Annotated in this window: 41 protein-coding genes (1 of these 41 only partly in view); 16 read left to right on the forward strand and 25 right to left on the reverse strand. The window is 40.2% G+C overall.

Translation table 11 applies throughout. The features are described 5' to 3' along the window. The 4 genes from BM130_RS05430 to BM130_RS05445 all read right to left on the reverse strand — a co-directional run. A protein-coding gene (locus BM130_RS05430; protein ID WP_010526249.1) for a SusC/RagA family TonB-linked outer membrane protein crosses the window boundary here: on the reverse strand, positions 1-2,063 show its 5' portion. The gene continues 1,015 nt to the left of window position 1, outside the view; only the first 2,063 of its 3,078 coding nucleotides appear in the window; it begins with the start codon at positions 2,061-2,063; its stop codon lies beyond the left edge, outside the window. A 294-nt stretch (positions 2,064-2,357) separates the two neighbouring features. Next, positions 2,358-4,790 carry a glycoside hydrolase family 94 protein gene (locus BM130_RS05435; RefSeq protein WP_010526248.1) on the reverse strand — a complete coding sequence of 811 codons (2,433 nt, stop codon included), beginning with the start codon at positions 4,788-4,790 and terminating at the stop codon, positions 2,358-2,360. Between the two features lie 89 nt (positions 4,791-4,879). Then, on the reverse strand, positions 4,880-6,502 hold the full coding sequence (locus BM130_RS05440; RefSeq protein ID WP_010526247.1) for an MFS transporter: 1,623 nt from the start codon (positions 6,500-6,502) through the stop codon (positions 4,880-4,882). Between the two features lie 9 nt (positions 6,503-6,511). Then, positions 6,512-7,252: an NUDIX hydrolase gene (locus tag BM130_RS05445; RefSeq protein WP_010526246.1), complete on the reverse strand. Its 741-nt coding sequence runs from the start codon at positions 7,250-7,252 to the stop codon at positions 6,512-6,514. A gap of 360 nt (positions 7,253-7,612) precedes the next feature. Between BM130_RS05445 and BM130_RS05450 the strand changes: the two genes are divergently transcribed. Together BM130_RS05450 and BM130_RS05455 are read left to right on the forward strand one after the other, a co-directional pair. Beyond that, a complete protein-coding gene (locus BM130_RS05450; protein WP_010526245.1) occupies positions 7,613-8,179 on the forward strand; it encodes a cob(I)yrinic acid a,c-diamide adenosyltransferase in 567 nt (188 codons plus the stop codon). Between the two features lie 75 nt (positions 8,180-8,254). After that, entirely contained in the window at positions 8,255-8,476 is a 222-nt protein-coding gene (locus BM130_RS05455; RefSeq protein WP_010526244.1) for a DUF2795 domain-containing protein, read from the forward strand. Positions 8,477-8,791: 315 nt separating this feature from the next. Here the strand turns inward: BM130_RS05455 and BM130_RS05460 are convergent, their stop codons facing one another. The 5 genes from BM130_RS05460 to guaB form a co-directional block, all read right to left on the reverse strand. Next, positions 8,792-10,405: an OstA-like protein gene (locus tag BM130_RS05460; RefSeq protein WP_010526243.1), complete on the reverse strand. Its 1,614-nt coding sequence runs from the start codon at positions 10,403-10,405 to the stop codon at positions 8,792-8,794. Positions 10,406-10,455: 50 nt separating this feature from the next. After that, a complete protein-coding gene (locus BM130_RS05465) occupies positions 10,456-11,403 on the reverse strand; it encodes a carboxypeptidase-like regulatory domain-containing protein (RefSeq protein WP_010526242.1) in 948 nt (315 codons plus the stop codon). Positions 11,404-11,695: 292 nt separating this feature from the next. Next, positions 11,696-13,063, reverse strand: coding sequence for a peptidylprolyl isomerase (locus BM130_RS05470; RefSeq protein WP_010526241.1), 1,368 nt, complete (start codon positions 13,061-13,063; stop codon positions 11,696-11,698). A 23-nt stretch (positions 13,064-13,086) separates the two neighbouring features. Continuing rightward, positions 13,087-13,878, reverse strand: coding sequence for a hypothetical protein (locus tag BM130_RS05475; RefSeq protein WP_010526240.1), 792 nt, complete (start codon positions 13,876-13,878; stop codon positions 13,087-13,089). Positions 13,879-14,163: 285 nt separating this feature from the next. Further along, positions 14,164-15,633, reverse strand: a complete 1,470-nt coding sequence (guaB, locus tag BM130_RS05480; RefSeq protein ID WP_010526239.1) for an IMP dehydrogenase — start codon at positions 15,631-15,633, stop codon at positions 14,164-14,166. A 282-nt stretch (positions 15,634-15,915) separates the two neighbouring features. Here guaB and BM130_RS05485 point away from each other — a divergent pair, with 282 nt between their 5' ends. The 7 genes from BM130_RS05485 to BM130_RS05515 all read left to right on the forward strand — a co-directional run bounded on the left by BM130_RS05485 (position 15,916) and on the right by BM130_RS05515 (position 26,199). Next, entirely contained in the window at positions 15,916-17,823 is a 1,908-nt protein-coding gene (locus tag BM130_RS05485; protein WP_010526238.1) for a RecQ family ATP-dependent DNA helicase, read from the forward strand. A gap of 70 nt (positions 17,824-17,893) precedes the next feature. Beyond that, entirely contained in the window at positions 17,894-18,541 is a 648-nt protein-coding gene (locus tag BM130_RS05490) for a DUF5063 domain-containing protein (RefSeq protein ID WP_010526237.1), read from the forward strand. Positions 18,542-18,586: 45 nt separating this feature from the next. Further along, positions 18,587-19,174 (forward strand): 3'-5' exonuclease, encoded by a 588-nt coding sequence (locus BM130_RS05495; protein ID WP_010526236.1) that lies wholly within the window; start codon positions 18,587-18,589, stop codon positions 19,172-19,174. A 59-nt stretch (positions 19,175-19,233) separates the two neighbouring features. Continuing rightward, a complete protein-coding gene (locus tag BM130_RS05500; RefSeq protein ID WP_010526235.1) occupies positions 19,234-20,418 on the forward strand; it encodes a class I SAM-dependent rRNA methyltransferase in 1,185 nt (394 codons plus the stop codon). A 171-nt stretch (positions 20,419-20,589) separates the two neighbouring features. Next, complete coding sequence (locus BM130_RS05505; RefSeq protein ID WP_010526234.1) at positions 20,590-21,834, forward strand: DEAD/DEAH box helicase; 1,245 nt, start codon at positions 20,590-20,592, stop codon at positions 21,832-21,834. A 31-nt stretch (positions 21,835-21,865) separates the two neighbouring features. Then, positions 21,866-23,983 carry a Tex family protein gene (locus BM130_RS05510; RefSeq protein WP_010526233.1) on the forward strand — a complete coding sequence of 706 codons (2,118 nt, stop codon included), beginning with the start codon at positions 21,866-21,868 and terminating at the stop codon, positions 23,981-23,983. 506 nt (positions 23,984-24,489) lie between these two features. Next, entirely contained in the window at positions 24,490-26,199 is a 1,710-nt protein-coding gene (locus BM130_RS05515; protein WP_010526232.1) for an alanine/glycine:cation symporter family protein, read from the forward strand. Between the two features lie 42 nt (positions 26,200-26,241). On the opposite strand, the gene BM130_RS05520 is transcribed toward BM130_RS05515, so the two are convergent. Then, positions 26,242-26,946 carry an ABC transporter ATP-binding protein gene (locus BM130_RS05520; RefSeq protein ID WP_010526231.1) on the reverse strand — a complete coding sequence of 235 codons (705 nt, stop codon included), beginning with the start codon at positions 26,944-26,946 and terminating at the stop codon, positions 26,242-26,244. A gap of 156 nt (positions 26,947-27,102) precedes the next feature. Beyond that, a complete protein-coding gene (locus BM130_RS05525) occupies positions 27,103-27,900 on the reverse strand; it encodes an O-methyltransferase (protein ID WP_010526230.1) in 798 nt (265 codons plus the stop codon). Positions 27,901-28,216: 316 nt separating this feature from the next. Here BM130_RS05525 and BM130_RS05530 point away from each other — a divergent pair, with 316 nt between their 5' ends. Then, positions 28,217-28,522: a hypothetical protein gene (locus tag BM130_RS05530; RefSeq protein WP_010526229.1), complete on the forward strand. Its 306-nt coding sequence runs from the start codon at positions 28,217-28,219 to the stop codon at positions 28,520-28,522. A 406-nt stretch (positions 28,523-28,928) separates the two neighbouring features. Continuing rightward, positions 28,929-31,028, forward strand: coding sequence for an ATP-dependent DNA helicase RecG (recG, locus tag BM130_RS05535; RefSeq protein ID WP_010526228.1), 2,100 nt, complete (start codon positions 28,929-28,931; stop codon positions 31,026-31,028). A 161-nt stretch (positions 31,029-31,189) separates the two neighbouring features. Here recG and BM130_RS05540 read toward each other — a convergent pair whose 3' ends face one another. Then, entirely contained in the window at positions 31,190-31,963 is a 774-nt protein-coding gene (locus BM130_RS05540; protein ID WP_010526227.1) for a DUF6261 family protein, read from the reverse strand. Positions 31,964-32,608: 645 nt separating this feature from the next. Between BM130_RS05540 and BM130_RS05545 the strand changes: the two genes are divergently transcribed. From BM130_RS05545 to BM130_RS05560, 3 genes are all read left to right on the forward strand, one after another. After that, a complete protein-coding gene (locus tag BM130_RS05545; RefSeq protein ID WP_010526225.1) occupies positions 32,609-33,907 on the forward strand; it encodes an AAA family ATPase in 1,299 nt (432 codons plus the stop codon). Next, positions 33,904-34,542 carry an RloB family protein gene (locus BM130_RS05550; RefSeq protein WP_010526224.1) on the forward strand — a complete coding sequence of 213 codons (639 nt, stop codon included), beginning with the start codon at positions 33,904-33,906 and terminating at the stop codon, positions 34,540-34,542. The genes BM130_RS05545 and BM130_RS05550 overlap by 4 nt, the downstream gene beginning before the upstream one ends. Before the next feature lie 569 nt (positions 34,543-35,111). Continuing rightward, positions 35,112-37,130, forward strand: coding sequence for an alpha amylase C-terminal domain-containing protein (locus BM130_RS05560; protein ID WP_010526223.1), 2,019 nt, complete (start codon positions 35,112-35,114; stop codon positions 37,128-37,130). A gap of 8 nt (positions 37,131-37,138) precedes the next feature. Here BM130_RS05560 and glgP read toward each other — a convergent pair whose 3' ends face one another. From glgP to BM130_RS05590, 6 genes are all read right to left on the reverse strand, one after another. Beyond that, entirely contained in the window at positions 37,139-41,371 is a 4,233-nt protein-coding gene (gene glgP, locus BM130_RS05565) for an alpha-glucan family phosphorylase (protein WP_010526222.1), read from the reverse strand. Positions 41,372-41,520: 149 nt separating this feature from the next. Further along, complete coding sequence (locus BM130_RS05570; protein WP_010526221.1) at positions 41,521-42,954, reverse strand: glycoside hydrolase family 57 protein; 1,434 nt, start codon at positions 42,952-42,954, stop codon at positions 41,521-41,523. 264 nt (positions 42,955-43,218) lie between these two features. After that, entirely contained in the window at positions 43,219-44,529 is a 1,311-nt protein-coding gene (locus BM130_RS05575) for a glycosyltransferase (RefSeq protein ID WP_010526220.1), read from the reverse strand. Continuing rightward, a complete protein-coding gene (locus BM130_RS05580) occupies positions 44,526-46,460 on the reverse strand; it encodes an amylo-alpha-1,6-glucosidase (protein WP_010526219.1) in 1,935 nt (644 codons plus the stop codon). Before BM130_RS05580 ends, BM130_RS05575 begins: the two co-directional genes overlap by 4 nt. Positions 46,461-46,652: 192 nt before the next feature. Then, positions 46,653-47,639: a GSCFA domain-containing protein gene (locus BM130_RS05585; RefSeq protein ID WP_010526218.1), complete on the reverse strand. Its 987-nt coding sequence runs from the start codon at positions 47,637-47,639 to the stop codon at positions 46,653-46,655. 77 nt (positions 47,640-47,716) lie between these two features. Then, positions 47,717-48,574, reverse strand: coding sequence for an alpha/beta hydrolase (locus tag BM130_RS05590; RefSeq protein WP_010526217.1), 858 nt, complete (start codon positions 48,572-48,574; stop codon positions 47,717-47,719). A 197-nt stretch (positions 48,575-48,771) separates the two neighbouring features. Between BM130_RS05590 and BM130_RS05595 the strand changes: the two genes are divergently transcribed. Further along, positions 48,772-49,182: a secondary thiamine-phosphate synthase enzyme YjbQ gene (locus BM130_RS05595; protein ID WP_010526216.1), complete on the forward strand. Its 411-nt coding sequence runs from the start codon at positions 48,772-48,774 to the stop codon at positions 49,180-49,182. Positions 49,183-49,205: 23 nt separating this feature from the next. Here the strand turns inward: BM130_RS05595 and queG are convergent, their stop codons facing one another. From queG to sufB, 7 genes are all read right to left on the reverse strand, one after another. Further along, complete coding sequence (gene queG, locus BM130_RS05600; RefSeq protein ID WP_029626446.1) at positions 49,206-50,141, reverse strand: tRNA epoxyqueuosine(34) reductase QueG; 936 nt, start codon at positions 50,139-50,141, stop codon at positions 49,206-49,208. A gap of 10 nt (positions 50,142-50,151) precedes the next feature. Then, on the reverse strand, positions 50,152-50,469 hold the full coding sequence (locus BM130_RS05605) for an SUF system Fe-S cluster assembly protein (protein WP_010526214.1): 318 nt from the start codon (positions 50,467-50,469) through the stop codon (positions 50,152-50,154). A 210-nt stretch (positions 50,470-50,679) separates the two neighbouring features. After that, positions 50,680-51,105, reverse strand: a complete 426-nt coding sequence (locus tag BM130_RS05610; RefSeq protein WP_175560420.1) for a SufE family protein — start codon at positions 51,103-51,105, stop codon at positions 50,680-50,682. A gap of 47 nt (positions 51,106-51,152) precedes the next feature. After that, positions 51,153-52,373, reverse strand: coding sequence for an aminotransferase class V-fold PLP-dependent enzyme (locus BM130_RS05615; protein ID WP_010526212.1), 1,221 nt, complete (start codon positions 52,371-52,373; stop codon positions 51,153-51,155). 85 nt (positions 52,374-52,458) lie between these two features. Beyond that, positions 52,459-53,853 (reverse strand): Fe-S cluster assembly protein SufD, encoded by a 1,395-nt coding sequence (gene sufD / locus BM130_RS05620; RefSeq protein WP_010526211.1) that lies wholly within the window; start codon positions 53,851-53,853, stop codon positions 52,459-52,461. Between the two features lie 39 nt (positions 53,854-53,892). Next, positions 53,893-54,651, reverse strand: a complete 759-nt coding sequence (gene sufC / locus BM130_RS05625) for a Fe-S cluster assembly ATPase SufC (protein ID WP_010526210.1) — start codon at positions 54,649-54,651, stop codon at positions 53,893-53,895. 54 nt (positions 54,652-54,705) lie between these two features. Then, positions 54,706-56,154: a Fe-S cluster assembly protein SufB gene (gene sufB / locus BM130_RS05630; protein ID WP_010526209.1), complete on the reverse strand. Its 1,449-nt coding sequence runs from the start codon at positions 56,152-56,154 to the stop codon at positions 54,706-54,708. A gap of 415 nt (positions 56,155-56,569) precedes the next feature. Here sufB and thiL point away from each other — a divergent pair, with 415 nt between their 5' ends. Further along, positions 56,570-57,625 (forward strand): thiamine-phosphate kinase, encoded by a 1,056-nt coding sequence (gene thiL / locus BM130_RS05635; RefSeq protein ID WP_010526208.1) that lies wholly within the window; start codon positions 56,570-56,572, stop codon positions 57,623-57,625. The last annotated feature ends 46 nt before the right edge of the window (positions 57,626-57,671 follow it).

Genomic DNA, 57,671 nt, shown 5'->3' on the forward strand with positions numbered 1-57,671 from the left:
GAAGGATTAGGATAATAAATACCAGAAACAATCCAGAATTCTTGATCGGCAGTTCCCGATAAAATAGATTTACTTCCATTCTGTCCCCAGCTAGCTCTTAATTTTAGATAATCCATGAATGTTTCGTTCCAAAAATCTTCTTCAGATATGACCCATCCGGCGGAGAAAGCCGGGAACGTAGCCCATTTATCATCAGAAGAAAAGACGCTTGCAGCATCCCGACGAACTGATGCTTCAAAAAGATATTTATTTAAATAACTATATGAAAAGCGTCCAAAAATTGAATTCATTGTTTCTTCAACCAGGTCGCCACCAACCACATCCAGCTCTCTTGATGTAGTATGATCATGATAAGCGAACCTATCTCCTTCCATTGCCATTGGTCCTGAATATAGATACCAATTTGGATGTCTATCTTTCTGAGCTGAATATCCTAAAAGAAATGTTAAATTATGCTCATCAACAGAAGTTTGATAAGTTGCAAAATTCTCCCACAACCAATTAAAATATTTATCTAATTCATCACTTATTGTATTTGTGCCATTTTGTCTTTCAGAAGATGAATAATAAACCTTGTTCCAATTATGGTAATGGTCAAAAATTAAGTCTAATCCCAACCTGGATGTAAAAGTTAATCCATCAAACGGTTTCAGATTGGCATACAACGTACCTAGAAGTTGATCTTTTGTCCTTACATTGTTATAAGTCTCCAACATAGCTACAGGATTGGCAATTTCACCCGTAGCATTCACCGGCAAAGCATAATACCTGCCTTGTTCATCGGTCAGCAAGGGTTGTCCATCAGCCAAAGCATCTAACTCTTTTTGTGTCTCTTCACCTGGTTCATAATAAACCGGAGTTGTTGGGTCAATTAATAAGGCATTATTAAGTACACCTCTGTATTCATCATCTTCACCAACAGTTTTTCTCTTGGAATGAGAATAGGTAAATGTATTACCTACTTCCAGCCATGTTTTGATATCGTGAGAAGAATTTAACCGGAAAGACAATCGCTCAAACGATGCCCTGTCTCCGCCTACGACACCGTCTTGGGTGTTATATGAAACAGATGCAAGATATTTGGATATTTCACCTCCGCCTGAAAAACTCAAATGATGCCGTTGCATTGGTGCATCTTCAAAAATCTCATCGAGCCAATCGGTGCCGTTTCCTATACCTTCGGGCACGGTAACATTAGAGCCCTGTTCTTCCATATACTGAGCATACTCTTGGGCATTCATAAGCTCCATGTTGGTTTTGACGCTCTGAATCCCATACTGAAAATTATAGGAAATCTGTCCTTTCCCTTTAGTTCCTGTTTTGGTTGAAATGATGACTACACCATTTCCACCTTCGGAACCGTAAATGGCAGATGAAGCTGCATCTTTGAGAACTTCAATAGACTCTATATCTCCGGGTTCAATATTGTCGATGTTATCTACTTTCATACCATCGACAATATAGAGAGGTTCAGAGCTTTGATTGGAGTTTGTGCCCCGAATACGCACCTGAGCACCGGCACCGGGTGAACCGGATGTTGGAAGAACAGTAACACCGGCCGTTCTACCCTGAATAGCCTGCTCTACCCGAGTATTAGAAGTAGATTCAAGGTCTTCAGCGTTAACACTTGAAATTGCTCCGGTAACCAACGATTTACGCTGAACCCCATAGCCGACAACCACTACTTCATCAATGCCTGTCGCTTGCTCGGTAAGAACCACATTAATAACGGACTGGTCTCCGACAGGGACCTCGGTAGTTTGAAAACCAACAAAACTAAATTGGAGAACATCACTGCTTGTCACTTGAATTTGATAATTACCGTCGGTATCGGTAATTGTTCCTTGCATGGTGCCTTTAATAACCACATTAACACCCGGAAGAGGGAGGTTCTGCTCATCGGTTACTTGTCCGGTAACCATTTTAAGCTCCTGCGAGAAAGCTGCCGAAGTTAAAACAAAGAAAGTCGCAAGAGCAACTGAAGTTCGGGCAAAAAATCTCTTGCCACAGGAATTAGCTTTTTTTAACAAGCCTAATTCCCAAAAACATTTAATCTTTTTCATAGATTTGTGTGTTATTGGTTTTAACAAAAACTTTTAACATTTAAGTGGGATGCTGCCCTTTCCAACGCCAATTTTTAAGGGCACATCCCTGTTTTTATACAATTCAAATATTTACATATTCAAACACCTCCTTTTTTTTTAGAAATTAACTATAAACCATAGACATCGAAAATCCGCTTTTAATTGTATCATTTTCATAACCGATAAATCCAATCATTAATATATGATTCATTGACACAAGAAGAACCTTATGTTTTTTTATGCAAACTATCTAATTCCTCAATTGGTCAGGTTTTATCCCATTACCACCAACACCTCATGCAGCCCACCATCAAAGGAATCTACAATATTTTCATCTAACTTATTTCCATCCAGTTCTATCCTCTTAATACCTTTGGATACCGAATTAGGATTTTCCACAGTAATCAAAAAAGTAGTTCCTCTTAATTTTCGTTTCACTTGAAATCCCTTCCATGAAGGAGGTATACAAGGATCTATTCTTAAACCGTCATATTCAGGCCGAATGCCAAGGATATATCGGGTAACGGCATAGTAATTCCATGCAGCGGTTCCTGTGAGCCAACTGTTTTTGGCTTCACCCGGTTTATAGGCATCTTTCCCAGCAATCATTTGGGCATATACATACGGTTCTGTTCGATGTAAATCGGAAATATCTTCCAAGTAGGCCGGACATATTTTGGCGTAATATTCCCAAGCTCGTTCGCCGCGCCCAATCAAAGTTTCAGCAATCATAATCCATGGATTGTTATGACAGAAAATACCGGCATTCTCCTTATATCCGGGTGGATAGGTAGATATCTCACCATATTCAATTTTATATTTTGTAAAGGCAGGATTATTCAATACCAGACCATATTGACAATCCAAACGTTCCTTAACCGAATCCAAGGCTTTTTCTACCATACCTTCTTCATGCCCAATTAATGCCATTCCACACCATCCCTGCGACTCAATAAAAATTTGTCCTTCTTCATTTTCCTTACTGCCCACTTTGTTTCCGTAATAGTCATAAGCGCGCAGGAACCATTCACCATCCCAGCCATATCGTTTAACGGCTTCCACCATTTTGTCAACATGTTTTTGAGCCTCATCAGCCTCCTGATTCTTACCTATTTTCCGGCAAAGAGCAACAAATTCACGCCCATAAACAACAAACAACCCGGCAATCATCAGCGATTCTGCCTTGCCATCTTTTTTGTTACCTGTAGTTTGAAACGATTCATTGGGATCATTCGAAAAACAATTCAGATTTAGGCAATCATTCCAGTCTGCTCGGCCAATCAAAGGCAACCCATGAGGTCCCAGATTATTTACAACATGATAAAACGAAGCTTTTAAATGTTCAAAATGAGGCTTTGCTAATGCAGGATTACTATCAAAAGGAACATTCTCTTCTAAAATTGAAAAATCGCCAGTTTCTTTAATATATTCAGAAGTGGATAGAATAAGCCACAACGGGTCATCATTAAAGTCACCACCAATGGCATTATTTCCTTTCTTGGTCAGTGGCTGGTATTGATGATAAGCTCCCCCGTCCGGAAACTGTGTAGAAGCAAGGTCCAAAATACGTTCCCGGGCTCTTTCCGGAATTTGGTGAACGAAGCCTATCAAATCCTGATTCGAGTCACGAAAGCCCATCCCTCTGCCAATACCTACCTCAAAATAAGAAGCCGAGCGGGACAAATTAAATGTTATCATGCACTGGTACTGATTCCAGATATTGACCATCCGGTCAAGCTTTTCATCCTCACTTTTCAATACAAAACTGTCCAAAAGCCCAGTCCAATAATTCTTTAACTCATCAAAGGCCCGGTTTACTTTTTCAACAGAATTAAATCTATTGATAAGAGCTATTGCCGGCTTTTTATTGATTACATTTTTCTTTTCCCATTTTTCCTCTTCTGAATTTTCCACATAACCAAGCACAAAAACTAAATCTTTTTTCTCACCAGGTTTCAATTCAATTTCCAAATAATGCGAAGCAATAGGAGACCATCCATGGGCATAGGAATTTCGGGGTTTACCTTCCAGAACAGCCATGGGATTAGAAAAATCATTATAAAGGCCTATAAAACTCTCTCTATCGGTATCAAAACCCTGTATTGGAACATTGACATGATAAAAAGCATAATGATTCCTTCGTTCTCGATATTCAGTTTTGTGAAACAGGGTTGAATCCGCTACCTCTACTTCACCGGTATTCAAATTACGCTGCAGGTTATTCTGATCATCCTCAGCATTCCATAAACACCATTCCAAAAAAGAAAAAAGTTTAATTTTTTTTACTTCAGACGTATTATTGGTGAGTGTCATCTTTTGAACTTCGCACCATGCATTCAAAGGAACAAAAAACAACACTTCTGCTCGCAATCCCTCTTTTTCACCGGTAATTTTGGAATAACTTAACCCATGACGGCACTCGTAATAGTCTAATTCTGCTTTAACAGGTTTCCAGCCTGGTGACCATATTGATTCCCCATCTTTTATATAGAAATATCTGCCTCCGCTGTCCATTGGCACATTATTGTACCTATAGCGGGTTAGCCGACGAAATTTGGCATCTTTATAAAATGAATAACCTCCGGCCGTATTGGAAATCAATGAAAAAAAATCCTCATTTCCCAGATAATTTATCCAGGGCCAAGGTGTTTGAGGTGTAGTAATTACGTATTCTTTATTATTATCGTCAAAAAAACCAAATTTCATATTATATATTTTATTTTAATTATTGTAAATTAGCATCAAAAGACTACTTCAGGATTAAAAATCATTTTATTTAGCCTACTCAAAACAATTTATCCATTCCCATTAGCTTCTTGTTGTCGTCTTAAATTCAATTGAGCTGTTACCGCATCCATTTTTTCCTGATCAAGAGGATATAGCATCATAAGTCCTGCACCAATTAGAGCTATCAAGGCTGGAATCCAACTCATAAGCATTACAATACCGGGAACTGCCGATTGAATGGCAACGGCATCCTGACCGTTATAATTAAATGCTGACAAAACAACCCCGATGATGGCGCCTGCCAAACCTCCCCCAAATTTCGTTGAAAAGGATCCTGCCGAATAGACCAATCCCGTAGCTCGCCGGCCATTCTTATATTCGGAATAATCAGCAGCATCACCCAGCATGGCAAAAAACAGTGTGGGAAAAATGGCAGCACCCAATTCAGACGCTATCCCTATAACAAAAATTGGCACAATATCTTGAGGTCCGCAAAAAACCAGCAACGCATTTACACCTCCTGAAAACACCAAGGCATATATAAACAGACGCCGCTTCCCCATCCTTCGGCCAAGAGGAGAAGTTATCATCGCCCCTAAAACAGACGCAAGCATTAACCCTACCATATAAGATCCGGCAAGTAGCTGATTATGCAAATAATGTGTAAAATAGATTACAGTGATTCCCTGTTTTATAGAATTATAAATATTAAACAACAACCCAATTATTAATAACACCAGCCACGGTCGGTTCGAAACAAGATCCTTTAAATCGAGCAATAAATTTGTTTGCTGAGATTTTGGAGGAAAAACCCTTTCTTTGGTAGAAAAAAAGGTAATAATCAAAGAAATGGCCAAAATTACAGACATCAAATAAATGGCTTTCGAATATCCATTTTTCTGATCAACAATAATTATTTTCGACACATGGAGATCCGGCTCTCCTTCAACCAAAAATGAATAAGGGCGATTAGCTTCCATTGAAAAGCTCTTTCCCTGAGTTGGAATATTATCAACGGCTAAAAATTCATCTGCCCACATAAATGTGGCTATTCCTGCCTTAGTTTTAATATTAACATTCTCTACGCTATGAGGTGAAGATACGGTAACCTCATATTTTTCAGGCTCAATTTGAACCACTTTAATATCAGGGTTAATATCCCCAAAGTGCGCCACTAAAAAGAGAAGTGCCCCCTGAACCAGCATTCCTCCGGCAAAAGCTCCCACCATTCGATACGAACCGATACTGGTCCGCTCTTTGTCATCATTGGTCATTACCGCCATTAATGCCCCATATGGAATATTGTTGGCGGTATAAACCAGGGTAAAAAGTATATAGGTTACATAAGCATAAATTACTTTTCCATTATAGCTTAAATTGGGGGTAGTAAAAAGTAACGAAAGCATCACCGCCAGAGGAATCGCTGTCCACAAAATCCAAGGACGGAATTTTCCATACCGGGTATTGGTTCTGTCGCCAATTATACCCATAAGCACATCACTTACTCCATCACTGGATCGGGCAATTAACATCAATATCCCCACTGTTGCAGGAGTGAGCCCAAAAACATCGGTATAAAAGACAAGCAGAAATGTGGCCACTCCTCGCCATGCTATATTGGCTGCAGCATCGCCAAGAGCGTATCCAACTTTCTCTCTGACACTTAATTTATGTTTATATTCAGCAGACATTCCGGACGATTAAATATTAAAATCCAAAACTTCTTTTCTGGTTTTTTCATAAACCTCACGACTAAACATGTATAGTCTGGCAGGCTTATGAGCTACTCCCTTTTGTTTTTCATCCAATGGTATGAGATATTTCATCCTGGCCACTTTTTTCCTGAAGTTTCTTTTATCCAAATTCACTCCTAAAATCACCTCATACACTTTTTGCAATTGAGAAAGCGTAAATTTTTCCGGTAACAACTCAAAACCAATAGGTTCATAAAGCAGCTCACGCCGTAATGCCACTAATGCCGACTGAAGAATGTTATAGTGATCAAATGCCAAATCTTTAATTTCTGATACCGGATACCATTTTACATTTCTCCCTTTCCATTTTAATGTCACATTTTTAGTAGCCAAAAGAGAATAATAGCCTACCGAAATTATCCGACTATTGGGATCACGTCCACTTGCTCTTAACCAGGCCTGATCATTAGGCCGCTTTAAACGATCAGGATCACAAAAAGCAGCAAATTGTTTTAAATAGATATTTTCCAATCCGGTTAAATCAAATAAGATTCTGGCGGCAGCATCCTCCAAACTCTCATGCTCATAGATATGATTCCCTGTCAACGTCAAATCAGAGAACAACTCATTACCGGTTTTTTCATCTTTTAGGACCCTATCAACCAAAAGAACTTTCAACTGCTCAAAGTCAAACCCAAATACAACACAATCAACTGAAATATAATTATTTAATTTCCACTCACTCATTGACACTTATTTTATTCTATATAATTGCAAATCACACATCAAAAAATTTAATTTCTGCTTCAGATAAAGCTTACTGGTTTATTTAACATCGTCCATAACACATCGTTTTAATTTAGGTTCTCAATAAATCATAAGTGTCGTTTAAACACTTTTTATTTTTGCGCTAATTTAATAACGAATACTATAAAAAACAAGAATGAAAAAATTTTTTTTTTTATTAATTATTATTTATTGTCGTAATCACACTAAAAACTATTCACAACAACTACACTCTTCCCTTAATAAGGGAAATAAATTTTCCTGAACTTTCTTTTGCCCTCAATAGTTATATCTTTGCAAAAACATTAGCAATAAATATCCATGAAAAAGAGTCGAATATACACCAAAACAGGTGACAGAGGTAAAACAGTGTTGATTGGCGGAACAATGGTTCCCAAACATCATTACCGGTTGGAGGCATACGGAACCATTGATGAACTTAATGCACAAATAGGCCTTATCAGGGCTTTTTCAAATGATGAGTCAACAAATTCTAATCTTGAAAGAATACAGCAAGAACTATTTGACATAGGGGCTTATTTAGCAACCGACGATACCGTATCGGATTTACGTTCTAAAATAAAACAGGGAGAAGCAGAAATAAATTTTTTGGAAAATGAAATCGATTCGATTGACCAATCTCTACCCCCATTAACCAGTTTTATTTTACCAGGAGGGCACCCTGCTGTGGCACAATGTCATGTTGCTCGTACGGTTTGTAGAAGAGCAGAACGCAGAGTGGTTCAAATGGCTGAAGAATCAGATGTTGCACCCTGGATAATCCAATATCTTAACCGTTTATCCGACTATTTTTTCGTATTATCCCGTTATTTAGCCAAGTGTCACGATAACGAAGAAATTAGATGGCATCCAAAGTTGGATGATTAGTTTTTTTTTTTAATTTCGCAAAAAACAGCAAAACTATAAAAACAAAATATTATTAAGAGTTAAATTGTTATTGCTATGTATTGGACTCTTGAATTAGCATCAAAGTTGGAAGATGCGCCCTGGCCTGCAACAAAAGAAGAGTTAATTGACTTTGCGATTCGTTCAGGGGCGCCATTGGAGGTAATTGAAAACCTTCAGGAGATTGAAGATGAAGGGGAAGTTTATGAAAGCATTGAGGACATTTGGCCTGATTATCCAAGTAAGGATGACTTTTTCTTTAACGAAGATGAATATTGATCCTTTCCGGGATCAATAACAAACTCTAAAAGAGAGAATAAGCAACTAATAAAAGAGGCTGTCAATAATACTTTGACGGCCTCTTTTATTAATATTTATATTCCATATAACTTAATGACCAAAAAGCTTACACAAATTATGGACAACCAAGATACTTTGCCTTTCCCTTACTAAATTCAATCATAAAATAAAGCAACATCAGAAAGAAAACCACAAACAAAAATTAGATTTAACACAAATCACTATCCCCAAAAACTTCAGCATCCATCAGACATGGACAACACTCTGATTGCATGAAGCAACAAATCATTTAACCTAATTAAAATGATAATCACTAAAATCAGTGCGCTGAACTTCTTCTTCAATTTCCCTAAAATAAAAAATATCCTCATACTTTTTCGGTCGATACTTCTCAAGCCATAAGAAACCGTCCAATCGTGTTTGCTCCAGATCCAAAACAAACGGGGGATTCATATTTCCATCGGGATTTCCTCGAAGAACAATACTTTCAACCTTTCTATTTTTTAAAAATATGGAGAGACTACTACTTTCTGCCCTATTAACGCCTATAACATATTCTCTATCCTTAGGATAATAAACCGTTTGACCATTGCCGTCCACATCAATCTTATAAAGTTCATTATCTTTAAAATACCCAATCATAATTTTCCCTTTAATCTGGTTAAAATGGGTACTATCTTCAGGGGCAATTAAAAATGCATTTTCAATCAATTCGGCTTTATGCAAAGCTTTATTCCGGACATATAACTTTATTTCATTAGCAGTCATTTGATTTCCTTGAGCCCAAATCACCGGTTCATGATAAAAAGTATTGATGCTGTCCTTATAATTATAAACCATAGAATCACACCTTCCTTGTAAATCGAATCTAAAAAATTTTACATGATGAAAGGCTCTGAGAATTTTATTGTCGATATCATCAGGCACGGGATCGGCTCGAAGGGTATCTGCATGTAAAAACAGCGTATCATTTCCATAAACCTGTTTCAGTACTGCACGTTTGGTGGCAAATGCTTCTTCTGTAATTTCATTGTAATAACCATAATTTCCGGTTATAATTACATTATTTGTAGTATCTTCCAGAGCCATATTGGAAAACACCTCTACAAAACCTTTTTGACGATCATATATTATAGTATCACCCTTTAATTTTTGCTCACCACCATCGATATAATTTTTTCGCAATAAGCGCGCTTTATCATTACGAGTATCATAAAACCCCAATTCTGAATAAATTTTATTTTTATCACTAAAAATTTCTGTTGGTCCCACAATTCCTACCACCTCTGTTTTAGTAAAATATTTTAAAGTATCACTGTACATTTTATAATCCGGGTTAATCAAAACCACACTGTCCTTAAAGTTGACCTCACCCGTCCTGGGATAATAAAAGCCTAATTGACTGGTAAGTTCATTCCGTTCATCAACAATCTTTCCACCATTGAAATAATAGGCAACATCGTTTTTGCGGTCATAATCCAGAAAATGCGTTGTTAACACAACATTTTTATTGACCAGTCTGACGTTTTCCCTGACTTTTGCCAATTCTTCATTCCCATCATAATCAAGTTTATCACCATAAAGATGAATTGTATCATTCTGGATTATGTGAATGGAACCAAAAGCCATCACCCGGTTTGAATCACGGTTTAAAAAGGCACTATCACAAAACATCCGGGTATTCAAATGACGTAATTTGACATTGCCTATTAAAGCAAAAGTATTTTTCCCCAAACGCTGCTCAGCACCTTCCATCTTATCTGCATATTCTATCAATATCCTTTTCTCTTTATTGTTTTGCTGAGCCTGTATTAAGAAAAAATTTCCTGCAACGAAGGAGAATACCACAAACTTTATTAAGTTATTTCTGAATCCTAAGAGCCAAATGGCAGAAAAGTATTTGGACATATTTTATTAAAGATATCTCAAAACAGTAAAATCCCTATTCTATAACTATCTTAATTCGAAATCGAATCCGGCACTTCAGCTATATTTAGAACAGAAGCTGATACCGGAAATGACAACCGATTTTTTAAGTCCGGCTGGAACAAATAATTAAACCGAATCCCTTTTTCCTCTACCTTTTTCCCATCAGAGGTAGTGTAGGATAATACACAAATTTTATCTTCAGGAATCATTTTTGCCACATTGACTCCATTACGACATAAAACAAAAAATCCTGCTTCATCACCCTTTAAAATATAACTTTTTTGATATCCTTTTTCGGGTGCCTGTGTATAACCTAGCAAAAAATCATTGGCACTGCTATCCAAGACCGGAAAGATGCCTCCTTCAGGCGATGCATAGAGCATGATCTTTCCACTTTGTTCATTGATTTCAACCCAAATGTCAGCACTATCAAGATTTAATGTATTTCTTCCTGAAAGAAAATCAAATCCCCATCTTCTGGAATTTTTCCTTCCGTTATTTTTTTTGGTACCATCATAAATTTGAACCTCCCTCACAAAAGGGATATCAGATGAAAAAACAGAAAAATCCATCTTCCTAACTATCAAACTGGCATTGAAAGGAAGTGGTGATACATAAATTGTATCTTCCAACGATGAATGCTTTACCAGTTTATATTGGACACCACTAAGATATCCCGGTGCTGTAACCTTAAGCGTTAAACCAAAAGCCCGCGGAAAAACAAGCTTAAAACGCCCGTATTCATCACTCAACGTGTATTGATTGATCTGGCTCGTCTGATCAATATTTTCCTGGTACGATGCTGACGCAAAAATTCGGGCATGTGCAACAGGACGACCATTATACCCATCGGCTACAACACCTTTCCATTCAACATTATAAACCTCCTTGGCACATCCTGCCAATAATAGGAAAAGGCCAACACAAAAAATTGTGATTTTTAACACGCTTCTATCCATCCGCAAAACCGGTAACATTTCTTTTTTTCGTTTTTACCTTTTGATAAAGGCTAAAACAATTTTATCATATAGCCAGCTATCAATTCTAAATCACATAATTGGGCAATTTGTCTCAAATAGCGTTTTACTCATTCCATGATAAACCGCTTAACTTAAACACGCCGATAGCAACATTGGTTTTAATTTTATCTAAAATACAGGCAAAATACCACTTACGCAACCTAATTATTTTACAAGCCTTGACAAATCAACCCTCTCCGGCCACTCGATACATTTCACCTAGATTATCATAAAACCGATGCCAATTGACCTATTTTATCCATCCATCAAATTCGAAATTACAATCTCGCCATTCCTCTGAAATAGATATATAAGTTTCCCGTTGTTTCTTTTTTATCCAATTTCTAAACGTTTCCTCACTTTTTTTATTTTCAAGTAAACTTTTTATAGTTTGATAATCATCAACTATATTGGCAGTATGAGGTGGTATTTTACGGGTCAATTTCACAATGGCAAATAAATCGTTTCCCAATCGTTGATCCTTCATGGTAAAAGGTTCTGATATTTCCCCTTCCTCCAGCTGTTCCAACCTTTTAGCCACATCCGGCTGTATCTCCCTTAGTTCAAATTTGGTTGATTGCGTACGTGAATTGATCACGAATCCTCCATTGGCTCGGGAATCCTTGTCAGAAGAAAAGCGCAATGCTGCTTCCTCAAAGGACAGGCTGTCTTTACGAATTAAAGACACTAAAGAATCAGCAAGATTCTTTGCTTCCTGGATAGCTTTATCTGATGGTTTGGGTTTTAACAGGATATGCCGAACATTGACACGGTCATCCTGACGTTCAATAAGTTGCATAATGTGAAAGCCAAATTCTGTTTGAACAATTTTTGAGACTTTATTTTTATCTCTCAAATTAAATGCTACCTGAGCAAATTCCGGAACTAAACTGGCTCTGGGAGTCAATCCTATTTCCCCCCCCCGTGCCGCACTATTGGGATCTTCAGAATACAGCACAGCCAGGGTGGCAAAATCTCGACCTTCCCTAACTTGTCGCTGGAAATCACGCAATCTGGCTTTCACCCGTTCAATCTCTTCCTGGCTAATTCTAGGGGTGACCGTTATAATTTGGTATTCATACTGGGCCGGCATTTGAGGTAAGCTATCCTTGGGTGTTTCCCGGAAAAACCTTCTAATTTCAGAAGGAGTAACATTCACATTTTCGGTAATTTTTTGCCTCATTTGCTGAGTCAACATTTGTTTTCGAACCAAATCACGCTGCTCCTCCTTAATTTGAAGTATCGATTTATTAAGCCATTCCTCTAATTTCTCCTTGGAACCCGCCCTGTTAATAAAATTATTAATTTGGCGATCAACCATCATAATAACCTGATTTTCGCTCACTTCAATACTGTCAATTTTGGCTTGTTCGAGCAGTAAATTTTGAACCATCATCTGCTCAAGGAGGTAACATTTCAGGTCTCCCGGATATTCCACGCCTTCCATGAGAGCCTGTTGATATTGAAATTCTATATCCGATTTTAGAACAGGCTCATCACCTATTACGGCAATAACTTCATCAATAATATTATTTTGCCCAACAGACAAATGGGGTTGCCATACTATCAGAATAGCAATTAGAAGCTTAAAAAGTTTGTTTGACACTATTGCGTTCATAAATCCTGGCTTATCATTTTTTGTTAATAGAAGTTTAAGATTTTTTTCTGAAGTGCCTCTTCATATAATTCTTTTTCCAATTCCTTGAAAAATTCAACCCTTTTTTTATTTAGCAGTATCGCTTTAATACGATCTTCCACATAACTTAAAGGGGCGGTACTGCCCATGATCATATAGTCTGTAATAACTAAAAGATATCTGAAATTTTCATCGGTTCTTTCAAAAAATCGGTTATATTGCAAAAACCGTTCCTCATTACGGATAGGCACCGGTAAGATAGCATTTATTCGCCGAAATGGTGTCCATTTATCCCAAAAAGCATAATACATTTTGGAATAATGCATACCATAGTTTTCTAACTTCATCATATTTTCGGAATTAATTGACCGACACCAGCGCCTTACATCCTGAATATCGGGAGCATCCAAAGGTACTTTTAATATCAATCCACGAACAATATTTTCCTGCAGTTTAAAATTATCCTGCATTTCATTATAATATTTTTCAATTTCCTCATTCTTCAACAATGGCGAATACTTCTTTTCCAACATTTTTTGTTGATAGACATTCACCAAAAGGGATGTCCGATATTCATCCAGTAACTGACTAACATCTTTTTCTTCATCAGAAAGAAACGCCTCTGCTTGCCGTAAGAAAAGTTTATTTTTTACCCATCGGTTTACATAGTCATCGGCCATTGCCGCACTATCTTCTGATGTTATATCTGAAGGTAACACTTTCTTTAAGTCATCGGTAGTTAAAACCTCATCTCCGACTCTTACTATTGGTCGAACATCATTTTTTTGTTCTTCCATAGTCTTGCAGGACACTACTAACACCCCCCAGACTAAAAAGAAATATATTGGAAAAAAACAACATTTTCTCATTATTGACACTTAATTTTAATGGTCATACAGCAACGGTTAATTAAGTTCAATTTCTCATGGCAAATGTGAAAAGAATTCAATTCATACAAAAGTAATAGTTTGTTTGCTCTGTAACAAACCATCCGAAGAACCTTGCCTTAAAGATTTCAAAAAAAATTACCCGGGTAACGATGTTATCGTCCCGGGTAATTTCATATATCTCTCGATTCATGTTTATCGGGAATAATTTGGTGCCTCTCTGGTAATAGTAACATCATGCGGATGACTTTCGGCCACACCGGCATTAGTAATTCGTGTAAATCTGGCATCATGTAAATGCTCAATGTTTTTGGCACCACAATACCCCATTCCGGCCCGTAAACCACCTATCAACTGATAAATCACCTCATATAATGTCCCTTTATATGGCACACGTGCCGAAATGCCCTCAGGAACCAATTTTTTTATGTCATCTTCAACATCCTGGAAATATCTGTCTTTTGACCCTTTCTGCATCGCTTCTATAGATCCCATTCCGCGGTATGATTTAAATTTCCTACCGTTATAAATAATTGTTTCTCCGGGTGATTCTTCCACCCCGGCAAAAAGCGAACCGGCCATAACTGAATGGGCACCAGCTGCCAAAGCTTTTACTATATCTCCACTGTATCTTAATCCACCATCAGCAATGAGTGGAACATCGGTTCCTTTTAAGGCTTTATGTACCTCATAAATTGCAGAAAGTTGTGGCACACCAACACCGGCAATAACCCGGGTAGTACAAATAGACCCCGGCCCTATTCCAACTTTAACTCCATCAGCTCCATTTTTAACCAGATCGATAGCTGCTTCGGCAGTAGCAATATTACCTACTACCACTTCCAAATCAGGATAACGTCGTTTAATTTCCTTTAAAGTTTCTAAAACACCCTTGGAATGCCCATGTGCCGTGTCAATAACCACAGCGTCCACATTGGCCGCCACCAAAGCATCAATACGCTCAAAAGTGTCAGAAGTAACGCCGACCCCTGCGGCTACTCTCAACCTACCTTTTGAGTCTTTGCAAGCAAAAGGTTTATCTTTTGCTTTGGTAATATCTTTATAAGTAACTAATCCTATTAATTTATTATCCTTATCAACCACCGGCAATTTTTCTATTTTATGCCGTTGCAGGATTTCCACTGCATTTTCAAGGTCGGTAGTTTGATTGGTGGTGACCAAATTCTCTGAGGTCATTACCTCTTCTATCGACCGGTTATAGTTCATTTCAAAACGTAAATCCCGGTTGGTTACTATTCCGACCAAATACCCTTCCTCATCCACTACAGGGATGCCACCTATCTTATATTCGCTCATGAGTGCCAACGCATCACCTACAGTCTTATCACGCTTGATAGTTATAGGGTCATAAATCATTCCGTTTTCGGCTCGTTTAACTATCTCTACTTGTTTGGCTTGCTCTTCTATCGACATATTTTTATGAATCACACCGATACCACCTTCCCGGGCGATGGCAATAGCCATTTGTGCTTCGGTAACCGTATCCATGGCAGCCGAAACTATCGGGGTATTCAACCGAATATTACGAGAAAAACGAGTCGTTAGGTCAACTTCGCGCGGCAACACTTCCGAATAAGCAGGAATTAGAAGGACATCATCAAAAGTCAAACCATCTGATACAATTCTGTCTTTAAGAAATGACATGGGCTGATGTTTTTTAGGTGTATAAAAATTTTGGCAAAGGTAAGCATTTCTCTTTTTTTATCCAGCTGACTCCTTTTTTCTTTAAGCAAGATTTATTTTTTTTCCATCACGCAGCTTTATCACACAACGTTATTTTTTATTTTTCGAAAAAGCAACCCCAAAACAAGTCTAAATTTTTCTGCCACACATATTTATGCATAATAACTTTCTTAATATTATCGTGCACCAAAGAAGTTTACTCAAAAGAAGACAATTTAAAACCATAAATACTAATTTTGTCATATGTCAAACCACTATTTGGAAATTCTGAAAAAATACTGGGGTTTTGATCAGTTTCGTCCTTTGCAGGAAGACATTATTCGATCTGTAGGCGAAGGCAAAGACACCCTAGCCCTTATGCCTACTGGTGGCGGCAAATCCATAACATTTCAGGTTCCGGCAATGGCAAAAGAAGGGCTGTGTTTGGTGGTAACACCCCTTATTGCGCTTATGAAGGACCAGGTGGAAAACCTCAAAAAAATCGGGATAAAAGCGGCAGCCATCCACTCTGGACTTACTTATAATGAAATAAAGGTTACCTTCGATAATGCCATATTTGGGGGTACTAAATTTTTATATGTATCTCCCGAAAGGTTAAGTACCGACTTTTTTTTAGAAAAACTACCTGAATTGTCTATCAACCTACTGGCGGTTGATGAAGCACATTGCATTTCTCAATGGGGCTATGATTTCCGACCTTCCTATTTAAAAATAGCAGCAGTCAGGGAACTCATTCCTGAAGTGCCGGTATTGGCACTGACGGCAACAGCAACCCCACAGGTTGTAGAGGACATAATGAAGCAGTTACGCTTCAAAGAAAAAAATGTCTTCAAGAAAAGTTTTGCCCGTCCTAACCTGGCTTATGTGGTCAGAGCTACAGAAAATAAAAAGGAACAACTTCTAAAAATCCTTCAATCCGTTGGCGGAAGTGCCGTGGTCTATGTCCGCAGTCGCAAAAAAACCAGAGAGTATGCCGCTTTTCTGCAACAGAACAGCATCACAGCCGACTATTTTCATGCAGGGCTTACCAATGCTTCTAAAGATGAAAAGCAACGCAAGTGGAAAAACAACCTTACTCGTGTTATGGTAGCCACTAACGCTTTTGGCATGGGCATCGATAAGCCAGATGTTCGCCTAGTGGTTCATATAGATGCCCCCGACTCTCTGGAAGCTTACTTTCAGGAAGCCGGAAGAGCCGGACGTGATGGACAGAAAGCTTATGCCGTTCTTTTGTGGAGCGACCATGACCGCGTTCAGCTTCGCAAGCAGGTCAGTACTGCCTTCCCGGAACCCGAAACCATTAAACGCGTGTACGATGCTTTAGGCAATTTTTTTCAATTACCGGTGGGTGCCGGCTTTCAAATGGTTTATGATTTTGATATTGGAAAATTTTGCTCGGCTTTTAATTTCAACATCCTTACGGTTTACAATTCTCTGAAAATTCTTCAAAGAGCCGGCTATCTTACGTTTTCCGAAGAACTGGACATTCCTTCAAAAGTAATATTTTTGGTTCAAGGGAATGATCTCTACAAATTTCAGGTAGAAAATGAAGATCTCGACCCATTCATCAAAATTCTATTACGAAACTATACCGGGTTATTTACCGAATATGCCCCCATAAATGAAGCAGACTTAGCACAAAAAATGGGCGTTACCACCGAAACCATTTATAAAGCCTTGGCAAAGCTCAGCAAACTGGGTATTATACATTACATTCCAAGACGTAAAACACCCCTTATTGCCTATACCCAATCAAGAGAAGAGACCAGATATATCCGACTTCCAAAAGAAGTCTATGAAGAACGAAAATTAAAATACCAGGAACAAACCGAGGCAGTGATTGAATATGGTTCAACTGACTATATTTGTCGTAGCAGATTTCTCCTCAATTATTTTGGCCAAGGCAATTCAGATAATTGTGGCATTTGCGATGTTTGCCTCTCCAGAAAAAAGAGAGGATTAGATGAGACCTCTTTTCAAACGATTGAGACTGCAATAGAAAAATTACTTAAAAAACAAACGATGCATGCTGATGAACTCATCCAGTCCTTACCATTTAATGACACACAAATATGGCAAGTTCTAAATTGGCTTGAAGATCATGGATTAATTGGAGAAACTGAATCCGGCGAGCTTGAATGGTTAAAGTAGTATGGTTTTTGTAATCTAATTTATATTAATCTCTACAGAATCAATATTTATCACTACTTTTGCATTTGATATGGAAACAGATTTTGATCATCCGGTATATTCGAAAAATGTCATAGAATTTGTTACGGTAGCAAAGGAATTTTGCGCATGGCTGGAAAAGACGCCCCAATACCGGCGTCGCCAATTTATTGATATCGGCCGCAAAATGTTACCGCTTTTATATTTGAAAGCATCGGTTCTTCCCAAAACCGAGAGCATGCTGGAAGATAATTTCCTCGAAAAATTTGTTTCGGAAGAAGAATACCAGCAAATTCAAAATGCCATCCTGGTTAAAATGGGGCCTTATAATGATTATCTGGAAGTCTTCACTGCCGATATGCAACTCAGTGAAGAACCGCTTACTTCAACTATCTCGGAAAATTTGGCTGACATCTATCAGGACATCAAAGACTTTTTGATGAGCTATAGAACTGCTGTTACTGAAATTATGAATGAGGCACTTATCGAATTAGTCAATAGCTTCGAAAATTATTGGGGGCAAAGACTTGTTAATGTGTTAAGGGCCCTTCATGAAGTAGCTTTTAACAAAGAAAACATCGACGAAGAAAATGACGATGTAGATTTTAGCGAAGACAAAAGAAATAAAGAAGACTGGCTAATCTCTAAAATGCAAAAAGAATGGCAAAAAGACCATAACAGCAACATTGACAACATATAAAACATCCTATCTTTTAATCTGATTTTTAAAATTTAAAATTATTGAATGCCTAATAATACCATTACAAAAAACGACATAAAAGAACTACCATTAAAACACTTCGAAGGGGTTATTAATGTGATCGAAAACCCTTTGCAGGCGGATGCCATAGCAGAAAAACTTCAGAAAGAAAAAATTATAGGTTTCGACACCGAAACGAAACCATCATTTAAAAAAGGTGTTTCCAACAATATTTCTTTACTCCAATTAAGTACCGAAGAGGAAGCTTTCCTCTTTCGACTCAACATTACCGGCTTTAACGGTGAATTGACACGTTTGCTTTCAAACCCCAAAATAAAAAAGATTGGCGTAGGCATTCGTGATGATTTGAGAGGCCTTCAGCGTCTTAAAAAATTTACGCCCAAGGGGTTTGTCGACATTCAGGAACTGGCACCCAAGTATGGGATTGAAGTATTAAGCCTTAAAAGTCTTGCAGGACTTCTTTTAGGAATTCGTATTTCTAAACGGCAGCGACTGTCCAATTGGGAGGCAGATGCCCTCTCAGAAGGACAAAAATTGTATGCCGCCACCGATGCCTGGGCTGCCCTCAAAATATACAACAAAATTAAAAACATGAAACCTGTAACTCAATAAATCGTTTAAACTGAATTTATAAATAGCTTTATTACAGGATCTTAACTCCCATTTTTTTCATGGAATTTGCAAAAGTTTATCTGAAACCGGGGAAAGAACAAAGTCTCCTGCGCTTTCACCCCTGGATATTTTCCGGTGCAATTGACGCTCTAAGCCGCAACATCGACGAAGGGGAAGTAGTAGAAGTTTATACCTCTAGAAAAAAATTTTTGGGGATTGGCTACTCTCAAGTCGGATCCATTGCCGTGCGAATGCTTGCCTTCTCTAAAGTTGTTCCGGACCTCACATTCTGGACACATAAGATTCAACAGGCATTGGCCATTCGTCAAAATGCAGGATTAACCGATAATCCCCACACTAATGCCTGGCGGCTGGTTTATGCCGAAGGTGACAACATGCCCGGACTGATCATTGACATCTATAATGAGACTGCTGTACTGCAAATTCATACGGTAGGCATCTACTTAATGAAAGATGTCATATGCGAAGCTCTGGAAAATGTTCTGGGGAATCGGATTAAGGCCATCTATAATAAATCAGAAGGAACCATTCCCTTCAAATCACAGATAGAACCTCATAATGGTTTTTTGAAAGGCAAAACAGAAGATCATACGGCCCAAGAGAACGGTCTTCGCTTTTGGGTTGATTTTGAAAAAGGACAAAAAACAGGTTTTTTCATCGACCAGCGAGAAAACAGAGCTCTGCTGGAAAAGTATAGCAAAAACAAGAGTGTTCTCAATCTTTTCTGTTACACAGGTGGATTTTCACTCTATGCCATGCGTGGCGAGGCATCTTTGGTTCATTCGGTCGATAGTTCCGAACGGGCAATTGAGATCACCAAACAGAACATTTCTATGAATTTCCCTGATGATACCCGACATCAGGCTTTTGCCGAAGATGCTTTTAAATTTCTTGACAAAAGCAAAAACAAATACGACCTTATGGTTCTTGATCCACCCGCTTTTGCCAAACACCTTAATGTGGTGCCAAATGCCCTTCAAGGATATAGAAAATTAAATGCCAGGGCTATTGAAAATATTAAACCCGGGGGCATCATATTTACTTTTTCCTGTTCTCAGGTGGTTAGCCGGGATGCCTTCCGAAAAACGGTTTTCTCGGCCGCAGCCAAAACAGGACGTAATGTTAGAATTTTACATCAGCTGGAACAACCGGCCGACCATCCCATCAATATTTATCACCCCGAAAGTGAATATCTTAAAGGGCTGGTCCTTTTTGTTGAATAATTGGTTAATTAATAAATGAAATAATTCAACCGTAACCGGGACTAAATGCAGCTCAATATAAAAGAAGCTGAAATACCATTGAAGATGCTTGATAAATCTTTTTTCCATTTTTGTCCAGGTTAATATTACCATTAAAGTTCTAAAAATAACATTCTCAAAACCAACAATATTTTGAAATTTACTGAATTCGGTTTTTCGGCAGAAGTTCTGGAAGGACTTGAAGCCATGCGATTTATTGAGGCCACCCCTGTGCAGCAATCGACCATTCCCGTGATAATGAAAGGGAAAGACCTTATTGCCTGCGCTCAAACCGGCACCGGAAAAACGGCCGCTTACCTGTTACCGGTACTCAACCAACAGGTTGTTTCTCAACACCAAGGCCTTAGCACTCTTGTCCTGGTGCCCACCCGCGAACTCGCAATACAAATTGACCAGCAAATGGAAGGTTTTGGTTATTATCTGCCCATCACTTCCATTGCCGTGTATGGTGGTAATGACGCCGAACTATGGAACCGACAAAAAAAAGCGCTTATCTCGGGCGCTAATGTTATCATCGCCACACCGGGACGACTCATCCAGCACCTTTCTATGGGATACGTCAAAATGGACTCTTTAAAACATCTAATCCTGGATGAAGCCGACCGTATGCTCGATATGGGATTTTATGATGACATTAAGCAAATTGCATCATTCCTTCCTGCCAGGCGGCAAACATTGATGTTTTCGGCAACCATGCCCCCTAAAATCAGAAATCTGGCGCGAGAACTTTTGTCCGATTACGAAGAAGTCAATATTTCTTTATCCAAGCCGGCCGAAGGCATTTTGCAGGCAGCCTATGTCGTCTTTGAAAATCAAAAAATACCGCTTATTAACGCTTTGCTAAAAGGAAAAGATCTCAAAAGCATCATCATCTTTTCTTCTACCAAACAAAAGGTTAAAGATATTCAGCATTCCCTGAAGAAAAACGGGTTTAATGCCCGGGCCATACATTCTGACCTGGACCAAAAAGAACGAACTGAAGTGATGCGGCAATTCCGCAACCGAAATATCCAAATCCTTGTTGCTACCAATATTATTGCCCGAGGCATTGATGTGGAAGGCATCGACCTGGTCATTAACTTCGATGTTCCCAACGATGCTGAAGATTATGTCCACCGTGTGGGACGTACCGCCAGAGCATCTTCAACCGGTATTGCCCTGACTTTTATTTCCGACAAAGACCAACAAGATTTTCTCAAAATAGAAAAACTTATTGATGCTTCCATTATAAAAATACCACCTCCGCCGGAATTGGGTGAGGGTCCCGCCTATAACCCTTCAAAAAAACAGAACAAGAAAAAATGGCAAAAATCTTTCAGAAAAAAACATCATTTCAAAGACGCTAACAGTCATCATAAAAAAAACCGTAAAAAGTAATTTGTATTGATACTTAAAATTCGTCTTTATCATGCAAACCATTCCCAATCTGATTGCTGAAAAAACCGGCATATCTGTTTCTCAAATACAAAACACCATAGAACTCCTGGATGGCGGGGCTACCATCCCCTTCATCAGTCGATACCGAAAAGAACGAACCGGAAGCCTCGATGAAGTTGCCATTACTACCATTAAAGAAAACTACGAAAAATTTAAAGAGTTAGAAAAACGAAAAGCCACCGTTCTAAAAGCTATTGAGGAACAAGATGCTCTTACCGAGGAACTAAAACAACGCATCGATAACTGTTACGACCCTGTCGAACTGGAAGACCTTTATCTTCCGTTCAAGCCTAAACGCAAAACACGGGCATCCAAAGCCAAAGAACTGGGATTGGAACCATTAGCCCAAAAGCTGTTTAAACAGTACGAGAAAGATGTGGATGCTTTGGCTGAAAATTTCCTTAGCGACCAAATCCCTGACACTGAAGCTGCCCTTCAAGGCGCAAGAGATATTATTGCCGAATGGATTAACGAAGACAAAACGGCCAGGGAAATCGTTCGCAAGGCCTTTTATCACAAATCGGTTATAGCTTCAAAGCTTGTTAAAGACAAAGAAGAAGATGGTGCCAAATATCGCGACTATTTTGAATGGAGCGAACCCCTGAAAAAATGTCCTTCACACCGGTTTTTGGCAATGATGCGGGGCGAAAAAGAAGGATTTCTTAAAATATCGGCCCATCCTGACCCTGAAGAAGTAATTCCGCTACTTAAACGCCATTTCGTCAAAGGAACAGCGGCCGCCTCAGAACAAGTATCTTTAGCATTAGAGGACGCATACAAACGATTACTGGCGCCTTCTCTTGAAAACGAGACGCTGGCCACCTTTAAAGAAAAAGCCGACGAGGAAGCCATCAAAGTATTTGCTGAGAACCTCAGGCAATTGCTTTTGGCACCCCCGTTGGGACAAAAACGGGTGCTTGCCATCGACCCCGGCTATCGTACAGGGTGCAAGGTTGTTTGTCTGGACGCTCAAGGGCAGTTACTTCATAACGAAACTATCTACCCGCATCCCCCGCAAAAGGAGACCGGGAAAGCCATAAAAAAATTGTCGTCAATGGTCGATGCCTACAAAATTGAAGCCATTGCTATCGGCAACGGAACAGCCTCGCGGGAAACAGAAGCTTTTGTCAGAAAGATAAAATTTAACCGTGATATTCAAGTCTTTGTAGTCAGCGAAGACGGAGCTTCGGTATACAGTGCCAGTAAAGTGGCTCGCGAAGAGTTCCCCGAGTATGACGTTACCGTTCGCGGTGCCGTTTCTATAGGACGGCGACTGATGGACCCCCTGGCCGAACTGGTTAAAATTGATCCCAAATCCATTGGAGTAGGTCAGTATCAGCATGATGTTGACCAAACCAGGCTTAAAGAAGCCCTCGACCGCGTTGTGGAATCGGTCGTTAATATGGTTGGAGTTAACCTAAATACTGCCAGCCACCACCTGCTTACCTACATTTCAGGTTTGGGACCCTCTCTTGCCAGAAACATTGTGGCCTGGCGAAATGAAAACGGCCCTTTCAAAAGCAGAGAAGAATTAAAAAAAGTGCCTCGACTGGGGAACAAAGCATTTGAACAGGCTGCCGGCTTCCTGCGCATCACTGATGCACAAAATCCGCTGGACAATACTGCGGTTCACCCCGAATCCTACGCTATTGTAACCCGGATGGCCTGCGACTTGAACTGTTCTGTCGACGATCTTATTAAAGAGAAAAAGCTTAGAGAAAGTATCGACCTTAAAAAATATATCTCTTCCTCTATTGGCCTTCCAACCCTTAAGGATATCATGGAGGAGCTCGAAAAACCGGGCCGTGATCCCCGGCAAACCATCAAAGTTTTTGAATTTGCAAAAAATATCTTTTCTATAGAAGACCTGAAACCCGGAATGGTGGTCCCCGGCATTGTTACCAACATCACTAATTTTGGAGCTTTTGTGGATATTGGCGTTAAACAGGATGGTCTGGTACATATCTCTCAAATGGCCGACCGTTATATTTCTAACCCTGCAGACGTGGTTAAACTGCACCAGCATGTGGAAGTTAAAGTTCTGGATGTGGATATTGCCAGAAAAAGAATTCAATTGTCAATGAAATGAGCATGGCAAGAAGGTTTTCCACAATAAGAACATGTATAACAAAGGCAGAAGTGCACAGGCAGAAGGCAGAAGAAGTGATTAGTCATTAGTCAACAGTCATTAGTGATTAGCGTTGATTAACTAATTACTAATTACTAACCACTAACTACTAATGACTACTTTTAAAAACAAATATATCAATGAAGTAAGTAAATTTTATACGGATGAAAATTTAATCTTTCAATGAATTTTTCTTTATTTAGTTGAGATATAGGATCAACCTATTTCTCAACTAACTTATTTTCCAACAGTTAATTCACAGAACTCACATTAATTCATTGGTTTTTAAAGTTTTCCACCTCTCTGAAATGACATATACCCACGGAAATACAAACCTTTTAAATATAAGATAACTCAAATAAAAACTTGCAATTTATCATTTATTTTCGCCTTTTACTTTCCAATTAATACCGGTTGCAAACATCATTTTTTATATTTGTATCTAAACATCAACAGATACATATATTATGCAGAAAGTAACCGAGTTCCTCACGACATTGGACAAGTTAATCGGCGGGTCTTCATGGTTTGTTTACCTTCTTTTGGGAACAGGCATCTTTTTTACACTATATCTATATTTCCCTCAAATCCGCTATTTTAAATATGCGCTAAAAATTGTTCGAGGAAAGTTTGACAGAGAAGGCGATGAAGGAGATACCAGCCACTTTCAGGCACTAACCACCGCCTTGTCAGGAACAGTAGGTACCGGAAACATTGCAGGCGTAGCACTGGCTTTACACCTGGGTGGTCCTGCCGCCCTTTTTTGGATGTTAATAACAGCCTTAATAGGCATGACCACAAAATTTGTTGAGGTAACGCTTTCACATAAATACAGGGAAAAAGCTTCGGATGGATCCATCAGTGGTGGACCTATGTATTTCATGAAGAAGCGATTAAACATCACCCTGCCTTCCGGAAAATCCATTAAAACTGGAAGCATTTTAGCTGTAATATTTGCAATAGCCACAATTTTTTCATCCTTCGGAACAGGTAATCTTCCTCAGGTTAATAGCATTGCAAACTCATTGTTTCAATCCTTTCAGATTCCACATATATTTACCGGAATCATATTAAGTATTTTTTTGGCTTTCATCATCATTGGAGGCATAAAACGTATTGCCAGGGTAACCGAAAAATTGGTCCCTATTATGGCGGTGATATACCTTATAGGCGCCTTGCTGGTCATCATTTACAATTACGAAAATATTATTCCCTCACTCAAAGCCATCGCCTCGAGTTTGTTTAATGGCAGTGCTGCTACCGGTGGATTTTTAGGCGCCACCATGGCCTTTGCCTTTAACCGCGGTGTCAACAGAGGGCTTTTTTCCAACGAAGCGGGACAAGGATCGGCACCCATAGCCCATGCTGCAGCCAGAGCTCACGAACCCGTATCAGAAGGTTTGGTGGCGCTGCTCGAACCTTTTATCGACACCGTAATAATTTGTATGATTACGGGCCTCACCATATTATCATCAGGCGTCTGGAAAGAAAAACATGAAACACAGTTTCAAATGACAGACACTGAAATTCTGGCCGGATACTATAATGAAAAAAAGGATCAGGAACTTTTATCAGCACATATCAAAAGAGAAGCTCTATTGCCTTTATACTCCGGAACATTACGTGTCGAGAACGGACTATTGCCAGAAAACATTACCGTAATTCATGCTCGGTCGGTTGCCGAGGATGTACTGATAAAAACACATGATCATTCCCGCTTTTCGGGAAATTTAAAAATCAAAGATGGGAAGCTCGTTAATCCTGACAAAGTTATTCTTCAGGGAAAATCACTTATACATAGTGCACCGTTAACGGCGCTAGCTTTTTCGAAAAGCTGGCTGGGAAAATATGGGCAATATATTGTCTCGTTGGGATTACTCCTCTTTGCTTTTTCCACTTCTATTGCCTGGTCGTATTATGGGGGAAGAGCCGTTACTTTCCTGTTTGGAATAAAAGGTGTTATTTGGTATAAACTTATTTATATTATTGGATTCTTTTTGGCCTCCTTTACAGATACCACCATTATATGGATCTTTTCCGGTATCACAATAGCCCTCATGACTATCCCCAACCTAATTGGCTTACTGTGTCTCCACCGAGAAGTAAAGGCAGAAATCGGCAAATTCTGGGATGAATACCGAAAAAGGTTCCCTGACGAAAAAGCGCCTAAACGATAGCACCGCTCTACCAACAAGTCAGTTGAATAGGATAAAAATGTTTCAGGCCTGGATGCGTGCCTCGTTCATAACATCACTTTCTATCCGGCCGTCTCGCAGTCTGACGATTCGCTCGGCATACTGGGCAATATCTTCCTCGTGGGTAACCAAAACTATGGTATTTCCGGCGGCATGAATCTGATCAAACAAACGCATAATATCTATGGATGTTTTGGTATCCAAATTACCGGTAGGCTCATCCGCCAATATTAATGAGGGATTATTTACCAATGCACGCGCCACGGCAACCCGCTGCCTTTGACCACCAGACAATTCATTGGGTTTATGCAACATCCGATCCTCCAACCCAACATTTACCAAAGCTTCTTTCCCCCGCCTATACCTTTCTTCTCGAGGCACACCTCCATAAACCAATGGCAAAACCACATTTTCCAGGGCCGAATATCTTTGCAATAAATTAAACGTCTGAAAAACAAAGCCTATCTCTCTGTTGCGTATCTCCGCCAGTTTGTCATCCGACATATGACTAACATCGTTCCCATTCAAGATGTAACGGCCGGATGAAGGTGTATCCAAAGCGCCTATAAGATTCATTAGTGTTGACTTGCCCGATCCCGAGGGGCCCATTATAGCAACATATTCTCCTTTTTTTATGGTAAGTGATACTCCATTTAAAGCTTTGACCACCTGGTTCCCTAAGTGGTAATGCTTATGCAGCTCTTCTATCAATATTACCGTATCATCCATTGCTTTATAATTATTTTTTGTAACATCTGTTTATTGAATGCGCTATCGGGCAAAATAAAATCTGTTGTTCTTTAGATGACTATTGACTGCATTGGTTTAAAATCAGGGTGTTTTCTAATCTTTCAAACCAATACCATTGGCTCTTTCCTTTTGGCCTTAATAGCGTACAATGTAATGCTGACGGGTACATTCCTTCCGGAAAAAAATTATTCCAATGCGGTAAAGATCAAACGAAACGGTAATTTTCGGATGCTGTAAAATGGTTTTCCATGCCGCCTCCATATCCGGACTCCAATGAATGTCATCAAAAACAAAAATCGAATTATTATGTGCTTTTTTTAAACACCACTCAAAATATTTAAGAACCGACTCCTTGCGATGATCTCCATCAAAAAACACAAAATCCAGGGAGTCTATTTCTTCAACCAGGGCCGGGAGTATATTAACAAATGAACCATTAATTACTTCTACGTTGTTCACATCCACCATTTCAAAGACCTGCCTGGAAAAGTCACATAACTCTTTACAACCTTCAATGGTTATCACCCTCGACCTCGAATCAGGCAATGCCAGCCAAAGGGTACTCAAGCCGGTACCGGTACCAAGCTCCAATATGTTTTTCGCCTCAAAATAATTGATTAATCTGAAAAGGAAAACTCCATATTTGGCGGGCAAACTGCCCGAAGATACCAACTTCCTGACACTGCGCTGCTTTTGTCCGGAAACAGAGGGTGCTCCCAAAGTATCATTATTTATGACAGTATGGTTTTTAAGCAACGATTGCCGAACAGCTTCTATTTTTTTAAAAGCATAAAACGGATGCTTTTCGCCCAATAACTCTCGAACCAGGTAAAAGGCAAAAGGAGAATGAATCCCATACCCTTTTCGGTGGCGGGCTTTCATCAAATATTTTAAATAAGAACCAAGGCGGTATTTAATAATATCTAATTTCAAATCAATTGGATTTTCTTGCGGTTGAAATTTATTGTCTCTACTATTAAAATCGAGGCATTGAAAATAACAAAAATCACAAAATTAGACACACTCCCGGCTATTATTAACTAAACCTCGAAAAAAGTCATCACTACTCATTTTATTAACAAAAAAACAAACAAAGTTACAATTATCTATATCATAAATTGAAAATTCCATAACGATTTCTTTAATTTCCCTTATTGCATTCGAAAGATTTTTTTCATACCTTAGCAATTGTATTCCAAAATGTTGCCAATTACACATTATTAAATCAAACCCTAAAAACTCTTAAACTATGAAAAAATTTATTTTGTTTTTAATGGTAGCAGGCCTGATGGCTTGTGCCGGTCAATCCGGAAAAGAAAAGAAAGTCGAAGAAGAAGCTGTAGAAACTACTACCGAAAAAGTTGAAAAGGCAGCAAAAGATGTTGCCGAAACTGCCGATGACGCTATGGATAGCGCAGAAGAAGCCGCAGAAGAAGCTAAGGATAAGGTAGAAGAAGCTGCCGAAGAAGTTAAAGAAAAAGTTGGTGAAGCAGCAGATGCAACCAAAGAAGCAGCTCAGGATGCCGCCGATAAAATTAAAAATCCTAACGAATAAGTTTATTGTTGCCAGATTATCAGGGGTTCACCAATTTTTATTGATGAACCCCTTCTTTTTGCTTCAAATAGTATAAAGTTCATTATTGGCCAAAAGTAATTGAATCATCAGTATTTAGGCATTAGTTCTTGGTCTTTGGTCCTTAGTTCTAATTCTCCGGTTTTTATCGACTAATTAATAGTTGTCTGTCCATTATGCATAAAACACCAGACCACTATTTCCACGGCCCGGCTCATGCAACACCAACAGAAGATATTGAGTCGGTCATTTGTCAGAAAAAAAGGATTGGCCTATTTTTGATGCTGTTTACCGTTTTCATGCTTCGCTCATTATTCTAAATCTGTTGCGAATCGTGTTCCATATTCCAAACCAAACGGATTAAAGCAACTTCAATATAGTTTCGTTGATGTCTGACCTGGCCACAAAAAATATAATGTATCTTCCGGGAGTAGGCCCCAAAAAGGCCGAAATACTCAAAAAAGAGCTTCGCATTGCCTCTTTTGAAGATTTATTGTATCACTTTCCATATAAATATGTAGATCGTAGTCGCTTTTATTCCATCAGGGAAATCAACGGCGAGATGCCTTATATCCAGGTAAGAGGAAAAATAACATCCTTAAAACTGGTTGGTCAGGGACGCGGACAAAGAATGGTAGCAACCTTTTCGGATGGCACCGGAACAATGGAACTGGTATGGTTTAAAGGTATCAAGTATTTTAAAGAACAATTGAAACCCAATCAAACCTATATTCTTTTTGGCAAGCCAACCATCTTCAACCGTACCATTAGTGTGGTGCACCCCGAGCTGGAGAAAGAACAACCCGGTAAAATTCCCATTTTTCAGGGGCTACAACCCTTTTATCCCACCACCGAAAAAATGAAAAGTAGCTACCTGAATTCCCGTGCCATTTTCAAACTGATTCAAAATCTGTTTCAAAATTATCAATCATCTATTCCGGAAACTCTGCCGGCTTCATTAATAGATAAAATGAAGCTGATGAAACTCAACGATGCGCTTCGATACATCCATTTGCCACCCGATGCACAAACCCTTCAGAAAGCATCGTTCCGGCTTAAGTTCGAAGAATTATTTTATATCCAGTTAAACATACTTCGTCTTCGCAATCAGCGCACATTCAGCACCAAAGGGCATGTATTCAAAAAAGTGGGAACCATTTTCAACCATTTTTATGAACACAATTTGCCTTTTGAACTAACCAATGCCCAAAAAAGGGTTATCAAAGAAATGAGAAAAGATATGGGCAGCGGCCGGCAAATGAACCGTCTGTTACAGGGAGATGTGGGCAGCGGAAAAACCCTGGTGGCACTAATGGTCATGCTCATCGCCATCGACAATAATTATCAGACATGCCTGATGGCCCCAACCGAAATACTGGCTACCCAACACTTTGAAACCATCCGGCAATTTCTTAAGGGCATGGATGTTTCCATTGAGCTGCTCACCGGCTCAACGCGTCAATCAGACCGCAAACGTATTCATGCCGCCCTTCTGGACGGATCCCTCAACATCCTTATTGGAACCCATGCTCTAATCGAAGACACGGTTCAGTTCAAAAATCTGGGGTTGGTGGTCATCGACGAGCAACACCGGTTTGGGGTGGCACAACGCGCCAAACTGTGGAAAAAAAATTCCACTCCGCCACACATACTGGTCATGACAGCTACTCCCATCCCCCGAACACTGGCCATGACCATTTACGGAGATTTGGACGTATCGGTAATAGATGAATTACCGCCCGGTCGGAAACCGGTGCATACCACTCATGTATACCACAACAAACGACTGGAAGTTAACAAGTTTATTCAAAAACAGCTCAACGCCGGCCGGCAGGTCTATATCGTTTATCCTTTAATAGAAGAGTCAGAAAACCTTGACTTCAAAAACCTGACCGATGGCTTCCGGTACATCCGGGAAGTATTTCCCAATCAAAAGGTAACGATGCTCCACGGCAAAATGAAACCGGCCGAAAAAGATGCCGCCATGCAGGAATTCGCATCAGGTAAATCCAAAATTCTGGTGGCTACGACCGTTATCGAAGTGGGTGTCAACGTGCCCAATGCCACAGTAATGGTTATCGAAAGTGCCGAACGATTCGGATTATCACAACTGCACCAGCTCCGAGGCAGGGTGGGCAGAGGCGCCGACCAGAGCTATTGTATCTTAATGACCGATTATAAGCTCGCCAAAGAAACTAAAAAACGAATGGAAATAATGACCCAAACCAATAACGGCTTCGAAATTGCCGAAGCCGACATGAAACTTCGTGGCCCGGGCGACCTGGAAGGCACGCAGCAATCAGGACTCCCCTTCGACCTTAAAATTTCCAACCTGGCAAAAGATGCTCACATCCTTCAACTGGCACGTAACGCCGCAATGGATATCCTCAAGGAAGATCCCCTCCTCCAAAAACCCGAAAATGACATCCTTAATCGACAACTAAAAAAACTGGCTCAACAAAAAATTAACTGGGCTATGATTAGCTAGTAGAATTTTGAGGATGGAAAACTGAGATAAGAAATTAAAAGACACACTTGTCAAAGAATGACTTTACTCCAACGAGTATCAAAAAAATCCCCGGAGGGAATTGTCCGGGGAATGAGTCAATGATTTTGACATAGCCTTATCAACACCTGCATCGTTAAACATTAGTTTTGTCCGTATTCACTTGACACACTATCTGATTCATCACCCGAAGAGGTATCACTATCCTCCTCGTCTCCTCCTTGACGGGCGATAACCAATCTGTTGTACCGTTCATTCAACTCATTGATTGCACGTATCACCTCATCGTAGAGGGGATCATCACTGATGTTGGCTTGCACCTCCAGATGATTGGTCAATAACCGATAAAGATCGGTCATCTCTTTCCGAAGATCTTTCAGTTTAATCTCCGGACTATTGGCATCCTCTTTCAACCGTTCAAGATAATATTGACGAAATGTTTGATTGGCATTCTCCAACTCTTCTAACCAATCTGTGATACCCAACGTTTCAAAAGCCGTCATACACTCAGCCGAGCCTTTCCATTTATTTATCAGGCTGTCGATGGTGCTCGTCTCCGACTGATAGTTGAGCCGCGAAATACCACGACCATAAGGACTTGCTTCATTAAGAAGCAGCATGGCGGCATCTCGCTTTTGCGAATTCGCATGATTTAGGTAAGCATCCAATAATGCAAGCAGGCCGTTAATGGCCGCATCTCTACGCTCATCCGCCTCCTCCAAAAGGGGTGTTAAATCGCTACCCCTCTCAGGCTTAAAGATGGATGTCATGAGCTGGTACTTCGACAAAATCCTGTCATAAATTTCCCTGATCTTCAAAAGGTCCGGATCCTTGGTCTTCAGTATCTCCAGCAAAAAATCGAAATACTGAAGAAATTCACTGTTATGTAACCGATAAATTAAAGCATTGATAAACATAACACATGAATTTTAGTAGGCATTGATAAGACCATATCTAAACACATGTTAAAATATAAATTAAACCTTTATTTTTCAATATTTTTTAAAAAAAATTCATTGTCTTACTTATAAAGTTTCCCGGGCGCTGCAACGTGCAGCACGTCGGCGACAAAGTTTCCCGGGCGCTGCAGCTTGCAGCACGTCGGCGACAAAGTTTCCCGGGCGCTGCAGCTTGCAGCACGTCGGCGACAAAGTTTCCCGGGCGCTGCAACGTGCAGCACGTCGGCGACAAAGTTTCCCGGGCACTGCAGCTTGCAGCACGTCGGCGACAAAGTTTCCCGGGCGCTGCAGCTTGCAGCACGTCGGCGACAAAGTTTCCCGGGCGCTGCAGCATGCAGCACGTTTTCGAAAAAATCACCCCGGTGTATCAACAGAATTAATTAAACGCAAAGACGCAAAGAAACAGAGTGCTTTTCTTTATTCATGGGAAGTAGGGATATTTTAGATAACATGTATGACGAAGGGACAAAAATTAAACGGAGCCTTCCACAGAAAAAACAACCTATCAAATTTGCAATTTATTTTCAAATTTACGATACATTCTTGCAATTATCATTTTTTTATCCTTAAATTTGCTAATCAATTGCAATTTTAAAGAGAAAAATGATACTCAACTTCAGCATACAAAATTTTGGTCCCATAAAGGATAGGCAAACCTTATCCTTTGAAGCCGATAAATCCACGCATCTTGAAGATAATTACGTTATTCACAAAAGCGGCTACAGAATCTTAAAGATGGCTCTAATTTACGGATCAAACGCATCAGGGAAAAGCACCATTCTTCAAGCCCTCAATTTTTTAAGAGAACTAGTACTGCAACCCAAAGAAAAAAAGACGGATGAGTTCGAATTCCAACCATTCCTGTTTGACCCCAAAACCCCGCAGCAAAACACTGTATTAGGTATCGAGTTTTTGCACAACGATGTTAAATACCTCTACGAAGTTGAGTTTTTTAGGAAAGCCATCGTAAGGGAAGTATTATATTTTTACAATCCCAAACGAGCGGTTGTTTTTAAACGAAATACAGATATAAATAACCAGCTCACCGAAATAAAATTTGGCAGCAAAATTAAAATAGAAAAAAACACTGAACGAAATCTGGAAGCCAATACCCTTTGGAACAACACGGTTTTAGGAGGCTTCTTAAAAACCAATGCCAACATAAAAGAACTTAAAGAAACAACCGATTGGTTTAAAAACTATTTGTATCCGCTGGTTGAACCAAGGACTTCCTTAGACGCCTTCATTACCTCAAAAATTGATCGAAACGAATTATCTAAGAAAGACGTAACAACCATATTAAAAAAAGCAGATTTAAATATTTCTGACATTATAATCCAAGAGGAAGAAGAAGAGATTCCTGATGAAATTCTGAATCTATTAAAAAATCGACTCAATGAATCTAACGGGAAAATTAAAGCCCTTGAAGAAAAAGGTAAGTTCACTTCCGTGAAAATAGAATTAGAACATACCGTTAATAATGTAAAATATTCGTTACCATTGAAACAGGAGTCGCAAGGGACCAGACGATTTTACGGTTTTGCAGGCTTATTGGCCCTACTAATAAAAAGGCCGACAGCTATTCCTATTGATGAATTAGAGTCTTCCTTACATCCCGACCTTCTTTCGCATTTTATTATCTTGTTTCTGATTAATACTAATAGTTCTCAAATTATTGCCACCACCCATAACCGAGAAATTCTGGACAATAAAGATATTTTCAGAAACGATGCCATATGGTTTACCGACAAGCAAGAAGATTCGTCTACCGATTTATATTCATTGGCGGATTTTGACAGTTCTGTAATTAGAAACACATCAAATATTCTGAATGCCTATAAAAGCGGAAAGTTGAAGGGTACACCCAATTTAGGAGACATCTTCATCGACCTTAATTTATGAGAAGGAGAAGACATATAGGACGTAAAGCAGAAACAACTTATGCCTTTGTTGTAGATGGAAAATCTGAAGTTTGGTATTTGAACATGTTAAAACGTAATGAACCGAATCTCAGATTTAAAATTAAACCCGAAATACCAGATAAAAAAAACATCTCACAACAATTCGAATTAGTAAAAGAGCTGGTTGAAAAAGAGTACCCGAAAATTTACTGGATTGTAGACTTTGATCAATTATTAAAAGAAGCAAGAGAGACCCCCATAGGTCGAGAAAATCCTATTCAAAAATTTATTGAATATCAAAAAATTATTAATGAGAAATACAAAAATGTCGTAGTGATAACGAATAATCCTTGTTTGGAATTTTGGTTCCTGTTACATTTTCAAAAAACATCAAGAGTGTTTAGCACATGTGCTAAAGTTGAAGATCAGCTGAAATCACATCTTAAGGACTATGAAAAAACGCAAAGATACTACACTAAGCAAGACAATGATATTTACACTAAACTGAAACCCTATCTTAAAAAAGCTATCGACAATGCCTGCTCTTTAGGACACTTTGATTCAGATAAACCTAATAAGGCCCTAAGTGAAATGTTTTTATTTTTTGGTTCTGAAGAGATGAAACAGCTCTTGTGATAATAACACAATAAAAAAAGTAGTTAGATTCACTTCAACCAGTTAAACCCTTTATAAGCAGAAATAATTCCAATTCTTTAGTACGGAAATTGACAAGCCCATTTGTAGAAAAACCTATCACTATGCTAGTTAAAGGAAAATAATTCCATAACAAAACAAACACCAACCCCAGACTATTTCTCAATATTTTGAGGGCAACTTCTCAGCCTTTGAACATCACTGATATAAAATCGCCTGGCAAACAGCAACTATTATGCAGATGAATCAGTTTTCAGAGCGGAAGCCTCTCTTCTGTTATTTTGGATTTCCTATATTCTGACTAAAGCCTTCTTATTAAAATAAATTACCCCACATCACCGGTAAATTCCTTATATTGTACAATCATCAACCTGAATGAACAAGACATTGAAAACAAACTTCCTAAATAAAAAGGTTCCCACACTGATACCCGAAATATTCTTAAGGGCTCGAAAGAAGAGAGCGGAAATCACTCAATTCTTATTATTGTCTGATGCCTTAACCGGAAAAACCGGGTTCCATCCCGCTGTTACCCTTAAACCCCCAATGTTATGACCATGTTACCCTTAATAGAGAAAGACGACTGGCTGCGTCCGTACGCTTCGGCCCTGGAAGCCACACATTCGCGTTACCGGGATTTACTGGAAGAAATTTGTGACGCCCATGGCGGACTTATTCACTTCGCAGAAAATCATTTGTTTTTCGGGCTACACAGCTACAGCGAAGGGTGGGTATTCCGCGAATGGGCGCCCAATGCCGAAAAAATATATTTAGTGGGTGATTTTTCGGATTGGAAACCCGATGAATCGTTTCGCCTGCAGAGGAAAGACCATGGGATATGGGAAATTTTTCTGTCGAAAACGGTATTGAAGCATCTCGATTTTTACAAATTGTACATAGAATGGCCCTTTGGTTCGGGATACCGGATACCGGCCTATGCCCGCAGGGTGATTCAGGATTCGGAGACATTACTGTTCAGCGCACAGGTATGGCACCCCGAAAAACGTTTTGAGTGGAACGATGAGGGCTTTCATCAATCCTTTTCGCATCCAATCATTTACGAGGCACATGTAGGCATGGCGCAGGAAGCAGGAGGCGTGGGCACCTACCGGGCTTTTGCCGAAAATGTTTTACCCCGTATAAAGAAAGCGGGTTACAACGTGGTACAGCTCATGGCCGTACAGGAACACCCCTATTATGGCAGCTTTGGGTATCATGTATCCAACTTTTTTGCGCCGAGCAGTCGCTTTGGCACTCCGGAAGATTTGAAGTATCTGATCAACAAAGCCCACGAAATGGGGCTGGCCGTCATCATGGACATCGTCCATTCACATGCGGTAAAGAATGAAGAGGAAGGATTGAGTCGTTTCGACGGCACACTCGATCAATATTTCTATCCGGGCGAAAGAGGCTTTCATCCGGCGTGGGATTCGCGATGCTTCGATTACGGCAAGAAGGAAGTGGTGGCCTTTCTCTTGTCCAACTGTCGCTATTGGCTGGAAGAATTTCACTTCGACGGTTTTCGGTTCGATGGTGTCACCAGCATGTTATATACCCATCACGGACTGGGAAAAGCCATTTCGGGCTATGACGACTATTTTGACAACAGTCGCGACAACAACGCTTTGACATATCTGATGCTTGCCAACCACCTCATCCACAAAATAAACCCCAATGCCATCACCATTGCCGAGGAGGTGAGCGGATACCCGGGCACGGGCGTCCCGCCGGAAGAGGGTGGCTTAGGCTTTGACTACCGGTTGTCGATGGGCATTCCCGACTTTTGGATCAAACTCATCAAAGATATGACAGACGAAGAGTGGAACATGGGAACCATTTTTCATGAGCTGACCATTCATCGCCCGGAAGAAAGAACCATCTCGTACACCGAATCGCACGACCAGGCCCTGGTGGGCGATAAAACCATTATGTTTCGACTGGCCGACAAGGAGATGTATGAATTCATGAGCAAAGAGAAACCCAGCCTCGTCATCGACAGGGCCGTGGCCCTCCATAAAATCATTCGTTTGGTTACCATAACAACGGCCAATGGGGGATACCTCAACTTCATGGGTAATGAATTCGGACATCCCGAATGGATTGACTTTCCCCGCGAAGGGAACCATTGGTCGTACCATTATGCACGTCGTCAGTGGTCACTGGCCGATGACCCAACCCTCAAATATGAATGGCTGGCAGCATTCGACCGTGCGATGCTCACCACGGTAACGGAGAATGACCTGTTGTCATTCAATCCGGTCTATCTCAACCTGGCCAATGAGGGAGACAAGATACTTGCATTCAACAGAGGCGAATTTCTGATAGTCTTCAATTTTCATCCCACGCGGTCGTTTCCCGACTACGGCATCCCTGTGGCACCGGGGAAATATCAGATACTTCTCAATTCGGACCGACCGGAATTTGGGGGTTTCGACCGTATCGATCAGCAACAGCTCTATTTTGCCCGCCCTGTTGGGAAAACCCCCAACAACGGCTTTCAGCTCAAGCTGTATTTACCCAATCGCACCGGTCTGATTCTGAAAAAAATTCCTACCCCCAGGCTACACTGAGCCGGTTGTTAAAACCATCGCACCAGCCCGAAATCTTGTTGATTAGGCAAATAATCGTTTTTAGGGAACATCCGAATACCAAATTTATATGACCCCGGAAGGTTCAACCTGTATTTCATCTCGTACGAGACTACCGATCCTTCTTTCCCGGTTATCACGAAGGGTTCTTTGTGCAATACTGTTGGATAATCTCCTTCAATAGTATCCACAATCAACATTTCCATGCCCACATCCAAATCTTCCAACTGATGAAGGTCGAGCTTCACATCAATAACATAATCATCTCCAATACCCAGCTCCTGTTGGGCAATATCGGGCATATTCACTTCCAGAATTTCAATATCATTCCATCCCGCCGTAACCCTTCGTTTCCAGTCAGAGATTTCATGTATCAATGCACAATCGTTGGCACCCAAAGTCTTCAGCCTGAAATGCATAGGGTTATAAAAGCGGTCCAGATAATCATCGATCATCCTTCTGGTGGTAAATTGTGGCGCTATATGAGCTACAGAATTTTTAATATACCGAATCCATCCCACAGGCAATTTTTCATCGTTTACATCATAGAAAAGAGGTACAATTTCATTTTCAAGGATACTGTAAATGGTCGCGGCATCCAGTTCATCCTGGAAGCTCTGGTTTTCAAATGACCGTTTGTCGGTAAGGCTCCAGCCGGCCTCTTCTTCATATCCTTCGTACCACCATCCGTCGAGGACACTAAAATTGAGCACCCCGTTAAGCACGGCTTTCTGGCCACTGGTACCGGAAGCTTCGAGCGGACGGGTAGGCGTATTCAACCACACATCTACTCCGCTGACCAACCGTTTGGCCAACTCTATATCATAGTTTTCCAGAAAAATAATCTTACCAATAAATTCCGGCCTTTTAGAGATATCGATAACTTGTTTTATCAGGGCCTGACCTTCTTTGTCGGCAGGGTGAGCCTTCCCGGCAAAGAGAAACTGAACCGGCCGCTGCGAATCATTGACAATTTCAGACAAACGCTCCAGGTCACGAAACAGTAAATGAGCGCGCTTATAGGTGGCAAAACGACGTGCAAAGCCAATGGTCAGTGCACTATCGTCCATGCTGTCGAGAACTTCTACGATGCGTGATGGCGAGTCGTGCCGTTGGGTCATATTGTCTTTTAGCCTGTTTCGGACAAAATCCATCAATTTTTTACGCAAGACATGCCTGATTTCCCATATTTTTTTATCAGGGATATCATAGATTCTTTTCCATGCATCCGGATTGGAAACATCGTTAAGAAAATTGTTGCCAAACATCTCTTTGTAGAAGTCCTGCCATTCTGAGGCTGTCCAGGTACCATAGTGCACACCGTTGGTAACATAGCCGATATGCAATTCATCCGGGAAGTAGCCGTGCCAAAGGTTACAAAACATTTTACGGGTCACTAAACCGTGCAGTTTACTAACCCCGTTCATTTCGCCCGATGTTTTGGCTGCCAGAACACTCATGGAAAATTCCTCTTCATGGGCGGAATGGTCACGCCCCAGGTCCATAAACTCCTCCCATGTTATTTTTAACTTATCGGGTACATGACGCAAATAGACCCTAAACATATCCTCATCAAAGGCGTCGTGACCTGCCGGCACAGGCGTATGAGTAGTAAAAAGAGAAGTTGCTCTGACCACTTCGAGTGCTTCGGAAAAGTTGAACTTTTTATTGACAAGGTTGGCCAGTCGTTCAACATTGATTAAGGCGGCATGACCTTCATTGATGTGATAGAGGTCGGTCGACACCCCCAAAGCATTTAGAAGCCTGATACCTCCCATCCCCAGTAGTATTTCCTGTTTAAGGCGGTTTTCTCTGTCGCCGCCATACAGTTGGTGGGTTACCTGTCTGTCGGCAGGTGCATTACGTTCCACGTCGGCATCCAGCAGATAAAGTGCCACCCTTCCCACTTGAGCCTTCCAAACCTTAGCGTCTAAATGACGGCCCGGAAATTCAACGGAAATAAACAGCGGGTGCCCCTTCTCATCACGCACCTCTTCGAGCGGAAGCATGGAAAAATCCTGAGCCTCGTACACGGCCGTTTGTTCTCCGCTGATAGAAAGGGTTTGGGTAAAGTAGCCAAAACGGTAAAGAAGACCTACAGCGGTCATCCTAATGCCCCGGTCGCTGGCCTCTTTCAAATAATCGCCGGCCAGGATGCCCAACCCCCCCGAATAGGTTTTCAAAACATTGGTTAAGCCGTATTCCATACTGAAATAAGCGATACGTACATCTTCAGAAAAATCACGGTCCATATATTCCCGAAATTCATGATACAATGCATCCAGCCGGGCAACAAAACCGGCATCCTCCGCCAGCTGTGAAAGACGCTCAAAAGAGACCTTATCCAGTAACTTCACGGGATTTTTACCTACTTTTTCCCATGTTTCAGGACTAATGTATTCAAAGAGCTCCACCATTTTGGGATTCCATGCCCACCAAAGGTTTCGGGTTAATTCATGAAGCACTTTTATGCGTTCGGGCAATTGCGATTTCACAATAAGTTTTTTCCATCCCGGCACTGCAGAGGATTCCGGAACAAGTTTAATACGTGCCCCACGCTTAACGGCAGTAAATTTATCCTGCCGGTTGTCGACAGCTTTCAGCGCCACATCATAAGCTCTATAGTAGTTTTGTATTAAATTTTTCCACTCCAGCAATCCTGCAATTTTTTCGGCATTAAGCCGAATGGCATCGATTTGCTCCTTCGTTTTTAATGTAAAGGCATTGACCAGCCCTGCAATTTTCTGAACAACTTCTGAATAGTTATTGTCGTTTCGCACCACCACTTCTATTCCATCGTCCAGTCCACGTGAATGAAGTGAGGCCCATTGACCAAAACCGGCCAGGTTGGTCGTTATTACCGGCACCCCAAAAGCTATGCTCTCATGAGGGGTATAACCCCAGGGTTCATAATAGGATGGGAATATGGAAAGATCCATTCCTGTGAGAAGGTCGTAATAAGGCATATTAAAAATGCCGTCATGGCCATCCAGAATACAAGGCACGAAAATCAAGCGTATACGTTGCGATGAATCGTTTTTCAGATGGATATCCTTAATTCGTTTAATAACCGGATCGATTGAAATATCATTTAATCCGTGTGTGAGATAAGGATTGGGCAGGGGCTCACCGCTAATTCCCGAATTGATACGTTCTTCCAGGTCAATTCTGGCACCGTAAATTTTAGCGGGGATAAAAACAAAGGCTATAATCTCTTTTTTATTTTCATAATTTGCAGAAAGGTGTTTTAAAATATCGAGAAAGAGGTCGGCACCCTTATTATGAAATTCGTAGAGCCCACTATTAATGACAAACAAAGCATCGTTGCTCACATCAGCCCCAGTAAGGGCATGAACCACTTCTGCCATTTTTTCTCTGGCCTTTAATCTGACGGATTGATATTCTTCGCCTTCCGGGACAATTCTGTTATCAAACCCATTGGGGGTTATAACATTTACATCATGAGCCAGGTAACGGGAACACTCTTTGGCAGTAATTTCGGATACTGTGGTAAAACAATCCACATTCCGGGCTGTGATTTTTTCCAGTGAGTGCTTTGAAGCTACGTTCATTTCCGCCGCTTTGGCATCGGCATCATGTTCCTGAAAATTCTGAAAAATAGATTCATTACGTTGAGCCAGCGACCGTCCCACAACAGTTCCATGCGTTGTGAAAACAGTACCGATTTGCAGCAGATGGTCTTTCAGATAAAGAGCCCCGCTACCGGTCATCCATTCATTAAAGTGAGCCACCACCTTTTCACTTTCCGAAATGAAGAACTTATAATAGCTTTCAATAACCATCCCCACCACATAACCGAAGAGGGCCGGTTCCACATAGTCCCATTGCCCGGAAAGGCTATCAACCTTAAAACTTTCCCACAACCTGGTGAGGATTTCATTTTTTTGAGTTATCAGCGGGCTAAAATCAATCAAAAGCACAACAGGCTTCCCCGGAATATTCCATCGGCCGGTTTTTACCTTTAATCCTTCACGATGCAGTACTTCCTGCCACTCCACAAAAAGATTATGGTCGGGCAAAAATTCGGGATTTTCACCCGGTCCACGCCACACATCGGGACCAATAAATATCACATGGTCATTAAACTGTTCGACAAGTGTATTGGCTTTTGAGGCTAATACGGTATGGATACCACCACTCTTATTGCATACTTCCCAACTTGTTTCAAAAACAAAATCGGGTTTTAAAATATTATCTGTCATTTCTACTTATTTTTCTGTTAAACATTTTATTGAAACGATATCTATCGTTCTGAATATTGTCGTTACCTCAAAAGCCAATCTGTTTCAGGAATAACAAAAAGAAAATATTTCCTTCTGTATTCAATCAATTACCATATAGCTCTGCCTTTTTAAGTAACCTTATTAACTTTCTTAGGTTTCACTTCTTTTTTAGCCTTGCTTTCGGGCTTTTCCGATGTAGAAGCACTGACGTCCTTTGCAGTAGTTTTGCGCTTCTTAACACCGTCTTTTTTTACTTTGCTTTTTCGCTTTCGGCTGCGAATCAAATTCAACTCTTCTTCAAGTTTTTTGATTTTGCTGTCTTTTTCTTCCAGAATAGTTGTCAGACCAGCCAGTTCTTTTTGTTCCGAATTAGACGGCACCGCGGCATTTAGTCTCAGGGAAAAATCGCTCAACACATTCATATAATTGATAAAAGCCTCGTAAGGGGTTTCATAGGGGTTAAAATATGCGTGCACATCCCCGTCGGAAAAGAACTTGGTACACATATAATATAAATGGTCACTGCATTGCAGGTAGTTCCAATCCTGAAGTAATTTTGAGTCGGTACAACGACTCATTTTGGGCAAAAGGTCGTACAGTTTGTCAAAAGCTTCCTGCTGCATTTCATTGCCCAACCAGGCGGTAAGGTCACGTTCTTCATCGGCCCAGGAAACGGGATTGGGAACTTTAACGGGTGCCACCACCTGTAATTCGGCCGCAATCTCAGAAGGGGTTCCAAATTTGAGCGACCTGTATCGTAAGATTTCGGCAGGCAAATATTCCAAAAACTCAAAGATACCGGTCTCTTTGCGTTGATGTTCACCAAAGGTTTCGTAGTCCAAAAAGAGGTTAACCACTTCTTCCTTTCTATCCAATTGCCTAATCCAACCGGCAAATTTACTACCGGTCAGAGGCCATTCGCTCCATTCTTTATTGCCAAAGCGGAAAGCAATGTCATCGCTGAGCTTAAAATTTTTAAGCAACACCTTTAACCTTGGATTCAGAACATTGCAGTATAAGAAGTTAGGACTTTTCCACCCCAAAACATGTTTGGCACCTTCGGTGAGCATGGCTTTAAAGCCCATTCGTGCCACCATTTCGCCGATTTGGTCGGAATAAATGAGTTCGGTATTTCGAAAAACAACAGGACGTTTCCCAAATAATTCCTCCATCAAATCGGAATGGGACATCACCTGCTGCCTGAATGCAGCTTCATCTTTCAATGCCACCAAAGAGTGCGCATAGGTCTCTCCCAAAAATTCCACACACCCGGTGTCGGCAAGCTTTTTAAAACTTTCAAGCACCTCGGGGGCATAGAGCTTAAACTGCTCTATGGCAACCCCCGTAATACTGAATGACACCTTAAATTTTCCCTTAAATTTTTCAATAAGCCGCAATAACAACTCATTGGTTGGCAGATAGCAATTGGTGGCAATTTTGTTAAGTATGGATTCATTGGTATAATCATCAAAATAGTAATGATCATTTCCTATATCGAAAAAGCGATATCTTCGAAAACGAAATGGCTGATGAACCTGGAAGTATAAACAAACTGTCTTCATTCGTATAAATTTTACTTACTTTATTGATATATTGTTTCTTAATAGCAGTCAACAGTGGTTTGTTGTTAGTGGTTAGTTGTTTGTGGTTAGTAATTAGTAATTAGTTAATCAACGCTAATCACTAATGACTGTTGACTATTGACTAATCACTAACGACTATTGACTTCTTCTGCCTTTGTCGTTTATACATGCTCTTTTGTGGCAAAAGCCGCCATGCTCGTTTCATTAGTTAAGGTATCGAAAGGCTCCTATTAATTGCTGACATTACCCGGATTTCTGACTGCCGGCTGTCAGCAAACCATCGTAAATTTCTTTAACCTTAAGGGCTGATTTTTCCCATTTTAAAGATTCCACCTCCTTCCTCCCATGTTTAACAAACATCTTCGACAGTGAAGGATACTTCAGTACACCATAAATGGCATCGGCCATGGCATCAACATCCCAAAAATTGGTTTTAATGGCATAGGTGAGGATTTCGGCAACCCCCGACTGATGTGAAATCAGTACAGGCACATTACTTTGCATGGCTTCCAGAGGTGAAATACCAAAAGGTTCAGAAACCGATGGCATAACATACAAATCGCTCATGGCCAGCATAGAAAAAACTTCCTCTCCCCTGAGAAAACCGGTAAAATGAAATTTATCCATAATTTTTAGCTGTGCGGCACGACGAATCATCCGATGCATCATATCTCCACTTCCGGCCATCACAAACCGCACATTATCGATACGTTGCAACACCCGACTGGCAGCCTCTACAAAGTATTCAGGTCCTTTTTGCATGGTGATTCTTCCCAGAAAAGTGACCAATTTCTCGTTGATACCTTTTTTATATAGAGGTTTCTCCTTATGGACATAGGGTTCCACAGCATTGTAAACAGTGGTAATTTTTTCTTCGGGGATACCATATTTTTCAATTACGGTACGCCTGGTAAGGTTGCTCACCACAATGACCTTATCGGCGGCTTCCATTCCCCTTTTCTCGATATTAAAGACCGCAGGATTAGCACTTCCACCGCTACGGTCAAAGTCGGTAGCATGGACATGAACCACCAGGGGCTTTCCGGCAGCTTCTTTAGCAGCGATGCCTGCGGGGTAGGTAAGCCAGTCGTGGGCATGTATCACATCAAAGGAATAATCCTGAGCAATAATATTGGCTACAAGAGCATAATTATGAATTTCCTGCAACAAATCACCATCATAGGCACCGGAAAAAGGTAATAAGCCCATTTCATCGGTCTGAATATATTGCTCTTTTTTCTTAGTCTTTTCCGATTTTTTAAGTCGATAATATTCATCGGGTTGAGTATAGGGCATCAATTTGGCTCCAACCTCGATATAATCCAGAGTGCCATTAAAATACTTCATGAAAAGCTTACGGTGTTTGACCGGCACATGATTAGCACCAATGAGACTCATTCCCTTTACCTCTTCATCACCGAAGGCTTTTGGGACAACAAACAGTACCTGCAGGTCAGGGATATATGATAATCCCCTTGTAAGACCAAAACAAGCGGTACCAAGACCTCCCGATATGTGAGGCGGAAATTCCCACCCAAACATTAACACTCTCATAAACTACTGTATTTTTCAATTAACTTAATGATATGCAATACTCCGGCAACATTCCAGGCCATCGATGCTGCACCCTTTCCTATATGCGGCGGGTTACCGTTAAAACATTCCGATATGGTACCAATACAGTGGTTTTCCAGCTCCTCTTCAAAGCCGTCCAACATACGCTTCACGAAAGTTAATCCTCCCTGCTTGTGAATATCCAGATAAGCCTCGGCAAAGAAAGCGGCCAGCCAGGGGAAAACGGTCCCCTGGTGCAAGGCACGGTCCCTTTGCGTTTGATTACCTTCATAAATTCCCTTGTATTTAGGGTCCTGAGGGGATAAGGTTCTCAATCCGCGAGGGGTCAGAAGCTCCTTTTTAACAACATCCACAACAGCTTTTCTTTGTTCCAATCCGAGAGGCGAAAACGGAAGAGCAGCCGCAAATATTTGGTTGGGACGGATTGAATCATCTTTAAACTCACCATCTACTACGTCGAATAAGCCTGTCCCCTCTTCCTTCACAAAGGTTGCAACAAAAGCATTCTTTACTTTTTCTGCCAAATCAAAATATCCGGCTGCCTGTTCTTCCTGACCCATATTGGCTGTTAACGTGGCAAAATACATCAGCGCATTGAACCATAAAGCATTCAGCTCAACAGTATATCCCGCTCGTTGGGTTACCGGTTGGCCTTCGGCCATAGCATCCATCCACGTATAAGGAACACCCTCTTTTTTGGCGAACAATAATCCTGAGTTATCCATGCGAACACAGCCCTCTTTAAGCCCCTTGTAATACTCAAGAATTTTCTGCATCAAAGTGTGGTATTTTTTCCACAGTTGGGGAAAATTCCAGTCAGAATCACATTCACTAACCGTCCAGAAAAACCATAGCGGAACATCAATATCCGTCATGCGATTGGTATTAGGCTCCAAATAGAAGGACTCTATTTCACTTGCAACATGGTCCAATATGTTTAAATAAATAGACTTATCATCCTGGTATGCCGACAGACCGGGTAAAGCCAGAAGGGTATCTCTTCGACGTTCATTATACCAATGATATCCTGCCGTTAAACGAGCTTCTTTCCCTTTTATCATTAAAAACTGCTGGCCCGAGTTGAGCAGATTGTTAATCATGCTGTCGCGGGGAATCCGTTTTTTCTTTTCACGGGTGTATTTTGCTTTGAGGCCGCCTGTTTTGGCAGGCGATGTTCCGGCCGAAAAAACAATACTCTCTCCTACTTTAAGCTCAGTTTCAAAATAGCCGGGCACAAAAAGGTCTTCCTGATAATCATATCCTCTGTTTTGTTCTTTCAAATATTCAATTCCCAAATACCAATCAGGCATATGAACAAATTCAACATCTTTGCTCGACTGGAGAAAGAGGTAGGGGAACTGTTCATACATTCTGAGCGCAATACCCCTTTCCACCTGCTGATACCTAATATTGGCATCCATATTTCTGAAAGTCAATTCTTGCACATTTCTAAAGGCAAGAAAGGGTCTGACTCTAATAAAAGTTTCTGAATTGGCTTCTTCCAGCGTAATCTTATACAATAACTGCTCTTCTTTTTCGGCCAATACCATTTCTAAAGAAAGAATAACACCTCCTACCCTGTAATATCTTTTGGGAATATCATCCACCTCAAGGCCGGTCAAATACTTATGTCCTTTAGGGTCATAATGACTGCCATGGTATTTATGAATACCTAAATTGAAAATCTGGTCATGTTGAACAATTGATACATCAAGAGAAGAGAGCAACACATAATGCTCGTCCCCAAACTGTTTAAGAGGACATACCAGCAAACCATGATATTTGCGTGTATTGCAACCAATAATGGTGGTACTGCAATACGACCCTGCACGATTGGTACGAAGGATCTCCCGGTATAAAGAATACTCAAGATTGACAAGTCTGGACTTGTCGAGGTGATAATAAGTCATAGGAAATATTTTGCAATTCTGAAAAATCAGGATTAATGAGCAGTCAATTTGCAGAGAAAAAGACTCTTACTCAGAAAACCAAAAGGTAAGGAGAAAACTTCCAAAAATCAACCGGGAAACGATAAGTATAAGGAATTTAAACAAATATTAAAGTAGAATTTTAGTATAAACAAAAAAACAGGCAATAAGCAATCAGAGCCATTGTGAAAAATATTCTCTGTCAGCAGATAGAACAATCTCGGGGAACTCTTGCTCTATATCATCAACGAGTCGAAGCATTTTATGGGCGAAACGACGCTGAGATTCCGCGTTAGGATGTAAAAATCGATGATTGCGCGCTTTTTTCACTTTTTCTATTTTTTGCAAAAATTTTTGTGCGCGAGGAGTAAACAATACATTTACAAATCGATTCCATATATATTCAACAGCCACTGCTGAAGGATTAAACATCCTCTCATCATAAAAACGATAATCCCTCAAATCATCCATTAAAATTTCGTATGCCGGGAAATACCATACTTTTTCAAATACCTCACATAGTTTATCGACGGCCAAAAACAGTGCCGCCTTACTAACCTGATTCTGATGGGCGCCATCTTTCCAGTGTCGTACAGGACTCACCGTAAAAATTATTTTCAAACCGGGATTAAAAACCCTCAAAGAAACGATGAGTTCTTTATAAAGTGTAATAATCTCTTCCGGTTCCAGGCGGTAACGAATAAAAAAGTCTGAAGGAAATTTATGACAATTGGTCACAATCTCTGAGGTATCGGTACGTTCATAGACGAAAGATGTGCCAAATGTTAACAAAAGAAAATCGGCCGACTTTAAAAATTGACCGCATTCTTGTACGGTGCGATTGATATTAGCACAAACTTCATTTTTATTTGTACCGCTAAACCGGCCATGAAAATCAAAATGATGCCACAGGCCATTTTGCTCAACAAGCTCCTCCTGATCGCAGTAGTGCTGCTCAATTACTCTGTTAAGCAACCGGGCTATCGAAACAGGATTGTATATGTCGCCCAAAGGATTAACCAGAGCATTCAGCCGGTTTTCCGTAAATTTAGAACCAATATTATCTGTAAAACAAGATCCTAATAGCAGCGCTCTTGAGCCAACATCAAAGTTGGATTCAAATTTACCGATATCAACAATGGTTCTAAATTCAGACGACATTTTACTATTTGCTTTACTATCCTGTAATATAAGTAATAAATTAGAGTATTGATATAGTTTATTTAAAAAAAGAAAACTTAAGCATGTTCTTTTTTTAGCTCAGGATTACATATTTGTTTCATCCACCCGTTAATGCTCGTGAATAGGTTATCGGCTCCCGGTTCATTATGTATTTCGTGACGGGCCCCCTCAACAGGCAAAAATACGGAAGGTCCGGAGACCTTATCTGCAACCTGACGGGTAGTTGCCAAATCAGTTATGTCATCCTCCGTTCCATGAGCAAAAAACATTGGAATCGTAATCCTGTTGGCTCGGGAAATGATTTCATTAGCCCCTTTTGACAACTCCAAAAACAATCGCAAAGAGATTTTATCATGCACCAATGGGTCGTGTTCTTTTTGTTCCTGAACCTCCTTTTCACTTGATAGTTGAGTAGAGCGTATGCCTGTTTTCAATCTTAGGGCAGGCATAAAATAATCAGCCCATTGTGCTCCCTTCAGCATTATTGAAGAAGGGGGATGAACCAGTTTCAACCATGGAGAGCTAATTATACCACCTGCCAATTTAAATCTCTTTCTCAATATAAAATTCAAAACCAGATTTCCGCCCATACTGTGACCATATAAAAAAATAGGCAGCTCACTCCAATTATATTTTACGCGTCTAACCAAACTATCAATATCATTCATAAAATCGGACAGTTGAATAATGTGACCTCTTTTGCCTTCTGATAAACCATGTCCTCTAAGATCCAACGCATAAACCATAACCCCCTGTTCATTGAAACGACGAGCCCAATTATCATATCTGCCGGAATGTTCGCCAATTCCGTGAACTAAACAAATAACCGAATGAGGGGAGACCGAAGGTTTCCACAACCGGCCTACCAAAAATGTCCCGTCACTCGTCACCATGTTAAACTCTTTGTTTTGCATACTGCCAAAGACATTTCAATTAATTAAAATAAATCATTATTTGAAGTTAGGGCACATCGCATCAAAGTTTTGAATTCTTAAATTTAGTTAATAATTGAAAATACGAATAATTTTAAACAAACTTTGTTCCAAAAATTTGAAATTTATTTGCTGATACCATTATTTTGGCATTTTGTAAACCTTAGCATTTTAGAGCTATGCAAAAAATAATAACCGTTTCAACCAAAAGTCACGACCAGTTAATTGACATTACCCGTGAGGTGGCCACAGTAGTTGCACACAGCAACATAAAGACCGGCTTGGTAAATGTTTATGTGCAGGGTGCTACCGCTGCCATTATGATTCAAGAAAATTGGGACGAATCGGTACAAACCGATGTCATAAACTGGCTGCGTAAAATGATACCGCAAGGTGTATGGTTACATGATGCTCAAGACAATAACGGGGATGCTCATTTGAAAGCCGGATTTGTAGGACCATCCGAAACCATTCCCATAATCGATGGCAAAATGGGATTGTCTACCTGGCAAAATATCTTTTTATGTGAATTCGATGGTCCCCGAAAAGAACGACGTGTAGTAGTTACGCTCTATGATTCTGAAAAATAATCCTTTCCCCGATTTAATAAAACTTAGATTCCTGAAATAAATTTGAGATTTCTTTTAAGCCCTTTGAAACCGGCTCTTCTAATAGGACTGCCTTTCGAAATCTCATCAAAAGTTTTTTCATCCATCATCAACCATTCATCTTTTGACATTTCACGAAATACGGGCCGAAGCCTAAAATCCGGCTCTTTATGGGGTCGGGCTTTCCAATTCCAGGGACAAACATCCTGGCAAATATCACAACCAAAAAACCAATCATTCATCTGCCCCCGAAAACGATTAGGTATTTCATTTTTATTCTCAATGGTTAAATACGAAATGCACTTGTTGGCATCTAAATGATAAGGCGCAACAAGGGCATTGGTCGGACATGCTTCAATACATCTGGTACAACCTCCACACGCCTCTTTGATGGGTTCATTAGAAGGAAGTTCTATGTTCAAAAAAATTTCGCCGATAAAAACAAATGACCCCAAACGGGGATGGATAAGATTGGTATTTTTCCCACGCCATCCTAATCCTGCTCTTATTGCCAGAGAACGCTCAAGTACAGGTGCCGAATCAACGAAAAACCGGCCTTTAGCCTCTGCCGAAATGTCAGAGTTTATATAGTTCATCAATTGTTTAAGTCGTTTTTTGAGCACTTTGTGATAGTCGCGTCCATAGGCATATTTAGCCAGATTGAGTCCTGATGTCAACTTATCACTTTTAGAAGGATAATAATTCTGCAGGACAACTATCACTGATTTAGCATCTTCAACCAGCTTCTGAGGATTGATTCGCTTTTCAACGTTGCGTGACATATATTCCATTCCGGCATGAAAACCCATTTCGAGCCATTTCTGCAGGAAAGATGAATCCTCCTTCAACTCATCCACAGAGGTAAATCCCACCTCATCGAAACCTAAACGTAAGGCTTCCTCACGAATTAACCGTCCTCTTTCCAGAGAAACTAAATCCATGGTTCCTCCCTCACAAAAGACCCAATTCAAGCATTGCTTCCTCTGACAACATATCTTTTGACCATGGCGGATCAAAGGTGAGATGTAACTCAACATCTTCAACACCCTCCAATGCCTGTACCTTTTCATGCACTTCTTCCGGAAGTGATTCAGCTACCGGACAATTTGGGGAAGTAAGGGTCATCACAATTCTAACTTTGCCATTCTCTCTTGCTTCTATTTCATATATTAGTCCCAGGTCATAAATATTGACCGGAATTTCAGGGTCGTAAATAGTTTTTAAAACTTTTACAACCTCTTTTTCTATATTTAAATTTTCTTGATCCATAACTTTAAAGGGTTTAGTATTAAATTGCCAAAAGACTATACCATTGAGGTTAACACTTCTCTTTCAATATAAAACAGTAAAACATCACCTTGGGGCTATGACTTAATAACATTACAAACAAGATATTGTTTGAAATGAAGTATCCCTTAATCGACAGGCGCTTTATTATTTACTGAAAGAAAACTTCAACGGAATAGTAATACACGAAGTTTATCCCTGTTTAACTTTAAAAGCCAATGCATAAGCTCTAATTTGCTTAACCATAGCCACTAATCCGTTACTACGGGTAGGAGATAAATGTTCTTTTAATCCTATTTTATCAATAAAGTAGAGTTCGGTATTAAGAATTTCGTCGGGGGTATGTCCTGACAGAACACGAAGTAAGAGGGCAACAATACCTTTAACAATAATGGCATCACTGTCGCCCTGTATTTCAATTTTACCGTCTTTCAATTCGGCATGAAGCCAAACTTTTGATTGGCAACCGTCAATAAGATTTTGGTCGGTGCGATGCTGCTCCTCCAAAACATTCAATTCGTTTCCCAGCTCAATGAGGAAGGAGTATTTATCCATCCAATCGTCAAAGGCAGAGAATTCTTCAATAATTTGGTCTTGCTTTTCGTTAATGGTCATCATCTTTTTTTTGCAAAGATAACAACTCCTTCCACAATATATCCTGAAATTTATCCAAGCATACCTTCTATCTGCCCTAAAGCTTGCACAAGCCTATCAATTTCTTCTTTAGTATTGTAAAAAGCAAAAGATGCCCTAACAGTACCCGGAATACCGAAACGATCCATCAATGGTTGCGCACAATGATGACCTGTGCGAAGAGCAAAACCAAGTTTATCCAATAAAGTACCCACATCAAAAGGATGTGCCGTTCCAATTAAGAAGGAGATGACACTGGTTCGGGCTTTTGCCTTGCCAATAAAATGTATATTGGGAACAGTTTTCAACTTTTCAACTGCATATTCAAAGAGTGAGTGCTCATATTCCCAAAGCTTAGACAATCCTTTTTCCTGAAGATAATCAATAGCAGCACCTAATGCTATAACACCGGCAAAATTTGGTGTGCCGGCTTCAAATTTATATGGTATATCATTGAAGGTTGTGCCGGAAAAGGACACTTTATCAATCATTTCGCCACCACCCTGGTAGGGTTCCATTATTTCAAGCCATTTCCGTTTTCCATAAAGAACACCTACCCCTGTAGGACCATACATTTTATGCCCACTAAAAACATAAAAGTCACAATCCAGTTTTTGAACATCTATTGGCAGATGGTGGACCGCCTGGGCTCCATCAATAACCACCGGTACTCCATGTTTATGGGCTGTTTCAATAATTTTTTCTATCGGATTAATTGTGCCCAAAACATTACTGATATGGGTAACAGAAACAAGTTTGGTTTTGGCAGAAAAAAGTTTTTCAAAAGCATCTAAATCCAGTTCACCCTCATCGGTTACCGGAATAACTTTTATCTCAATACCCTTTCTTTTTTGAAGCAATTGCCAGGGAACTATATTTGAGTGATGCTCCATCTCCGACAATATTACCTCGTCGCCAACAGAAAACAGGGTATCACCTAAAGAGCCGGCAAGAAGATTAACTGAATCAGTAGTTCCCTTGGTAAAGATAATTTCATCGGAAGAAGCAGCATGAATAAAAGAAGCGACCTTTTTCCGAACATCTTCAAACGCCTGAGTACAAACATTGCTCAAATGGTGCACGCCCCGGTGTACATTGCTGTTGTAGTGGTTGTAAACATCAGCCTCAGCCTGAATTACAGAAACAGGTTTTTGAGTGGTTGCTGCATTATCAAAATAGACCAACGGCTTGCCATATACCTTTTCGGCAAGAACAGGAAAGTCGCTTCTTATTTCCTGAATGTTTAAACCCATATATTTATAAATATGAAAAAATTCCGGCTTCCGAAAGCATTAATCCTTCAGACTCCGGAATCAAAAATAAATAATTTAGTTGCCATTACAAACAAGAGGTATTTCCGGTGCCTTTTTGACCGCAAACTACGCACGAATGACACTTGTCCAGTTCGCCACGGAAACGTTTTTCAACCAACGAACGAATCTGTTCCCGTAACGGGTCCATTTTAATTTTTTCTATCACCTCATAAGCAAAAGCATACATCAATAGTATAGTGGCTTCATCCTTATTAATCCCGCGCGAACGGAGATAGAACATGGCTTCTTCATCTAATTGCCCAACAGTAGCACCATGACTACACTTCACATCATCGGCATAAATCTCAAGCTGTGGTCGGGAATTTATTTTGGCATCCCTGGTAAGCAAAAGATTATTATTGGTTTGATAAGCGTTGGTCTTCTGAGCATCGGGACGTACCATTATCTTGCCGGTAAATGCTGCTGTGGCATGATCATCCAACACTCCTTTAAACAGTTCATCGCTAAAACATTCCGGAACCGCATGGTCAATAAATGAAAAATTATCTACATGCTGATTCTTGTCAAGCAGATATAATCCGTAAGCATGTCCTTCTGCGTGCTTGCCCAAAAGTTTTAGTACTATATTATTTCGGCCTACTCCCGTATGTAAAGTCAGATTATTGGTCTTGACGTATGAATTCTCTTTCTGGTCCACATATAACCCTGCCACCTGAGTAGTGGCATTGTGTTGATTCTGCAAATTATAATAGTCAAGACGCGCGTTAGGTGCTACAAAGCCTTCGGTAACATTATTAACCACAAATCTATCGGAAGAAAGGGTGTGGTCACAAACCAACACACGAGCCTCACTATTTTCTTCCAGAACAATAAGATTTCTCTGGTTGGTCATCAATGGTTCTTCTGACAAAAGAATATTGACCACCTGAATGGGTTTCTCAACGACAACCCCTTTCGGAATATGAATATAGAAACCATCTCTGGCAAACATGGTATTCAGTGCCACTAATCCATCCGAAAGCCAGGGGGCGTTCTTGCCATAGTATTTTTCTACAAAGGATGGGTCTTCTTTAGCAAGGGCAGCCAGACTCCCCACCCGAACTCCTTCAGGTAAAAGTGCTGAACCATTATTAGAGTAATACCAGCCATTTACAATAAAAATAGTAAATGAATCCAGAGTTTCTACATCACAAGAAAAAATATCCTCCATTCTTCCTGTAAAGTCCGGGGCATTGAGACTAAAAGAAAAGTCTCCCGAAAAATAAGGTTGAAGATTGGTATATTTATAATTCTCCACCTTATTGGAAGGTATTCCTAATTTAAGGAAAGCTTCCAAAGCCTGCTCACGCAAATTATTCAATACTTTGGAAGAACTATCTTCAATAGTCTGTCTGTTTTCCTCAAAAAGAGTACTCAACGAGATATCTCTTCCAATAATATTTTTAATGGCATTGTCCATTCAATTCAAATATTAAAAGTTCTTTCCATTAAAGGAGGTTTACACTTGCTCCTCAAACTCTTTTTTAATCCAATCGTATCCTTTTGCTTCCAGTTCCTGAGCCAACTCTTTTCCACCTGTTTTTACAATACGTCCGCGATAGAGCACATGAACATAATCAGGAACAATATACTCCAACAATCGCTGATAGTGGGTGATTAGAATAGTGGCATTATCCGGCCGTTTCCAATTATTCACACCGTTAGCTACGATCCTAAGAGCATCAATATCCAACCCAGAATCAGTTTCATCCAAGATTGCCAGCTTTGGATCGAGCATAACCATCTGAAAAATTTCATTTTTCTTCTTTTCACCGCCACTAAACCCTTCGTTCACCGAACGGTGAGTAAGTTTAGAATCGATATCAACCAGTTTTTTCTTTTCCCGCATCAGCTTAAGGAAATCACTGGCCGAAATGGGCTCCTGCCCCTTATATTTTCTTATTTCGTTCAGCGATGTTCTAAGAAAGTTAACCATACTAACCCCGGGAATTTCAACGGGATATTGAAAGCTTAAAAACAAGCCTTCACGAGCTCTGTCTTCAGGGGCCATTTCCAGAATATCTTTTCCATTGAAAAGTACTTCGCCTTCGCTTACTTCAAACATTTCGTGGCCTGCCAGCACCGAAGCCAAAGTACTTTTCCCGGAACCATTGGGACCCATAATAGCATGTATCTCTCCGGGTTTTACTTTGAGGTCAACGCCTCTTAGTATTTCTTTATCATCTATTTTAGCGTGTAAATTTTTAATCGAAAGCATAGAAATATAAATGAGAAAAATTTGACTTAGAAAAAAATATTTTATTGGATGTTGTTACCCCACACTACCTTCCAGACTTATTTCAAGAAGTTTCTGTGCCTCAACTGCAAATTCCATGGGCAATTGATTAATAACTTCTTTAACGTATCCATTAACAATTAACCCGACAGCGGTTTCAGTATCAATACCACGCTGGTTGCAGTAAAATATCTGATCTTCACCAATTTTTGAAGTAGTAGCTTCATGTTCTATTTTAGCCGTATTATTATTAATTTCCAGATAAGGGAAAGTGTGTGCCCCACATTTATCACCAAGCAACAAGGAGTCACACTGAGAAAAATTACGGGCATTTTCTGCTTTTTTAGAAACTTTGACCAGTCCACGGTAACTGTTTTGACTTCTTCCGGCCGATATTCCTTTTGACACCACTAAACTTTTGGTGTTCTTACCCAGATGAATCATTTTGGTGCCGGTATCAGCCTGCTGATAATTATTGGTAAGGGCAACGGAATAAAACTCGCCGGAAGAGTGGTCGCCCATCAAAACGCAGCTGGGATACTTCCAGGTAATAGCAGATCCGGTTTCCACCTGAGTCCAGGATATTTTTGAATAATCGCCTTTACAGAGGCCTCGTTTGGTCACAAAATTATAGATACCACCCTTGCCATTTTTATCGCCAGGGTACCAATTCTGTACGGTAGAGTATTTAACTTCTGCTCTTTCTAACGCAATTATTTCAACTATTGCGGCATGAAGCTGGTTTTCGTCGCGCATAGGTGCCGTACATCCTTCCAAATAGCTAACATAACTATCGTCTTCTGCCACAATAAGCGTACGTTCAAACTGACCGGTATCCCGCGCATTGATACGGAAATAGGTCGAAAGCTCAACCGGACAACGCACCCCTTTAGGAATAAACACAAACGAACCATCAGAAAAAACAGCCGAATTTAATGCCGCAAAATAATTATCATTAGGCGGCACTACACTGCCCAAATATTGTTTTATCAAATCGGGATGCTCTCGAATCGCCTCACTTATACTGCAAAAGATGATGCCTTTCTCGGCCAGGGTTTCTTTAAAGGTGGTTTTTACAGAAACACTATCCATCACGGCATCAACAGCTACACCTGCCAGCTGTTTCTGTTCCTCAAGAGGAATGCCCAATTTATCAAAAGTAGCTTTGAGCTCCGGGTCGACCTCATCCAAACTATTAAGCTTGGGCTTACTCTTGGGTGCAGCATAATAGATGATATCCTGAAAATCGATTTCGGGAAGTTTTAAATGAGGCCACTTGGGCGCTTCCATTGTCAACCAATGACGATAAGCCTTAAGACGGAATTCCAACATAAATTCCGGTTCTCCCTTCCGTCTGGAAATCTCACGGATTACATCTTCATTCAACCCTTTGGGAAGAGCATCGATCTCAATATCGGTATAAAACCCATATTTATACTCACCTTTGGTGACTTCCGCCAATATTTTATCTTGTTCTGTTGTCATAGCATTTCCTCTCTATACGCTCTATACTCAACTAAAAATTCATATATGAACCAATATCTTAAATCAACCCGGCTAAGGTATAATCCATTCACCTAACCCTCTCAAACCTTTGGATTTTCTATATCATTAAAGATATTGAATCAGTTATTGCTTTAAAGCTTAATAATATATATTTAGCTACTACTTCAAACTCGTCACTTACCTAACAACTACAATCTTCAGAGGGTTCAATAGATTATAGATATATAACATATACAGCAGTGATATATGTATGCTGCAAATTTACCAAACATTTAGATTAAATCTAAATTTACACTAACATTTTCTGTAACTTTCAAATCTTTGATTCTTTATTTAAATAAAGGAAATTTTATCGGGTTGAACCTGTATCTTTGTAGTTTATAAAAATAAAAGTATGAGCAAGACAATAACACCCCTTTCGGAAGTGGGACTTTTCGGATTGATGGAACGTTACGAAAAAACATTTAGTAGTCATCGCCGCTCCATGACGATAAAAGGCCTTGAAAATGATGCCGCTATTATCAGCCAGGAAAACGCATCGCTAATTACCGGGCAAAACATCCTTCTGGAAGGAATTCATTTTGATTTAACCTACTTCCCACTAAAACATCTAGGATATAAATCCGTAGTATCTGCTATTTCAGAAATCATCGCAACCGGATCCCGCCCATCACACATTAGTTTGGCGCTCGGGTTGAGTGGAAAAATGTCTCTCGAGGCTGTTGATCAGTTTATGGAGGGTGTAAAAACGGCCTGCGATAAATATAATCTTGACCTTATTGGTTTTAAGCCCTCATCATCACTTACGGGGATGACCATATCGGTAACTGCTTATGGTTTTAGCAAAAGTTCAAAGCCTATAAGTAGGAGTGGGGCCAAAGAAACTGACCTATTATGTGTAACGGGCGACTTAGGCTCGGCATTCATGGGCCTTCAGCTCCTGGAGCGGGAGAAAAAAGTATTAAAAGAGACGGGCGAAGCCATGCCCGATTTTGGTAGCTATGATTATTTGTTAGAACGACAAATCAAACCGGAAGCAAGAATAGAACTATTGGAACAGCTTGAAGCCACCTCCATTCGACCCACCTCCATGTGCTTGATTCGTGAAGGTTTGGCACCCTCACTCATTCGGTTATGCAAATCTTCGAAGGTCGGTTGTATTATTTTCGAAAACAAGATACCCATTGACCATACCACATCAACGCTTTGCGACGAAATGGAGTTCAACCCTCTGGTTGCAGCGCTCAACGGCGGTGAAGATTATGAATTGCTGTTTACCCTTTCGCTCGATGACTATCAAAAAGTTGAAGACGCGAAAGATAAACTCAATAATGTATTTTTAATTGGGCACATTTGGCCGGAATCCAAAGGCTACATTCTGGAAACCAACGCCGGACAAGAAATACCCTTAAAAGCAAGAGGCTGGGGAAAAGAAGATTACGACCAATAACCGTATTTGACTCTATACTAACAACCGGCATAAAGCGTTCTTATTT

It is taken from the genome of Thermophagus xiamenensis (assembly GCF_900112795.1).
GTDB classification, from domain to species: Bacteria; Bacteroidota; Bacteroidia; order Bacteroidales; family Marinilabiliaceae; genus Thermophagus; species Thermophagus xiamenensis.

Excerpts from the sequence above, each read along its gene's own strand:
- BM130_RS05490 (WP_010526237.1), top strand. The coding sequence starts at position 17,894 with ATGGAAACAGATTTTGATCATCCGGTATATTCGAAAAATGTCATAGAA.
- BM130_RS05570 (WP_010526221.1), bottom strand. The coding sequence starts at position 42,954 with ATGAAGACAGTTTGTTTATACTTCCAGGTTCATCAGCCATTTCGTTTT.
- BM130_RS05590 (WP_010526217.1), bottom strand. The coding sequence starts at position 48,574 with ATGCAAAACAAAGAGTTTAACATGGTGACGAGTGACGGGACATTTTTG.
- recG (WP_010526228.1), top strand. The coding sequence starts at position 28,929 with ATGTCTGACCTGGCCACAAAAAATATAATGTATCTTCCGGGAGTAGGC.
- BM130_RS05510 (WP_010526233.1), top strand. The coding sequence starts at position 21,866 with ATGCAAACCATTCCCAATCTGATTGCTGAAAAAACCGGCATATCTGTT.
- thiL (WP_010526208.1), top strand. The coding sequence starts at position 56,570 with ATGAGCAAGACAATAACACCCCTTTCGGAAGTGGGACTTTTCGGATTG.
- BM130_RS05465 (WP_010526242.1), bottom strand. The coding sequence starts at position 11,403 with ATGTTACCGGTTTTGCGGATGGATAGAAGCGTGTTAAAAATCACAATT.
- BM130_RS05530 (WP_010526229.1), top strand. The coding sequence starts at position 28,217 with ATGAAAAAATTTATTTTGTTTTTAATGGTAGCAGGCCTGATGGCTTGT.
- BM130_RS05435 (WP_010526248.1), bottom strand. The coding sequence starts at position 4,790 with ATGAAATTTGGTTTTTTTGACGATAATAATAAAGAATACGTAATTACT.
- BM130_RS05575 (WP_010526220.1), bottom strand. The coding sequence starts at position 44,529 with ATGAGAGTGTTAATGTTTGGGTGGGAATTTCCGCCTCACATATCGGGA.
- BM130_RS05445 (WP_010526246.1), bottom strand. The coding sequence starts at position 7,252 with ATGAGTGAGTGGAAATTAAATAATTATATTTCAGTTGATTGTGTTGTA.
- BM130_RS05585 (WP_010526218.1), bottom strand. The coding sequence starts at position 47,639 with ATGTCGTCTGAATTTAGAACCATTGTTGATATCGGTAAATTTGAATCC.
- BM130_RS05560 (WP_010526223.1), top strand. The coding sequence starts at position 35,112 with ATGACCATGTTACCCTTAATAGAGAAAGACGACTGGCTGCGTCCGTAC.
- BM130_RS05545 (WP_010526225.1), top strand. The coding sequence starts at position 32,609 with ATGATACTCAACTTCAGCATACAAAATTTTGGTCCCATAAAGGATAGG.
- BM130_RS05455 (WP_010526244.1), top strand. The coding sequence starts at position 8,255 with ATGTATTGGACTCTTGAATTAGCATCAAAGTTGGAAGATGCGCCCTGG.
- BM130_RS05450 (WP_010526245.1), top strand. The coding sequence starts at position 7,613 with ATGAAAAAGAGTCGAATATACACCAAAACAGGTGACAGAGGTAAAACA.
- queG (WP_029626446.1), bottom strand. The coding sequence starts at position 50,141 with ATGGATTTAGTTTCTCTGGAAAGAGGACGGTTAATTCGTGAGGAAGCC.
- BM130_RS05515 (WP_010526232.1), top strand. The coding sequence starts at position 24,490 with ATGCAGAAAGTAACCGAGTTCCTCACGACATTGGACAAGTTAATCGGC.
- BM130_RS05485 (WP_010526238.1), top strand. The coding sequence starts at position 15,916 with ATGTCAAACCACTATTTGGAAATTCTGAAAAAATACTGGGGTTTTGAT.
- BM130_RS05550 (WP_010526224.1), top strand. The coding sequence starts at position 33,904 with ATGAGAAGGAGAAGACATATAGGACGTAAAGCAGAAACAACTTATGCC.
- BM130_RS05470 (WP_010526241.1), bottom strand. The coding sequence starts at position 13,063 with ATGAACGCAATAGTGTCAAACAAACTTTTTAAGCTTCTAATTGCTATT.
- BM130_RS05610 (WP_175560420.1), bottom strand. The coding sequence starts at position 51,105 with ATGATGACCATTAACGAAAAGCAAGACCAAATTATTGAAGAATTCTCT.
- BM130_RS05520 (WP_010526231.1), bottom strand. The coding sequence starts at position 26,946 with ATGGATGATACGGTAATATTGATAGAAGAGCTGCATAAGCATTACCAC.
- BM130_RS05595 (WP_010526216.1), top strand. The coding sequence starts at position 48,772 with ATGCAAAAAATAATAACCGTTTCAACCAAAAGTCACGACCAGTTAATT.
- glgP (WP_010526222.1), bottom strand. The coding sequence starts at position 41,371 with ATGACAGATAATATTTTAAAACCCGATTTTGTTTTTGAAACAAGTTGG.
- BM130_RS05475 (WP_010526240.1), bottom strand. The coding sequence starts at position 13,878 with ATGGAAGAACAAAAAAATGATGTTCGACCAATAGTAAGAGTCGGAGAT.
- BM130_RS05495 (WP_010526236.1), top strand. The coding sequence starts at position 18,587 with ATGCCTAATAATACCATTACAAAAAACGACATAAAAGAACTACCATTA.
- sufB (WP_010526209.1), bottom strand. The coding sequence starts at position 56,154 with ATGACAACAGAACAAGATAAAATATTGGCGGAAGTCACCAAAGGTGAG.
- BM130_RS05580 (WP_010526219.1), bottom strand. The coding sequence starts at position 46,460 with ATGACTTATTATCACCTCGACAAGTCCAGACTTGTCAATCTTGAGTAT.
- guaB (WP_010526239.1), bottom strand. The coding sequence starts at position 15,633 with ATGTCATTTCTTAAAGACAGAATTGTATCAGATGGTTTGACTTTTGAT.
- BM130_RS05605 (WP_010526214.1), bottom strand. The coding sequence starts at position 50,469 with ATGGATCAAGAAAATTTAAATATAGAAAAAGAGGTTGTAAAAGTTTTA.
- sufC (WP_010526210.1), bottom strand. The coding sequence starts at position 54,651 with ATGCTTTCGATTAAAAATTTACACGCTAAAATAGATGATAAAGAAATA.
- BM130_RS05500 (WP_010526235.1), top strand. The coding sequence starts at position 19,234 with ATGGAATTTGCAAAAGTTTATCTGAAACCGGGGAAAGAACAAAGTCTC.
- BM130_RS05460 (WP_010526243.1), bottom strand. The coding sequence starts at position 10,405 with ATGTCCAAATACTTTTCTGCCATTTGGCTCTTAGGATTCAGAAATAAC.
- sufD (WP_010526211.1), bottom strand. The coding sequence starts at position 53,853 with ATGGACAATGCCATTAAAAATATTATTGGAAGAGATATCTCGTTGAGT.
- BM130_RS05540 (WP_010526227.1), bottom strand. The coding sequence starts at position 31,963 with ATGTTTATCAATGCTTTAATTTATCGGTTACATAACAGTGAATTTCTT.
- BM130_RS05615 (WP_010526212.1), bottom strand. The coding sequence starts at position 52,373 with ATGGGTTTAAACATTCAGGAAATAAGAAGCGACTTTCCTGTTCTTGCC.
- BM130_RS05440 (WP_010526247.1), bottom strand. The coding sequence starts at position 6,502 with ATGTCTGCTGAATATAAACATAAATTAAGTGTCAGAGAGAAAGTTGGA.